This is a genomic window from Winogradskya consettensis, assembly GCF_018332715.1.
Classification (GTDB): Bacteria; Actinomycetota; Actinomycetes; order Mycobacteriales; family Micromonosporaceae; genus Actinoplanes; species Actinoplanes consettensis.
Genome location: NZ_BOQP01000006.1, coordinates 336808 through 392884, shown reverse-complemented (window position 1 = coordinate 392884; position 56077 = coordinate 336808). Strand labels below are relative to the sequence as shown.

Annotated in this window: 56 protein-coding genes (2 of these 56 running past the window's edge); 26 read left to right on the top strand and 30 right to left on the bottom strand. The window is 70.0% G+C overall.

The annotated features are described in order from the left end of the window. Window positions 1-700: the 5' portion of a spermidine synthase gene (locus Aco04nite_RS07565; protein ID WP_212996423.1), read on the bottom strand. 152 nt of this gene lie to the left of the window's left edge; the window shows 700 of its 852 coding nt (coding positions 1-700); its start codon is at window positions 698-700; its stop codon lies beyond the left edge, outside the window. Between the two features lie 83 nt (window positions 701-783). Here Aco04nite_RS07565 and Aco04nite_RS07560 point away from each other — a divergent pair, with 83 nt between their 5' ends. Then, on the top strand, window positions 784-2229 hold the full coding sequence (locus Aco04nite_RS07560; protein WP_244875803.1) for a DUF1800 domain-containing protein: 1446 nt from the start codon (window positions 784-786) through the stop codon (window positions 2227-2229). An 11-nt stretch (window positions 2230-2240) separates the two neighbouring features. Further along, entirely contained in the window at window positions 2241-3488 is a 1248-nt protein-coding gene (locus Aco04nite_RS07555) for a DUF1501 domain-containing protein (protein ID WP_212996421.1), read from the top strand. Here the strand turns inward: Aco04nite_RS07555 and Aco04nite_RS07550 are convergent. Continuing rightward, window positions 3451-4404: an anti-sigma factor RsbA family regulatory protein gene (locus tag Aco04nite_RS07550; RefSeq protein ID WP_212996420.1), complete on the bottom strand. Its 954-nt coding sequence runs from the start codon at window positions 4402-4404 to the stop codon at window positions 3451-3453. The genes Aco04nite_RS07555 and Aco04nite_RS07550 overlap by 38 nt on opposite strands. Before the next feature lie 181 nt (window positions 4405-4585). On the opposite strand from Aco04nite_RS07550, the gene Aco04nite_RS07545 reads away from it, so the two are divergent. Beyond that, window positions 4586-4972 carry a hypothetical protein gene (locus tag Aco04nite_RS07545; RefSeq protein WP_244875802.1) on the top strand — a complete coding sequence of 129 codons (387 nt, stop codon included), beginning with the start codon at window positions 4586-4588 and terminating at the stop codon, window positions 4970-4972. 30 nt (window positions 4973-5002) lie between these two features. Here the strand turns inward: Aco04nite_RS07545 and Aco04nite_RS07540 are convergent, their stop codons facing one another. Continuing rightward, entirely contained in the window at window positions 5003-5182 is a 180-nt protein-coding gene (locus tag Aco04nite_RS07540) for an antitoxin (RefSeq protein WP_203839782.1), read from the bottom strand. Further along, window positions 5179-7128: a 4-alpha-glucanotransferase gene (malQ, locus tag Aco04nite_RS07535; protein WP_212996419.1), complete on the bottom strand. Its 1950-nt coding sequence runs from the start codon at window positions 7126-7128 to the stop codon at window positions 5179-5181. Before malQ ends, Aco04nite_RS07540 begins: the two co-directional genes overlap by 4 nt. 100 nt (window positions 7129-7228) lie before the next feature. Between malQ and Aco04nite_RS07530 the strand changes: the two genes are divergently transcribed. Together Aco04nite_RS07530 and Aco04nite_RS49530 are read left to right on the top strand one after the other, a co-directional pair. After that, on the top strand, window positions 7229-7468 hold the full coding sequence (locus Aco04nite_RS07530) for a hypothetical protein (protein WP_212996418.1): 240 nt from the start codon (window positions 7229-7231) through the stop codon (window positions 7466-7468). A gap of 24 nt (window positions 7469-7492) precedes the next feature. Then, the gene (locus Aco04nite_RS49530; protein WP_308161625.1) at window positions 7493-8725 is read left to right on the top strand and encodes a chitosanase; all 1233 of its coding nucleotides are present in this window, start codon (window positions 7493-7495) and stop codon (window positions 8723-8725) included. Between the two features lie 10 nt (window positions 8726-8735). Here the strand turns inward: Aco04nite_RS49530 and Aco04nite_RS07520 are convergent, their stop codons facing one another. The 3 genes from Aco04nite_RS07520 to Aco04nite_RS07510 all read right to left on the bottom strand — a co-directional run bounded on the left by Aco04nite_RS07520 (window position 8736) and on the right by Aco04nite_RS07510 (window position 11631). Further along, the gene (locus Aco04nite_RS07520) at window positions 8736-9977 is read right to left on the bottom strand and encodes a glycoside hydrolase family 16 protein (protein ID WP_212996417.1); all 1242 of its coding nucleotides are present in this window, start codon (window positions 9975-9977) and stop codon (window positions 8736-8738) included. 110 nt (window positions 9978-10087) lie between these two features. Continuing rightward, window positions 10088-11089: a carbohydrate-binding protein gene (locus Aco04nite_RS07515; protein ID WP_212996416.1), complete on the bottom strand. Its 1002-nt coding sequence runs from the start codon at window positions 11087-11089 to the stop codon at window positions 10088-10090. 167 nt (window positions 11090-11256) lie between these two features. Beyond that, window positions 11257-11631, bottom strand: coding sequence for an ATP-binding protein (locus Aco04nite_RS07510; protein ID WP_244875801.1), 375 nt, complete (start codon window positions 11629-11631; stop codon window positions 11257-11259). Between the two features lie 65 nt (window positions 11632-11696). Between Aco04nite_RS07510 and macS the strand changes: the two genes are divergently transcribed. Both macS and Aco04nite_RS07500 read left to right on the top strand, forming a co-directional pair. Beyond that, a complete protein-coding gene (gene macS / locus Aco04nite_RS07505; RefSeq protein WP_212996415.1) occupies window positions 11697-12797 on the top strand; it encodes a MacS family sensor histidine kinase in 1101 nt (366 codons plus the stop codon). A gap of 27 nt (window positions 12798-12824) precedes the next feature. After that, window positions 12825-13454, top strand: coding sequence for a response regulator (locus Aco04nite_RS07500; RefSeq protein WP_203839815.1), 630 nt, complete (start codon window positions 12825-12827; stop codon window positions 13452-13454). Here Aco04nite_RS07500 and Aco04nite_RS07495 read toward each other — a convergent pair. The 6 genes from Aco04nite_RS07495 to aroA all read right to left on the bottom strand — a co-directional run bounded on the left by Aco04nite_RS07495 (window position 13451) and on the right by aroA (window position 19271). Further along, entirely contained in the window at window positions 13451-13999 is a 549-nt protein-coding gene (locus Aco04nite_RS07495) for a DUF5709 domain-containing protein (protein WP_212996414.1), read from the bottom strand. The two genes, Aco04nite_RS07500 and Aco04nite_RS07495, sit on opposite strands and share 4 nt — an antisense overlap. A gap of 50 nt (window positions 14000-14049) precedes the next feature. Beyond that, on the bottom strand, window positions 14050-14862 hold the full coding sequence (locus Aco04nite_RS07490) for an ATP-binding protein (protein ID WP_244875800.1): 813 nt from the start codon (window positions 14860-14862) through the stop codon (window positions 14050-14052). A gap of 146 nt (window positions 14863-15008) precedes the next feature. Next, a complete protein-coding gene (locus Aco04nite_RS07485) occupies window positions 15009-15860 on the bottom strand; it encodes a hypothetical protein (RefSeq protein ID WP_212996479.1) in 852 nt (283 codons plus the stop codon). A 29-nt stretch (window positions 15861-15889) separates the two neighbouring features. After that, window positions 15890-16705 carry a histidinol-phosphatase gene (gene hisN / locus Aco04nite_RS07480; protein ID WP_212996478.1) on the bottom strand — a complete coding sequence of 272 codons (816 nt, stop codon included), beginning with the start codon at window positions 16703-16705 and terminating at the stop codon, window positions 15890-15892. Window positions 16706-16713: 8 nt separating this feature from the next. Then, window positions 16714-17766 carry a ribosome small subunit-dependent GTPase A gene (gene rsgA / locus Aco04nite_RS07475; RefSeq protein ID WP_212996476.1) on the bottom strand — a complete coding sequence of 351 codons (1053 nt, stop codon included), beginning with the start codon at window positions 17764-17766 and terminating at the stop codon, window positions 16714-16716. Window positions 17767-17768: 2 nt separating this feature from the next. Next, on the bottom strand, window positions 17769-19271 hold the full coding sequence (aroA, locus tag Aco04nite_RS07470; protein ID WP_438874900.1) for a 3-phosphoshikimate 1-carboxyvinyltransferase: 1503 nt from the start codon (window positions 19269-19271) through the stop codon (window positions 17769-17771). A gap of 86 nt (window positions 19272-19357) precedes the next feature. On the opposite strand from aroA, the gene Aco04nite_RS07465 reads away from it, so the two are divergent. The 5 genes from Aco04nite_RS07465 to rsrA all read left to right on the top strand — a co-directional run bounded on the left by Aco04nite_RS07465 (window position 19358) and on the right by rsrA (window position 23535). After that, a complete protein-coding gene (locus Aco04nite_RS07465) occupies window positions 19358-20164 on the top strand; it encodes an SOS response-associated peptidase (RefSeq protein WP_212996413.1) in 807 nt (268 codons plus the stop codon). 990 nt (window positions 20165-21154) lie between these two features. After that, window positions 21155-21550 carry a WhiB family transcriptional regulator gene (locus Aco04nite_RS07460; protein WP_212996412.1) on the top strand — a complete coding sequence of 132 codons (396 nt, stop codon included), beginning with the start codon at window positions 21155-21157 and terminating at the stop codon, window positions 21548-21550. A 191-nt stretch (window positions 21551-21741) separates the two neighbouring features. Then, window positions 21742-22350 (top strand): alpha/beta hydrolase family protein, encoded by a 609-nt coding sequence (locus tag Aco04nite_RS07455; protein ID WP_212996411.1) that lies wholly within the window; start codon window positions 21742-21744, stop codon window positions 22348-22350. A 70-nt stretch (window positions 22351-22420) separates the two neighbouring features. Next, the gene (locus Aco04nite_RS07450) at window positions 22421-23254 is read left to right on the top strand and encodes a sigma-70 family RNA polymerase sigma factor (protein WP_212996410.1); all 834 of its coding nucleotides are present in this window, start codon (window positions 22421-22423) and stop codon (window positions 23252-23254) included. Next, the gene (gene rsrA / locus Aco04nite_RS07445; protein ID WP_212996409.1) at window positions 23251-23535 is read left to right on the top strand and encodes a mycothiol system anti-sigma-R factor; all 285 of its coding nucleotides are present in this window, start codon (window positions 23251-23253) and stop codon (window positions 23533-23535) included. Before Aco04nite_RS07450 ends, rsrA begins: the two co-directional genes overlap by 4 nt. Window positions 23536-23602: 67 nt before the next feature. On the opposite strand, the gene Aco04nite_RS50205 is transcribed toward rsrA, so the two are convergent. After that, a complete protein-coding gene (locus tag Aco04nite_RS50205; RefSeq protein ID WP_369814844.1) occupies window positions 23603-23677 on the bottom strand; it encodes a 50S ribosomal protein bL37 in 75 nt (24 codons plus the stop codon). Window positions 23678-23794: 117 nt separating this feature from the next. Between Aco04nite_RS50205 and Aco04nite_RS07440 the strand changes: the two genes are divergently transcribed. Further along, on the top strand, window positions 23795-24010 hold the full coding sequence (locus Aco04nite_RS07440; RefSeq protein ID WP_212996408.1) for a biotin/lipoyl-binding carrier protein: 216 nt from the start codon (window positions 23795-23797) through the stop codon (window positions 24008-24010). A gap of 7 nt (window positions 24011-24017) precedes the next feature. Here the strand turns inward: Aco04nite_RS07440 and Aco04nite_RS07435 are convergent, their stop codons facing one another. Beyond that, on the bottom strand, window positions 24018-25658 hold the full coding sequence (locus tag Aco04nite_RS07435) for a tetratricopeptide repeat protein (protein WP_212996407.1): 1641 nt from the start codon (window positions 25656-25658) through the stop codon (window positions 24018-24020). A 263-nt stretch (window positions 25659-25921) separates the two neighbouring features. On the opposite strand from Aco04nite_RS07435, the gene Aco04nite_RS07430 reads away from it, so the two are divergent. After that, a complete protein-coding gene (locus Aco04nite_RS07430) occupies window positions 25922-26956 on the top strand; it encodes an SIS domain-containing protein (RefSeq protein WP_212996406.1) in 1035 nt (344 codons plus the stop codon). A 27-nt stretch (window positions 26957-26983) separates the two neighbouring features. After that, window positions 26984-28531 (top strand): sensor histidine kinase, encoded by a 1548-nt coding sequence (locus Aco04nite_RS07425; RefSeq protein ID WP_212996405.1) that lies wholly within the window; start codon window positions 26984-26986, stop codon window positions 28529-28531. On the opposite strand, the gene Aco04nite_RS07420 is transcribed toward Aco04nite_RS07425, so the two are convergent. Together Aco04nite_RS07420 and Aco04nite_RS07415 are read right to left on the bottom strand one after the other, a co-directional pair. Next, a complete protein-coding gene (locus Aco04nite_RS07420; RefSeq protein ID WP_212996404.1) occupies window positions 28528-29916 on the bottom strand; it encodes a glycosyltransferase family 39 protein in 1389 nt (462 codons plus the stop codon). The two genes, Aco04nite_RS07425 and Aco04nite_RS07420, sit on opposite strands and share 4 nt — an antisense overlap. A gap of 17 nt (window positions 29917-29933) precedes the next feature. Then, on the bottom strand, window positions 29934-31394 hold the full coding sequence (locus tag Aco04nite_RS07415) for a glycosyltransferase family 39 protein (protein WP_212996403.1): 1461 nt from the start codon (window positions 31392-31394) through the stop codon (window positions 29934-29936). A 348-nt stretch (window positions 31395-31742) separates the two neighbouring features. On the opposite strand from Aco04nite_RS07415, the gene Aco04nite_RS07410 reads away from it, so the two are divergent. The 3 genes from Aco04nite_RS07410 to Aco04nite_RS07395 all read left to right on the top strand — a co-directional run bounded on the left by Aco04nite_RS07410 (window position 31743) and on the right by Aco04nite_RS07395 (window position 35102). Next, window positions 31743-33434 carry a nitrite/sulfite reductase gene (locus tag Aco04nite_RS07410; protein WP_212996402.1) on the top strand — a complete coding sequence of 564 codons (1692 nt, stop codon included), beginning with the start codon at window positions 31743-31745 and terminating at the stop codon, window positions 33432-33434. A gap of 151 nt (window positions 33435-33585) precedes the next feature. Continuing rightward, window positions 33586-34350 (top strand): phosphoadenylyl-sulfate reductase, encoded by a 765-nt coding sequence (locus Aco04nite_RS07400; RefSeq protein ID WP_212996401.1) that lies wholly within the window; start codon window positions 33586-33588, stop codon window positions 34348-34350. After that, the gene (locus tag Aco04nite_RS07395) at window positions 34332-35102 is read left to right on the top strand and encodes a sirohydrochlorin chelatase (RefSeq protein WP_212996400.1); all 771 of its coding nucleotides are present in this window, start codon (window positions 34332-34334) and stop codon (window positions 35100-35102) included. Before Aco04nite_RS07400 ends, Aco04nite_RS07395 begins: the two co-directional genes overlap by 19 nt. On the opposite strand, the gene Aco04nite_RS07390 is transcribed toward Aco04nite_RS07395, so the two are convergent. After that, window positions 35044-36297, bottom strand: a complete 1254-nt coding sequence (locus Aco04nite_RS07390; RefSeq protein WP_212996399.1) for an FAD-dependent monooxygenase — start codon at window positions 36295-36297, stop codon at window positions 35044-35046. The genes Aco04nite_RS07395 and Aco04nite_RS07390 overlap by 59 nt on opposite strands. A gap of 51 nt (window positions 36298-36348) precedes the next feature. Here Aco04nite_RS07390 and Aco04nite_RS07385 point away from each other — a divergent pair, with 51 nt between their 5' ends. Then, window positions 36349-36921: a TetR/AcrR family transcriptional regulator C-terminal domain-containing protein gene (locus tag Aco04nite_RS07385; protein WP_212996398.1), complete on the top strand. Its 573-nt coding sequence runs from the start codon at window positions 36349-36351 to the stop codon at window positions 36919-36921. A 244-nt stretch (window positions 36922-37165) separates the two neighbouring features. Here the strand turns inward: Aco04nite_RS07385 and Aco04nite_RS07380 are convergent, their stop codons facing one another. Both Aco04nite_RS07380 and Aco04nite_RS07375 read right to left on the bottom strand, forming a co-directional pair. After that, window positions 37166-37420, bottom strand: coding sequence for a WhiB family transcriptional regulator (locus Aco04nite_RS07380; protein ID WP_203839805.1), 255 nt, complete (start codon window positions 37418-37420; stop codon window positions 37166-37168). A gap of 430 nt (window positions 37421-37850) precedes the next feature. Further along, entirely contained in the window at window positions 37851-38801 is a 951-nt protein-coding gene (locus Aco04nite_RS07375; protein ID WP_212996397.1) for a diacylglycerol/lipid kinase family protein, read from the bottom strand. Window positions 38802-38881: 80 nt separating this feature from the next. Here Aco04nite_RS07375 and Aco04nite_RS07370 point away from each other — a divergent pair, with 80 nt between their 5' ends. Further along, window positions 38882-39244, top strand: a complete 363-nt coding sequence (locus Aco04nite_RS07370; protein WP_212996396.1) for a hypothetical protein — start codon at window positions 38882-38884, stop codon at window positions 39242-39244. Window positions 39245-39307: 63 nt separating this feature from the next. Next, a complete protein-coding gene (locus Aco04nite_RS07365; RefSeq protein ID WP_212996395.1) occupies window positions 39308-40003 on the top strand; it encodes a FadR/GntR family transcriptional regulator in 696 nt (231 codons plus the stop codon). A gap of 177 nt (window positions 40004-40180) precedes the next feature. Here Aco04nite_RS07365 and Aco04nite_RS07360 read toward each other — a convergent pair whose 3' ends face one another. Genes Aco04nite_RS07360 through sodN form a run of 3 tightly spaced genes read right to left on the bottom strand, consistent with a single transcriptional unit; the run spans window position 40181 to window position 41524 of the window. Next, window positions 40181-40594: an ATP-binding protein gene (locus Aco04nite_RS07360; RefSeq protein WP_239159223.1), complete on the bottom strand. Its 414-nt coding sequence runs from the start codon at window positions 40592-40594 to the stop codon at window positions 40181-40183. Window positions 40595-40622: 28 nt separating this feature from the next. After that, window positions 40623-41123: a GNAT family N-acetyltransferase gene (locus Aco04nite_RS07355; protein ID WP_244875798.1), complete on the bottom strand. Its 501-nt coding sequence runs from the start codon at window positions 41121-41123 to the stop codon at window positions 40623-40625. Beyond that, a complete protein-coding gene (gene sodN, locus Aco04nite_RS07350) occupies window positions 41120-41524 on the bottom strand; it encodes a superoxide dismutase, Ni (RefSeq protein ID WP_203839809.1) in 405 nt (134 codons plus the stop codon). The genes Aco04nite_RS07355 and sodN overlap by 4 nt, the downstream gene beginning before the upstream one ends. Window positions 41525-41608: 84 nt before the next feature. Here sodN and Aco04nite_RS07345 point away from each other — a divergent pair, with 84 nt between their 5' ends. The 4 genes from Aco04nite_RS07345 to Aco04nite_RS07330 all read left to right on the top strand — a co-directional run bounded on the left by Aco04nite_RS07345 (window position 41609) and on the right by Aco04nite_RS07330 (window position 45499). Further along, on the top strand, window positions 41609-41917 hold the full coding sequence (locus tag Aco04nite_RS07345; protein WP_212996394.1) for a S26 family signal peptidase: 309 nt from the start codon (window positions 41609-41611) through the stop codon (window positions 41915-41917). Window positions 41918-42126: 209 nt separating this feature from the next. Next, the gene (locus Aco04nite_RS07340) at window positions 42127-43317 is read left to right on the top strand and encodes an NAD(P)-dependent malic enzyme (protein ID WP_438874904.1); all 1191 of its coding nucleotides are present in this window, start codon (window positions 42127-42129) and stop codon (window positions 43315-43317) included. A 65-nt stretch (window positions 43318-43382) separates the two neighbouring features. Further along, on the top strand, window positions 43383-44333 hold the full coding sequence (locus Aco04nite_RS07335) for a zinc-binding dehydrogenase (RefSeq protein ID WP_212996393.1): 951 nt from the start codon (window positions 43383-43385) through the stop codon (window positions 44331-44333). Window positions 44334-45331: 998 nt separating this feature from the next. Beyond that, window positions 45332-45499, top strand: coding sequence for a hypothetical protein (locus tag Aco04nite_RS07330; RefSeq protein WP_203839825.1), 168 nt, complete (start codon window positions 45332-45334; stop codon window positions 45497-45499). A 361-nt stretch (window positions 45500-45860) separates the two neighbouring features. On the opposite strand, the gene Aco04nite_RS07325 is transcribed toward Aco04nite_RS07330, so the two are convergent. From Aco04nite_RS07325 to Aco04nite_RS07295, 7 genes are all read right to left on the bottom strand, one after another. Then, entirely contained in the window at window positions 45861-46967 is a 1107-nt protein-coding gene (locus Aco04nite_RS07325; protein WP_212996392.1) for an acetate/propionate family kinase, read from the bottom strand. 2 nt (window positions 46968-46969) lie between these two features. Next, complete coding sequence (gene pta / locus Aco04nite_RS07320; RefSeq protein ID WP_212996391.1) at window positions 46970-49057, bottom strand: phosphate acetyltransferase; 2088 nt, start codon at window positions 49055-49057, stop codon at window positions 46970-46972. 68 nt (window positions 49058-49125) lie between these two features. After that, on the bottom strand, window positions 49126-49845 hold the full coding sequence (locus Aco04nite_RS07315) for an AAA family ATPase (protein WP_212996390.1): 720 nt from the start codon (window positions 49843-49845) through the stop codon (window positions 49126-49128). After that, window positions 49835-50014, bottom strand: coding sequence for a DUF6104 family protein (locus Aco04nite_RS07310; protein ID WP_203839829.1), 180 nt, complete (start codon window positions 50012-50014; stop codon window positions 49835-49837). Before Aco04nite_RS07310 ends, Aco04nite_RS07315 begins: the two co-directional genes overlap by 11 nt. A 70-nt stretch (window positions 50015-50084) precedes the next feature. Further along, window positions 50085-53855: a multifunctional oxoglutarate decarboxylase/oxoglutarate dehydrogenase thiamine pyrophosphate-binding subunit/dihydrolipoyllysine-residue succinyltransferase subunit gene (locus tag Aco04nite_RS07305; RefSeq protein WP_438874899.1), complete on the bottom strand. Its 3771-nt coding sequence runs from the start codon at window positions 53853-53855 to the stop codon at window positions 50085-50087. A 142-nt stretch (window positions 53856-53997) separates the two neighbouring features. Further along, window positions 53998-54822 carry a DUF2705 family protein gene (locus Aco04nite_RS07300; protein ID WP_212996389.1) on the bottom strand — a complete coding sequence of 275 codons (825 nt, stop codon included), beginning with the start codon at window positions 54820-54822 and terminating at the stop codon, window positions 53998-54000. Beyond that, entirely contained in the window at window positions 54819-55736 is a 918-nt protein-coding gene (locus Aco04nite_RS07295; RefSeq protein WP_212996388.1) for an ABC transporter ATP-binding protein, read from the bottom strand. Before Aco04nite_RS07295 ends, Aco04nite_RS07300 begins: the two co-directional genes overlap by 4 nt. A 145-nt stretch (window positions 55737-55881) precedes the next feature. Between Aco04nite_RS07295 and Aco04nite_RS07290 the strand changes: the two genes are divergently transcribed. After that, a protein-coding gene (locus Aco04nite_RS07290; RefSeq protein WP_212996387.1) for a GNAT family N-acetyltransferase crosses the window boundary here: on the top strand, window positions 55882-56077 show its 5' portion. 566 nt of this gene lie beyond the right edge of the window; 196 of the gene's 762 nt are visible here — the first part of the coding sequence; the start codon lies at window positions 55882-55884; the stop codon falls past the right edge of the window.

Here is a 56077-nt window from a genome sequence, read left to right as displayed (position 1 = left end):
CGACCGGCGGCGGGGTGCGCCCGGCGAGCACCACGAGGTTGCCGAAACGCCGCCCGCGCAACACCGCAGCGTCGGCGACCAGGAGCGCCTGGGGCAGCACCGACCGGATCGTCGCCACCTGGGTCCGGGCGAAGTTCAGCGGCGGCCCGTCGGCGACGTTGGCGATCAGCCAGCCGCCCGGGGCCAGCACCCGGGCGACCTCGGCCATGAACTCGGCGGAGGCCAGGTGCGCCGGGGTCTGTGAGCCCGCGAACACGTCCACGACCACGACGTCGTAACCGGCGTCACGCATCCCGGTGACGGCCTCGCGTGCGTCGCCGACGCGTACCCGGAGCTTGGCCTTGGGGTCCCAGGGCAGCGCGGAGCGGACCAGGTCGACCAGCTTGTCGTCGATCTCCACGACCCGCTGCGGGGAGCCCGGCCGGGTTGCGGCGACATAGCGGGGCAAAGTCAGCGCCCCACCGCCGAGATGCAGCACCCGTATGGGTGTTCCCGGTGTCGCAATAATGTCTATTGCGGCAGCTATGCGACGAATGTACTCAAACTCCAGATACCTTGGGTCGGCCAGGTCCACGTGCGACTGCGGGGCTCCGTCCAGCAGCAACGTCCAGCCACTCGTGCGGTCCGGGTCGGGGACCAACTCAGCGACGCCGGAGGCGACCTCTTCGACCCGTCGTTCGCCACGCCTGCGCTGTGCCACGGCTGAAGAGTATGTCGGTTGCCGTACGGGAGCGGCAGCCGGGGAAACCGAAAGACATCCGACCGCCTGCCGACATCGGGAACGTGACAGCGACTGTGGACTTCCTGCCCGCCGACCCGCTGCTGCACCTGCTGCGCCGCGCGACCTACGGCCCGACCCCGGCTGCCATCGCCGAGATCCGCCGCCTGGGAGCGACCGCGTGGCTGGATCGCCAGCTCAAACCGTCCGCGATCGCGGACCCGACGGCCGACAACCTGGTCTCGCGGCTACCCCTCAGCGGGCTCAGCATCGACGGCGTCCACGCCAAGGTGACCTCCCGCGCGATGAAGCCCTACGCCTGGGACGCGATGTTCGAGCTGTCCTGCGCCACGGTCGCCCGCGCGGTCTGGAGCGAGCGCCAGCTCCTCGAGGTGATGGTCGACTTCTGGTCCAACCACCTCAACATCACCAACATGTCCGGCGACGTCTGGGACAACCGCCCGGACTACGACCGTACGGTGATCCGCGCCTACGCCTTCGGCCGGTTCGCGGACATGCTCAAGGCGAGCGCGCGGCACCCGGCGATGCTGACGTACCTGGACAACCGGTTCTCCACGAAGACGGCACCGAACGAGAACTACGGCCGTGAGCTGATGGAACTCCACACCGTCGGCCTCGGTTACAGCGAGTCGGACGTGAAGAACGCGGCCCGGATGCTGACCGGGATGACCGTCGACTGGGGCAACGGGCGCTACCGCTACGAGCCCAGCGACCACGCGACCGGCCCGATCAAGGTGCTCGGTTTCAGCAACGCGAACGCCACGGCCGCGGGCGGGCAGACGGCCGCGCTGGCCATGCTCGACTACCTGGCCGCGCACCCGTCGACCGCGCAACGGATCGTCACCAAGCTCTGCGTCCGGTTCGTCGCCGACGAGCCGCCGGCCGCGCTGGTGACCTGGCTGGTCAAGGTCTACCTCGATAACAAAACGGCGATTGCCCCGGTGCTGAAGGCACTGTTCACCTCGGCCGAGTTCGCCGCCTCCGTCGGGGCGAAGACCCGGACCCCGTTCGAGGACATCGTCGCCACCGTACGCACCCTCGGGTTCGGGCCGGAGAAGTCCGGGACCGACGCGCTCAAGGCGCTCTACTGGAGCAGCGAGTCGGCTGGTCACGCGCCGATGGCCTGGGCGCCGCCGAACGGATACCCGGACGTGGCCACCGCGTGGGCATCGCCGTCCGGCCAGGTCGTGCGCTGGAACACCCACCTCAACATCGCGGCCGGCTGGTGGCCCAACTCGCTGCAGCGCCCGGCGTCGCTGATCGCGGCGTACGCCGGACCGACCCTCCCGGCCACCTACGGGGCACTGATCAACGCGGTCGCTACCCGGCTGGTCGGCCGCACGGTGGCGCCGGAGCACGCGACGGCCCTCGCCGCGTTCTACGGCAAGACCCCGGCGAGCCCGCTCAAGCCGACCGACGACGCCGCCGGGTGGGCTTTCCCGTACCTGCTCGGCCTCCTGCTCAACTCCCCCTACTTCGCCCTGAGGTGACCGTGACCGTGATGACCGAGAACTGCGATTGCGGCGGGGTCAGCCGGCGCAAGGTGCTCGCGGCCGCGGGCGCCGGCGTCTTCGCGGGCCTGGCCGGCGATCAGCTTGCCACCCAGCTGGCGTTCGCCGCCCCGGGCTACACGGGCGACGTGTTCGTCCTGCTCTCGCTTCGAGGCGGCTTCGACGGACTCTCCGCGGTGGTGCCCGCCGGCGACGCCGCGTACTACGCCGCCCGGCCCGGCATCGCGATCGCGAAGTCGAAGCTCATCGGCGGTGACTCGTTCTTCGGGCTGAACCCGGCGCTCGCCCCGCTGCTCCCGTTCTGGAAAGCCGGCACGTTCGGGGCGATCCAGGCCGCCGGGCAGCCCGTGCCGAACCGCTCGCACTTCTCCGCGATGGAGGAGCTGGAACGCGCCGCACCGGGTACGAGCGTCCGCACCGGCTGGCTGGACCGGATGATGGGCGGCCTCGGCGCGAAAACCGCGTTCGACGCCGTCGCGGTCGGCACGGCGATGCCCTCCCGGGTGCTCGCCGGCCCGGCGCCGGACCTGTCCCTGACCTCGGTCGACGAGTTCCAGCTCTCCGGCGAGGACAAGAGCCGCCCGATCGCCGCGACCATGTCGGCGCTCTACGCGGGGGCTCCGGCGGCGCTGGCGCAGACCACGGCGATGACGACGTCCGCGCTCGCCACCACGAGGACGCTCAAGGCCGCCGGGTACACACCGGCGAACGGGGCCGTCTACCCGGACACCACGCTCGGCAAGGCGCTGCGTGACGTGGCCCGCCTGGTCAAGGCGAACGTCGGCCTGATGAGTGCCTGCGTCGACACCGGCGACTGGGACATGCACGAGAACATCGGCGCGCCGGTGGCGGGCATGAAGATGTACGACCGCCTGAAGGATCTCGCCGCCGCGCTGGCGGCCTTCGCCACCGACCTCGGACCCGCCGGGCTCGGCCGGGTCACCCTCGTCACGACCAGCGAGTTCGGCCGCCGGGTTGCGCAGAACGGCTCCGGCGGGCTCGACCACGGCTACGGCAACGCGATGCTGTTGCTCGGCGGCGGGGTCAACGGCGGCAAGGTGTACGGCCGCTGGCCCGGCCTCGCCGACAGCGCGCTGATCGACGGGGACCTCGCGGTGACGACCGACTATCGCGGGGTGATCGGCGAGATCGTGCGTGCCCGCTGCGGCGTCGGCGACCTCGCCGGGATCTTCCCGGGGGTCACACCGACGTCGCTGGGACTGGTGAAGCCGCGCTGACCCCGCTGCGGCGCAACGCGAACCGGGCCCGGGTGATCCCGTCGCTGCGGTGGATCGCCATCGAGTCGCACAGCTGGTGCACGAGCCACAGGCCCATGCCGCCCGCCACTCCCGGGGCCGGAGGCAGATAGCCGGCGAGTGGCGCGAGCGGTGCCGCACCGTCATCGGTCACCTCGCCGATCACCGCCTCGCTCGTCACCCAGATGCGCAGCTCGCGGTGGATCCCGCCGTGCCGGATGCCGTTGGTGGCCAGCTCGCTGAGCGCCAGCATCAGGCTCTCCACCCGGTCGGGCGGGAGCCAGCTCTCCGCGCCTGCCCGGCCACGGATCTCCGCGCGCAGCTCGGCGACGCTGTCCACGATCGGCATCGTCAGGGCCGGCTCGCCCGCCACGGGCCACGGCGGCTCCGGCAGCTCGGCGAGCAGATTTTCAGGCGGCTGATATCCGGCGCTGTCGAGCCAGATGCCGTCGTGGACCCGGGGATGCGTGCGCCCGGCTGCGGCGACCAGCTCGGCCGGCAGGGTGCGCCGGTCGTAGGGGCAGAGCAGGTGGGCGTCGGAACCGGCCAGGGAACGGTTCAGGGCCGCTTCGAAGCGGACCCAGGTCGAGGGCTCCCCACCGTACGGAATCTGGCCGATCATGCGGGTGTAGGAACGGCCGCTCGCCGCGGCAGCCTTCAGAATGTGCGCCCAGCCCGCGATGGTCCGCACCGGACGGACGTACCACTCGTCTGCGGGCAGGAAGCGCACCGCCTCGGCATCGTCGTCGAGGGCCTCGCGGAGCAACCCGATGCGGTCGGGCGCCGCTGCCACCGCCACGGCCTCGTCATCGGCGAGGGCTTCTCGCACAAACCGGGTCAGAGTCGACGCGTACGCGGAATCGCTGTCATAGAGGAACGCCGAGTGGGAAAACGCCACCGAGCCACCTCCGAGCACCGCCGATCGACCACGGTAACACCGCTCCGGCCGCAGCGTGGAAACGATGCGTATGGGGTGCATCACTGCGGGTGAACAGTGCGCCCGGATCCGCGAAAGTGCCGGTCAGGGGCCTGCTCGTCGGTCCACACTGGTCCGGATCAAGGAACGCGGGGGTGGAGCGGTGTCAGGTACGGGAATCAGTGCGCTGGCCGAGATCATCGGTACGGCGCCGAGGCGACCGGTGGATCCGCCGTCGGCCGGGGAGATGCCGGCGATCCTGGCGGCCGCGCAGCATCGGTCCGGTCCGCCGTTGAAGATCCGCCGCTTCGAGTCCGAGGACGGCCCCGGCTACTGGCGCTGGGACTGCTCCGGCTGCGGCGAATACGGTGGCGGGCGTCATCACCCGGATGCGATCAACCGCGCGATGCGGCACTGCGCCGAGCACCCGGGGCACAGCTCGTCGCTGCTGCCGCCGGCGCGCTGCCGGGAACGCGACACCCGGCTCGCCGTCCATCCGATGCTCTTCGCGATGGACGACGAACCGGGGCCGGAACCGCTGGCTGTCTGACCAGGGGCGGCAGACCTGCAAGAGGGTTGACTACACGCGGGTGTCGCCGTCGCCCGTACGTTTCTGGGCCTCGTCCACCCCGCGGTCGACCTGGCTCGAGTACTTGTGGCCGGTGCGCTTGTCGACCTCGTCGCCGACCTTCTCGAGGGCCTGGTCGACCTGCTTGTCATGCTTGTCGACGAAGTCCTTCGCCTTGTCCAGGAAGCTCATCGTGTCGCACCTTTCCTCGCGCTGAGTACCTCGGCGGCCCGCACGAACCGCGGGTCCACCACAATTTCCTCCAGGCCCTGCTCGAGCGGCATCCGCCAGTTGGGGTACTGGTCGGTGGTGCCGGGCAGGTTGGGCTGGTCGAGCTCGCCGAGCACGTCGTAGAGCGACGCCGTGATCAGGCGGGACGGCGTACGCGCCAGGAACGCGTGCATCGCCAGGACGATCTCGTCGGGGGTGCTCGCCGCGGTGATGAGACCCTCGTCGGTCAGCCGGGCGAGCAGCTGGGCCCGGTCCTTGTCGGCGTACGCCCGTTCGTTCTCCACCGGCCCGGCGAGCTGACCCAGCTCGGCGCGGATCCGGACCTGCTCGCCGACCAGGAATCCGGCGGCCGTCGGCAGGTCGTGCGTGGAGATCGTGGCGAGGGCGTTGCGGGGGTATCGCGACGCCGGCAGGTAGCCCTCGTCGGGGTCGTCCTGGTAATCGCGGGTGAACCAGAGCACCGCCGAGCCGAGCATGTTCATCCGCTCGAGGGTCTCGGTCACCACGGGCTGCACGGTCCCGAGGTCCTCGCCGATCACCACCGCGCCGGCCCGGTGCGCTTCCAGAGCGAGGATGCCGAGCATCGCGTCCGGGTCGTAGTAGACGTACGTCCCCTCGGCCGCGCCCATGCCCGGCGGAACCCACCACAGCCGCCAGAGCCCGGCGATGTGGTCGACCCGCAGCCCTCCCGCGTGCCGGAAGATGCGGCGCAGCATGTCGCGGTAGGCGGCGTACCCGGTCTCGATCAGCTGGTCGGGGCGCCAAGCGGCGAGCCCCCAGTCCTGGCCGAGCTGGTTGAACGCGTCCGGCGGCGCACCCACGTGCACGCCCGAGGCGAGCACGTCCTGCAGCAGCCAGCCGTCGGCGCCGCTCGGATCGATGCCGACGGCCAGGTCGTGCACCACGCCGACGGGCATGCCGTGCTCCCGGGCGACCTCGTTGGCGGCGTCGAGCTGCTGGTTGAGCAGCTGCTGCAGCCAGACGTGGAAGGCGACCCGGTCACTCTTACGGGCTTCCGCGACCGCGGCGGTGTCGGGCCGGCGCACCTCGGACGGCCACTCGAGCCAGTTGGCGCCGTGCTTCTCGGCCAGCACGCAGAACGTCGCGAAATCCGTGAGCCCCGGATCGGCGTCCAGGTCGATCTCGCCGGCTAGCGGCCAGAGCAGCTCCAGGGCGGCCCGTTTGGCCTGCCAGACCGCGCTGTAGTCGATCAGGCCGTCCGGTGCGGGCCCCGGCTTGAGCGCGTCCACCTGCTCTTTCAGCGGCGGATCCGCCCGGCGGTACGCGTCGGTGTCGGCAACCCGCAGATAGAGCGGGTTCGAGAAGCGCCGGCTCGACGGGGAGTACGGCGACGACGGCACCGGCAGCGTGGGCGTGATCGCGTGCAGCGGGTTGAGCAGGACCAGCCCGGCACCCTGGCTGTGCTCGACGAAGGTGCGCAGGTCACCGAGATCGCCCATGCCCCACGACGCCGCGGAGTGCAGCGCGTAGAGCTGCAGCATCCAGCCCCATGTCTCGGGCGGCTCCGGAAGCTCGGTGGGCACGACGATCAGCGTCACGACCTGCTCGCCGGAGCGCAGCTCGTGCCAGCCCAGCGGCAGGTCGGCCGGGATGCCGGTGACCTCGCGTTCGGTGCCGTCCTCCAGCACCACGACACCGGGCGCGGCCAGCGGCTGGGCCTCACCGAGCCGCGCGACGATCGTGCCGGGAAGTCTGCGCTGCTCACGGGCGGTGCGAATGGTGGCCAGCTCCCGCTCGACCGAGGCCGGCGTGCCCGCGTCGACGCCGAGCAGCCCCAGCACGCCGATCACCGACTCCGCCGAGACGTCCTTGCGCTCGCGGTGCCAGTCCTCGTACCAGGTGGCCACCCCGTGCGCCTCGGCCAGCGCTGTCAGCTCAGCGTCCACTCCGCCCCCTTCTCAGAAAGTCCCTGCCAGTCACTACCCTGCCGTGCCGTGTCGTAGTCCAGTGCCACCGGTCTTGCGGGGACGGGTCACACTGGGTCACATGTCTGCTGTTGTGAAGTGGTGGGGCCGGATGGCTGCGGCGATGACGGGTGCGGCGCTGACACTGGTCGTCCCGGTGCACGCCTGGGCCGCCAGCAAGGGCGTCGACGGAGTCGCCATCGAGGCCGTGAAGTACCGCCGCCGCAGCCGGGGCGGCTTCCTCCCGATCTTCGGTGGCCTGTGCTGCCTGCTCGTGGTCGGCGGCATCGTCCTGATTTCGCGGAACCGCAAACGTCGATGACCTCGCCCACCTACCTTTTCAAGGGTGGGGATCAGGGCGAACGTCGTCGCGTTGGGGGTGGGCATCACCCTCGTCTGCACGGTGCCCCTGGTCATCTCGATGACCGCGGACGCGGCTCCGGACCTGCTGCTCTCCCGGGGCCGTCCCGTGCTGGCGTCGAGCGTGCAGAGCCCCGGCACGGCGGCCACGCTGGCGGTGGACGGCATCGCGGAGACCAGGTGGACCACCGGGACGGCCGCGGGCAGCCAGTGGCTGCGGGTCGACCTGGGGCGCACGCAGAACGTCACCCGGGTGCGGATCAACTGGACCGCCGCGTACGCCCGGGGCTACCGCATCCAGACGTCAGCCGACGGCGCGGCCTGGAGCGACGCCTATGCGACCACCTCCGGTGACGGCGGCGTCGACGACGTGAAACGGCTCAGGAGCGCCGGGCGCTACCTGCGGCTGCTCGCCACCCAGCGGGCCCGGGCCTCAGGTTTCTCCCTCACCGAACTCCAGGTGTACGGCCCCGGCCCGGTCGTCCCGGCGGCTGCCTCGACCGGGTCGCCGGCTGCCTCGACCGGGCTCACCGATCCGCGCAAGAAGGAGCTGGCGTTCCAGCTCGTGTCCAGCGCGGAGAACTCGTCGCTCGACTGGCGGGGCCAGTTCGGCTACATCGAGGACATCGGGGACGGTCGCGGCTACACGGCGGGGATCATCGGATTCTGCTCCGGGACCTCGGACATGCTGGCGGTGGTGGGCGAATACACCCGCCGCAAGCCGGGGAACAAGCTCGCGAAGTACCTGCCCGCCCTGCGTACGGTGGACGGCTCGGATTCTCATGCCGGCCTCGACCCGGGCTATGTCGCCGCCTGGAGATCGGCCGCGACCGACCCGGTCTTCCAGAAGGTCCAGGAGGACGAGCGGGACCGGATGTACTTCAATCCCGCGGTGACCATGGCGACCACGGACGGTCTCCGGGCGCTGGGGCAGTTCGCCTACTACGACGCCGCGGTGATGCACGGCATGTCGGGGCTGCGGGGCATCCGGGCCGCGGCGATGCGGGTCGCGAAGACCCCCAAACAGGGCGGCGACGAGACGGTCTGGCTGAGTGCCTTCCTGAACGCGCGGGTCGCCGAGATGCGTACGGAAGAGGCGCACAGCGACGTCAGCCGGGTCGAGACCGCGCAGCGGACCTTCCTGCGGGCCAGCAACCTGGACCTCGACGCCCCGCTGAGCTGGCGCGTCTACGGCGACCAGTTCTCAACGGGGCGATGATCCGAGGGTCCTAGGCCTTGGCCCACTTCTGGTTGGCCGTGCCTGCGCAGTCCCACAGCTGCAGGGCCGCGTTGTTGGCGGAGTTGTTGTCCTTGATGTCGACGCACTTGTTCGCCGACAGGTTCACCAGGTCACCGGCGCCCGAGAGGGTCCAGCGCTGCACCGGGTTGCCGTTGCAGTTGACGATCTGGAGCGGGGTGCCGTTGGTCAGCGCACCACCGGCCGGGTCGAGGCACTTGCCGAGACCGCGCAGCGTGCCGTCGCTCTCGAACGACCACTTCTGCGCGGTGGCGTTGTTGCAGTCCCACATCTGGACGCGTACGCCGTCCGAGGCGTTGCCGTTCGGGATGTCGAGGCAGCGCCCGTTCAGGTTCGACTTCAGCGCCGTGGCACCGGTCGCGGGCGGCGGGGTGGTGCCGCCCTCGGTGTAGCCCGAGACGCGGACCCAGTCGACGAGCATGGTCTGCGGGAACACCGTGCTGGCGTCCGGGTTGCCCGGCCAGTTACCGCCGACCGCGACGTTCAGGATCATGAAGAAGTTGTGGTTGTAGACCCACTGGTTGCCGTTGATGTTGGCCGGCGTGACGCGGAAGTACTCCTGGCCGTCGACGGTCCAAACGATCAGGTTCGGGGACCAGTCCACGGCGTACGTGTGGAAGGCGTCGCTGAGCGGGGCGCTGAGGCTCTTGTTCCCGCCGATGCCGCCGGCGCCGGAGTAACCCGGGCCGTGCACGGTGCCGTAGACGGTGTTCGGGGCGTAACCGACGTTCTCCATGATGTCGATCTCGCCGGTCGTCGGCCAGTTGCTGCCGCCGAGCATCCAGAACGCCGGCCAGATGCCCTGACCCTTGGGGATCTTGAGGCTGGCCTCGAACCGGCCGTACGTCTGCGAGAACTTGTCGGCCGTGAGGATGCGGCCCGACGTGTACTGGCAGGTGCCGTAGTGGCACTGGTAGTTGGCCGGGTTCTCCTTGCGGGCGGTGATCGCGAGGTGGCCCTGGCCGTCCTGCTGCACGTTGCTCGTCGACGTCGTGTAGTACTGCAGCTCGTTGTTGCCGAAGCCGCCGCCGCCGGTGTCGAACTTCCACTTGGAGCCGTCGACCGGGGACCCGGCGGCGCCGTTGAACTCGTCCTGCCACGTGATGCCACCGATGGCAGCGTCCGCGGAGTCGTTACGGGAGGCGGCCCAGAGACCGCTGGAGAGAGTGAGGGCGACGACGGCCGCCGCTAGCAGGACACGTGTTCTACGCATGGGGATGGAGCCTCCGGGGGGAAGAGGACCGTTGATATGTTCGCAGTCTTTACAGTTCGACTACGTTCAGTCAAGGGAGACTGCCTCTTCGCCCCGGGATAACGTTTTTTCTAGAGTTTTTTGAACAGCGAGGGCAGCGCGGTGGGCTCCCAGCCGGGCAGCGAGGTGTGTGCCTCGAGGACCTCGTAGTTCGCGCCCTCGAACGAGAGGACCTGGCCGGCGGTGTAGGGCTTGAACGGCTCCCAGTAGGGCGGGGTGCTCGCACTCGGGGTCGCGCTGGGGCTCTCGCTGGGCGTCGCGCTCGGCTCCGCGCTGGGGCTTTCGCTCGGCTGTGCGCTCGCGCTCTCTGATGGCGCGGGCGTGGCGTCGCCGTCGCTGCCGTCGGCTCCGGCGATCTTGACGAAATCGACGACCATGTTCGCCGGGAGGGTCGCGCTGTTGCGGGCCCGCAGGCTCAGTGCCAGACCGAACTGCTGATCCGTCCGTACGCCCGCCGCGTCGATCTTGCGTACGTCGGCCCCGTCGACCGTCAGCGTGATGGTGCTGGGGGTCCAGCTCACGGCGTACGTGTGGAAGTCACCCGGCACCGCCGTGGCCAGCAGGTTGATCGCGGCATCGCCGCGGCCCGTGCCGACCAGCTCGAGAGCCGGCTCGATCCCGTCGCCACCGGGCACCTTGATGCGGGCCTCGAGCACGCCGGACTCGCGCTGGAACGAATCCTTGGTCAGGAGCCGGGCCGAGGTGCGATTGCCGTCGTCGGAGCGCGCGGTGAGCACGAGCTTGCCGTCGCCGTCCAGGCTCGCGTTGCGGGTGCTCTCGCTGAATTCGAGTCCGTTGTCGGCGCGGTTCGTGGCGAACGCCCATTTACCCGGGTCGACCGTGCTGCCGGACTTGCCGTCGAAGCTGTCGGCGAAGGCGTCCACCGGCGGGCGCTCACGGTTGCGCTCGCGCAGGAATCCAGCCGCGCCACGCGAACGCTCGGAAGCGTCGGCGGTGTCGTTGCGGCTGGGCAGGTAGATGGCGAAACCGAGGCCTGTAGCGGCGACGACCAGCGTCACGAGGAGTCGGGGACGCAGCCGGGAAGGCTGCTGCGGTGCGCTGTGTCGCGGCACGGGAAAACCTCCGGGGGCGGTGAGGCTCAGGTGTCGCCATGTCTCCCGGAATGCCCGAAAAGAAGCACGCAGAGAAACGTGGTGATGCTTATGTGTCAGGTGAGACCTAAGAAGATCTGCGTCGAAACGTCAAGTCCAGAGGCCGGACTTAAAAAAAGATTCAGGTTTCACGCGACGATGTGCGTGGAGATGCGGACCGCTGTGCCTTCCGGGCCGGTTGTGATGGCAAATGTGTCGGTGAGCTCCCGGACCAGGTAGAGGCCCCACCCGCCGGGCTCGTCGAGCGCGGGTTTGTCCGCGTGCAGCGGCCCCACCCCGGTGCCGTGGTCGCGGACCTCACAGACCACCGCGTCATCGATGCACCACATCGTGATCTGCCCGGTGCCACCGCCGTGGCGCACGGCGTTGGTCAGGAGCTCGTTCACCGCCACGACGAAGTCGTCCAGGCGGTCACCGCCCAGACCCGCGTCGCCGGCCCGGCCCGCGACGGCATGCCGCAGCGGGGTAACCCGCTCGGCGCCGAACACCTCGGAGATCAACAATTCCGTGCCTATCCCTCGACGGTAAGCGACGTCTGATCAATCCGCTGCCTGAGTAGGGTCAGCTCATGGCGGAATCGCTGTGGCGCGCCATCGCGGTCTACCGCATCGCCGCCCTCATCTACGTGGCGATCCTGGTCGTGCGCAACGTCGGGTTCTACGCGCATCCCATGCTCGCCTGGCCGGTGCTCGCCCTCACGGCGGCCTGGACGCTCTTCACCACCTATGCGTACGCCGACCAGGCCCGCCGCCGTCCGCCGCTGCTCGTCGCCGACCTGCTGGTCGTCATGGGCGTGATGGCGTCCAGCGCCTACATCGTGGGCGAGCACGCGCTCCGCACCGGCAGGCCCACCCTCGCCGTGGCGTGGCACGTGGCGCCGGTCATCGCCTGGGCGGTCGCGGGTGGCCGCCGGGGTGGCATCGCGGCCGCGCTGGCCATGGGCACCACCGACATCCTGGTCCGGGGCCACTACGACCAGGCCGGTTTCACGGGCACGGTGCTGATGCTGATGGCCGCGCTGGCGGTCGGTTACCTGGTGAACGTCGCCGAGGTGGCTCAGCAGCGCCTCGAACGCGCCATTGAGCTCGAGGCGGCGACCCGCGAGCGGGAACGGCTGGCCCGCGACATCCACGACTCGGTGCTGCAGGTGCTCGCGCTGGTCAAGCGGCGTGGAAGCGGGCTCGACGGCGAGGCGGGGGAGCTGGCGCGGCTCGCGGGGGAGCAGGAGGCCGCGCTGCGCACCCTGGTGACCGGGCGTGCGGCGGAGCCCGTCGACGAGCATGCCGAGACGGATCTGATGGCGCTGCTCGACCCGTACGCGTCGGAGACGGTCTCAGTGGCGGCACCGGCCGGAGCGGTCCGGCTGCCCGCCGGGGTAGCCGCGGAGATCGCGGCCGCGGTCGCCGCCGCCCTGGACAACGTGAACCGTCACTGCGACCCCGGCACGAAGGTATGGGTGCTGGTGGAGGATGAGCCCGCGGCGGTGACGGTGAGTGTGCGCGACGAAGGCTGCGGCATCGCGCCGGACCGCCTCGACGAGGCGCAGACGCAGGGACGTCTCGGTGTGGCGCAGTCGATCCGCGGCCGCATCGCCGACCTGCGGGGCACCGTCAGCATCACCTCGTCGCCCGGCGAGGGCACCGAGGTGGAGATGTCCGTGCCTCGATAGGCTGTCCGCGTGGCAGCACTGAGAGTAATGGTGGTCGACGACCACCCGATGTGGCGTGACGGGGTCGCCCGGGACCTGACCGCGGCCGGCTACGAGGTCGTCGCGACGATCGGCGAGGGCCGGCAGGCAGTCCGGATCGCGGCGGCGGCGAAGCCCGAGGTCGTCGTGCTCGACCTGCAACTGCCCGACATCTCAGGGGTCGAGGTCATCACCGGGCTGCTGGCGGCGGTGCCGGGCGTGCGAGTCCTGATGCTCTCGGCCAGCGGGGAGCAGCAGAGCGTGCTCGACGCCGTCAAGGCCGGGGCCTCGGGCTATCTGCTGAAGTCCGCCGGGCAGGCGGAGTTTCTGGACGCCGTGGAGCGCACGGCCGCGGGCGACACGGTGTTCACGCCCGGGTTGGCGGGCCTGGTGCTGGGCGAATTCCGCCGCCTCGCCGTCGAACCAGCCGGCGCCGACGACGCGGCACCCAAGCTGACCGAGCGGGAGACCGAGGTGCTGCGGCTGGTGGCCAAGGGCCTGTCGTACCGCCAGATCGCGGAACGGCTGGTCCTCAGCCACCGGACCGTGCAGAACCACGTGCAGAACACGCTCGGCAAGCTCCAGCTCCACAACCGCGTGGAGCTCACCCGTTACGCCATCGAGCAGGGGCTCGACTAGTTGTAGCGGGGCGCGTTGGTCTCGTGCATGGCGGCTTCCTCGGCGCTCGCGCCGCCGCCCGCCGCACCCGCGTCGTAGGCGATGCTGTCGGCCTCGTCGTCGTTGCCGTAGCCCTCGTCCGTCTCCACCAGGCGGCCCACCGGGCGGGGGGAGTCGGCGTCGAGCTGGCCGTCGTCGTAGAGCGAGATCGCGGACTTCGGGTCCGAGGTCGGGCTCTCGCCCCAGACATCCGCGTCGAGCCGGCGCTGGGCGGAGTCGCCGACGGTCTCGTCGTACGGACCGCTCTGCTGGTCCTCCGCGCCGAAGTCCGGCTCCTCCTGGCGCAACCGGGCGTCGAAGGACTCGCCCTCGCGAGCCTCTTCCGCGGTGTCGCCGAAGCGGTTGGAGCCGCCCGGTCCCACGCCGGCGAGTGCTGCCGGGTCTGCGCCGTCGGCCCAGCGCACGCTGTCGACCTCGTCATACGCGCTCGAGTCGTCGTCGGCGGTGTCAGGCAGGCCGGACGCCTCGGGGTCGGAGACCTCGGTCGGGTAGTCGTTGTCTCGCATGATCCGGAGGTTACCCACGGTTGCGGGGTGCCATGCCTGCGCTCGGCGTATTACTCGACTCGGTTTGCGCCGTTTTGCGGACCGCCCGCGTTTTGGGGGCCGCCCGTGTTTTGGGGGCCGCCCGTGTTTTGAGGTCCGCCCGTGTTTTGGGGGCCGCCCGTTTTGAGGGCTGCCCATACGACCTTGCCGCCGGGCAGCGCCAGGCTGCCCCAGGCGCCGGCCTCAGAATTGATCAGGAGCAGGCCACGACCACCGTACGAGGTGACGGGCACCGGACTCCCCGTGAACCGGGGAATCGTGGCCGACCTGTCCCGCACCGCCACGGTCATCCGCCCGCTGTGCCGGCCCAGCAGCACCGTCATGTCGGTGCGCGCATGCGCCACGACGTTGTTGACCATCTCGGTGACCACGATGCTGGCCGGTGAGGCGAGGTCGGGCAGGTCCCAGCGCTCGCACGCCTCGGCGACCAGCTCCCGGGAGCGCCGGGCGGCACCCATGACCGGCTCCAGGGCGAGGCTCAGGAAGTTGCCGGGATGCGGCTCGCCCAGTCCGGCGAAGGCGGCCTCCGGCGTCGGCCAGGACGGCAGGTTCCACCGTTTGGCATCGGCCCGCGCGCAGAGCACGACGCGGGCACACGGCCAGTCGGTTGCCTCCCGCGCGAGATCCTCGAGCACGTCGGCGGCGTCGGGGTGGCCCAGGGTCAGCTCGCGGACGTCGATCACGACCGCCTCGGGCTGACCGGCGAGCACGCTGACGACCGAGGAACGCACGAGGGGCGCCGACCTGGAATCGAGCACCCCGGCGAGCCGGACGACCGGGTAGGTCTGCCCGCCGTCCACCAGGTGTCGGACCTCGCTCGGCATGATCGCTCCATTGTGCATAACGTGGAAGATTCTCGCATTTCCCGGTCGGAGGAATTTTCAGCCGTAAAGTCTTATTAGCCGGATAAGTGAAGCGCGTCCATGAAGGTGCTTTACCCAGTCACCCATAGCTCATGCACAGCAACGGCTCAGTGCGCGGTGGTGGGCAGGGGCGCACACTCACCGTGGGTGCGGGACGCGTGATGGTGCTGCGGCTCGGCGTAGCGGGTGAGGGCGATCACTGCGGCGAGCGTAACCGCGAAGCCGAGCCCGGCCAGCCACTCGCGCCCGGGATGGATCCGGTCACCCAGCAGCAACAACCCGACGATCGCGGCGGGTACGGCACCGGCGGCATCCATCGCGGCGACCGCGGCGGTGGTCGAACCCCGCTGCATGGCCATGCCGAGCAGCAACTGCCCGACGATCGAGTGCACGACCAGCAGGTAGAGCAGCGGATTGGCCCCGACCTCGGCGGCGGAGTGCTCGTTCGCCAGCGGCCGGGCAGCGATGGCCGCCGCCGAGAACGCGATGCCTGCCAGGGACCCGAGCACTACCGAGCCGAGGGCGCCGTGGAGGCGTACCGAGAGGAAACCGAGCACTGCGATCACCGCGACCGCCACGCCCAGCCCGACCACCGCGCTCGTCGGCAACTGGCGCGAGTGAGCCGGCTGCGCCGACAGAACCAGGGCGGTGATCCCCGCCAGCAGCAGGGTGAGCAGCGCGATCTCCGCGACGGGCAGGCTCCACTTCAGGATGAGTACGCCCAGCAGCGCCGTCACGCCGAGTCCCGCCGCAACGCTCGCCTGCACCAGGAACAGCGGCAGGTCTCGGCGGGCCAGGAAGGCGAGCACGAACCCGAGCACCTGGCAGCCCACGCCCAGCAGATACGTTCGGTGACCGGCCAGCCGGACCAGTAACTGCGGGTCGAACGTGTGATGCACCGTCGTGCGCGCTGCCGCCATCGACTGCAACAGGTTCGCCACCCCGTAAGCGGCGATCATCCCTGCCAGGAAGAACCAGCCCGCGGAGATCACCCGGCGAGGATAGACCAGTTCTGCCCGCCACCCAGCCGTTCCAAGATCTCCTCGTGCAGGTGACCGTTTGTGCCCACCGTGCTGCCATCGCCCGGCGCCCGCTGACCGGTCAGATCGGTGATCTTCCCACCGGCCTCCGACACGATCGGGACCAGCGCCGCCACATCCCAGAGCGACAACTCCGGCTCGACCATGATCTCCACCGACCCCTCGGCGAGCAGCATGTAACCGTAGAAGTCACCGAACGCCCGGCTGCGCCACGTATCGCGCATGATGCCCAGCATCGGCTCCAGCTTGTCCGCGTCCTCCCAGCCCGCCAGGCTCGAATAGCAGAAACTGGCGTCGCTCAGATCCTTGACGCCCGACACGGAGATCCGCGTGGCCGACCGCTGGTGCTTGCCCGCGAACGCGCCGTGCCCGTCGGCACCCCACCACCGGCGTCCCAGCGCGGGAGCGGAGACCAGACCGGCAACCGGGCGGTCACCCTCCACCAGCGCGATCAGGGTGGCCCAGATCGGCACCCCCCGGATGAAGTTCTTCGTCCCGTCGATCGGGTCGATCACCCAGTGCCGGTTGCCCGTCCCGGCCGGCGCCGTCGAGCTCCCGAATTCCTCACCGATCACGCCGTCCCGCGGGCGTGCCCGGGCCAACGTCGCACGGATTGCCTGTTCAACCGCGGTGTCGGCGTCCGAGACCGGGGTCAGGTCCGGCTTCGACTCCACCCGCAGATCCAGGGCGCGGAACCGGGCCATCGAGATCGAATCCGCGGTGTCTGCCAGCAGGTGGGCCAGGGCGAGGTCGTCGGCGTACATGTTCTCTCTCACTCGATGTGGTCCCGGGGATCCAGATCCCCGGCGCGACTGCTGAGAAGTCTCCGGTACGACGCGAGCCGGCGCGGGTCGGCCTTGCCCGCCGCGACCCAGGCATCCAGGGCGCAGTTCGCATCCGCGGTCGTGTGACCACAGTTGGGCGGGCAGTCCACGGTCCCCTCGACCAGGTCCGGGAAACCGTGCAGCAGGCTGTCGGCGCTCACATGGGCCAGCCCGAAACTGCGGATGCCCGGGGTGTCGACGATCCAGCCCGGGTCGCCCTTCTTCTGCACCCGCGGCAGCCGCAACGCCACGGCGCTGGTCGACGTGTGCCGGCCCTTGCCGATCGCGCTCACCACACCGGTGGCCCGCAGCGCATCCGGCACCAGCCGGTTGACCAGGGTGGACTTGCCGACCCCGGAGTGGCCGACCATGACCGAGATGCGGTCGGCCAGATGCTCGCGCAGCTCGGCCAGATCGCTCTCCGGCTGCACCAGCACATAGGGAAGGTCGAGCTCGGCGTAGTAGTCGAGGACCTGAGCGGGCCCGGCCAGGTCGGCCTTGGTCAGGCAGAGCAGGGGCTCGATCCCGGCGTCGTACGCCGCCACGAGGCAACGGTCGATGAAACCGGTCCGCGGCGGCGGGTCGGCCAGCGCGCTCACGATCACCAACTGATCCGCGTTGGCCACCACCACCCGCTCGAGGCGCCCCTCGGGAGTCGTGTCGTCGTCATCCGCCGTGCGCCGCAGCACCGACGTGCGCTCCGAGATGCGCACGATCCGGGCCAGCGCCCCCGGCGCCCCCGTCGTGTCGCCCACCAGCGCCACCCGGTCCCCGACGACAACGGACTTGCGGCCCAGCTCCCTGGCCCGCATCGCGGTGATCAACTCGTCCTGGCTGTCGGCGTCCTCACGCACACAGCCGTACCGGCCGCGGTCGACGGTGATGACCAGACCGTCGATCGCGTCCTCATGCTTGGGCCGGGTTCGCGTACGTGGACGTGACGATCGACCCGGTCGGACCCGGACGTCGTCCTCGTCGTACTCCCGTTGGCGCGCCGGCAGATTCAGCTCCCTGTCACGAGGCCGGCCCAGAGTTCAGGGAACTCGGGCAGGGTCTTGGAGGTACACGCTACGTCGCTCAGCTCCACGCCCTCGGCGACGAGGCCGATGACAGCCGCGGCATGTGCCATCCGATGATCGGCGTAAGTCTCAAAGACCGCACTCCGCAGCGGCCCCGGCGCGATGTCCAGCCCGTCGTGGAACTCGGTCACCCCAGCACCCACCTTGCCCAACTCCCGGGCCAGCGCGGCGATGCGGTCGGTCTCATGCCCCCGGATGTGCGCCACCCCCCGGAGGGAGGAGGAGGAGTCGGCCAGCGCCGCCAGCGCCGCGATCACCGGCGTCAGCTCGCTGACCTCCGACAGATCGGCCCTGATGCCGTGCAGCACCCCGGTGCCCCGGACGGTCAGACCATCATCGTCCTGGCTCACCTCCGCCCCCATCCGGGTAAGGAGGTCGACCAGGATCCCGACGGGCTGCCAGCTCTCCCGCGGCCACCCGGCCAGCGTCACAGCGCCCCCGGTCACCATCGCCGCTGCGAAGAACGGCGCCGCCCCGGACAGATCCGGCTCGATCACCCAATCCCGCCCGGCCAGCTGACCGTGCTCAACAACCCAGACATCGGGCACGTTCTCATCCACCACGGCCCCGGCCGCCCGCAACATGTGCGTCGTCATCCGCAGATGGGGCGCCGACGGAACCGGCGGCCCCTCATGCCGCAGCACCAGCCCCTTGCTGAAGCGAGGAGCCGAAAGCAGCAACCCGGACACGAACTGGCTGGACCCGGAAGCGTCGATCACCGCCTCCCCGCCCGCCACGGCCCCGGTGCCCCGCACCACGAGCGGAAGCCCCCCACCATCGGAGTCGATCACCACCCCGAGCGACCGCAACGCCTCCACGATCGGCCGCAACGGCCTGTTCCGCGCATGCGGATCCCCGTCGAACGTCACCGTGCCATCAGCCAGCGCAGCCACCGGCGGCGCGAACCGCATCACCGTCCCCGCCAGCCCGACGTCCACCGTGGCCGGCCCCCGCAGCGGCCCCGGCTCAATCGTCCAGACCGCACTCTCGGCGTTTGCGCCACTGGCTGCGCCACTGGCCGCGCCACTGGCTGTGCCGGTCCTGGCTGACCTGTTGGCCGCGTCGGTCCTTATGGGGTCGTTCGTTGCGGCGCTGGTTGTTGCGGCGCTGGTTGTTGCGGGGCCGTTGGCTGATATGCCGGTTGATGCGTCTGGCGCTGCCGGCGCTTTCGGCAGGTCCGTCGCCGACCCGGCGGTGGTGCCGGCGGTGTTGATGGAGGCGCCGAGGGAGCGCAGGGCTGCGGCCATCAGGGTGGTGTCACGGGCGTGCAGCGGGCGGACGATCCGGGACGGACCCGTGGCCAGGGCACTGAGGACCAGCGCACGGGCGGTCATCGACTTGGAGCCGGGCAGGCTCAGAGCCGACACAACGGGCCCGGTCGCGACCGGTGCTGTCCAGGGGCGTGCTGCTGCTGTCACGGCCCCCATTGTGCCGGTCGGGTGCGACAAGAAATCGGCGCGGTGCGGCCTGGACGGGTCAGCGGGGGTGCGGCGTGCGGCGTACTGTCGGGCTCATGTGCGGGCGATACGCGACGACGAAGAAGGAGGCCGATCTCGGCCAGCTCTTCGACGCCGTCCCCATCACCGAAGCTATGGCTCAAAAGGGGCAAGCCCCGCTCGAGCCCGCAACTGCTGAGGGCGCCCCGCAATGGCCCGCGCCGAACTGGAACGTCGCTCCCACCGATCCGGTCCCCGTGATCCGCGTCTCGGAGCGCCAGGCAGCCCGCGTCGTCGACACCGCCCGCTGGGGCTTCCTCCCACCCTGGGCCAAAGACCCCCGAGCCGGCGCCCGCATGATCAACGCCCGAGCCGAAACAGTCGCCACATCCAAAGCCTTCGCCCCGTCCTTCCATCGCCGCCGCTGCCTCATCCCGGCCGACGGCTGGTACGAATGGGTTCGATCCGGCAAGCAGCGCCAGGCCTACTACATGACTCCCCAGGACTCATCGGTCCTGGCCTTCGCCGGCATCTGGACGATGTGGCACGGCGAAACCCTCACCTGCAGCATCCTCACCACGGCCGCCCAGGGCACCCTGAAAACGGTCCACGACCGCATGCCCCTGATCCTGCCCCACAACCGCTGGGACACCTGGCTCGCCGGCGGCGGAGACCCCGACGAGCTGCTCCAGCCCCTGCCGGACGAGGCCCTGGCAACAATCGAGGTCCGGCCGGTCAGCCCCCGCGTCGGCAACGTCCGCAACAACGACCCCGACCTGGTCACCCCGATCACACCCGCCGAGGCCACCCCACCGGAGCCCGCCCAACTCTCGCTCCTGCCCGACCTGAATCAGCCCGCGCCCGCCCAGAACGCGGCAAGCTAGACGATGCCACCGACCTCGCCTCCTCAAACCGCAACGAGTCAGTCGGCGCTCACCCAGATCGCGCTCACCCAGATCGCGTCGAGCCAGATCGCGTCGGGCCAGACAGTGCCCACCCAGATCGAGCCCATTCAGGTCGCGCCGGGCCACGTCGCCCCCGCTCAGGTCGCGCTCGCTCAAGCCACGCCTACCCGGGCCGCGCCCTCTCAGGTCGAGCCCACTCAGATCGCGCCCACTCAGAACGCGCCCACTCAGATCGCGTGCACCCATGCCGCGCCCACTCAGAACGCGCCCGCCCAGATCGCGTGCACCCAGGCCGCGCCTGCTCACGCCGCGCTGACTCAGATCGTGCACGCCCGGGCCGCGCCGACTCAGATCGCGCCTGCCCAGATCGCGTGCACCCGCGCCGCCCCTACTCACGCCGCGCCGACTCAGATTGCGCACGCCCAGATCGCGCCTACCCGCGCCGCCCCTACTCACGCCGCGCCTACCCACGCCGCGCCTACCCACGCCGCGCCGACTCAGATCGCGCACGCCCAGGCCGCAGAGCGTCAGCGCGCGTCGACTTCGCGTGGGGCGGGGGTTCGAGTGGTTGGGGTTGCCGGGCCATGTGGGACACACGGGGCGGGCCGGGGATCGGTTCAGCGGGTGGGGTGGAACTCAGGGGGCGGTCCGGTTCGGTAGGTTTGCCGGGCTGGGGTAGGGCTTCGCTGGGGTGCGCGGGGTTCGGATTGCTGGATACCGCAAGGGGCGCGTCGGGGGTTGTGACGTGATCGACTTGGGGTGTGTCTAATTTCCCGGAAAGTCGGGCGGCGGGGGCCGTTTGGTGGGGATATGCAGGCATTTTAATTAGCAAGGTTTGTTACGAGATAGACAAGCCCCTTGTTCTGATCTTGGTTCGTGCGATAGAAACCAGCGCCGGTGTGGTGACGGTTGGCACGGTGCGGACCTTGTCGCCACGGCTCTACCGGCACCCACGGGGGAGGTGGGCTGATGACACGCGCACGTATGCCGCGTCCACATGAAGTTGCTATTGCTCGGCGGGATCCGAGGCTCTTGGGAGCTATCGCGGAACGCCAGTCCGACGAAGCCTGGCGCACTCGGGGCGCCTGCCGCACCGTCGATCCGGAAACGTTCTTCCCGGCGCCGAATGAGCCTACCGAGGGCGCGACGTCGCTCTGCGGGGCCTGCGACGTCCAGGGTGCCTGCCTCGCGTGGGCCCTGCAGGTCGGCGATTGCCACGGCGTCTGGGGTGGCACCACGCCCCGGGAGCGCCGGGCGATGCTCGTCGCCTGGCGGGAGCGGGTCGATGCCAATGGTGATGCTGTTGATGACGGTCCCGATGAGGAGGATCGCCGCCTGCTCACGCTGGAGCCGGCAGCCGGCTGAGGCAACCTTGCAGCGGGCTGACCGAGAAGCCGGCTGACCGAAAATGCACATGAGCGTCCGTAGCCGGTGGAGGTAGCGCCCCGAGACCGGCGGGCGGGCGTCGCGACGATCACGACGGCGGTTCATCATTCGATGGACCGCCGTTGTGACGTTTCGGCGGGCAGGAACGGGAGCGGGTAGACATAGGAACTGTGCGCAGTCTTGAGATAACTACTCCGCGTGGCCCCGCCCGGGTGCGGATCGCCGAACCCGGGAATGCGACTTCACTGCTGGTTCTGGGTCACGGTGCCGGCGGGGATGTCGACGCCCCGGATCTGACCGCGGTCCACGAGGCGGCGGTCGCCCGCAGGATGAGAGTCGCGCTGGTCACGCAGCCGTACCGGGTTGCCGGGCGGAAGGCGCCCGCGCCGGCTGGGCACCTCGACGAGGCCTGGACGGCGGTTGTCGGGGAAATCAAGAAGACCGGCGAGCCGCTCATTCTGGGTGGGCGGTCGAGCGGGGCGAGGGTCGCTTGTCGTACGGCCACCGCGCTCGGCGCCGCGGGCGTGCTGGCGCTCGCCTTCCCCCTGCACCCGCCGGGAAAGCCCGAGAAGAGCCGCGCCGCTGAACTCCCGGCCGACCTCCCGACCCTGGTGGTCAACGGAGATCGGGACGCTTTCGGCGTACCCGTGGCAGTGGGGCTCGTAGAGGTAGCCGTGCGGCCTGGAGCGACGCACGACCTGCGGCGCGACCTGCCCGGGACGGTTGTTGTGGTGATGGATTGGTTTGCTCGCCACGGTTGGTGCGGATCGGCCGGCTGAGCGTGGAATGTTGACGGGGTCCGCGCCGTTACACCACCCGGAAGGCTGAACGTCGGAAGGGGCACGTGAAGTGCAAGCCGCAACCGGATTCGCAGAGCGCAATGGTCTGCAGGCCCGCAGGGTGCAGGAGTTGCTGCACTCGCCGGAGTGGCCCGCAGCGACCCTCGCGCCCGCCACATCATCGGTGAGTGTCAGCACACCCGCGGTTTTTGAGCCGTCTGGTGGGGCACTACCCGTATCCTCGGCGAGGTCGAGGGGAGAGGTGCGGGTGGCGCCAGCAGAGCGGACGAGTAAGACCGAGCGCAACAGCGTGCGGACCGAGGAGGCCCGGGCGCGGTTCGAGCGTGACGCGCTGCCCTTCGTGGATCAGCTGTACGCGGCTGCCCTGAGGATGACGCGGAACCCGGCCGACGCCGAGGATCTGGTGCAGGAGACGTTCCTGAAGGCGTTCTCCGCGTTCCACCAGTTCGAGGAGGGCACCAACCTCAAAGCGTGGCTGTATCGCATTCTGACAAACACATACATCAACTCCTACCGTAAGAAGCAGCGCCAGCCGGTGCAGGCTCCCACGGAGGAGATCTCGGACTGGCAGCTCGCGTCGAGCGAGTCGCACACGTCCAGCGGTCTGCGCTCGGCCGAGACCGAGGCGCTGGACCGGCTGCCCGACAGCGACATCAAGGATGCTCTGCAGTCGCTGCCGGAGGAGTTCCGGCTGGCCGTCTACCTCGCCGATGTCGAGGGTTTCTCGTACAAGGAGATCGCCGACATCATGGGTACGCCCATCGGCACGGTCATGTCCCGCCTGCACCGCGGCCGCCGCAACCTGCGCGGCATGCTGGAGCAGTACGCCGCCGACCGCGGCGTGACCCGCAACTCCGGCGCTACCGCCGCACAGGAGGCGTGAGCGACGTGAGCGACGACCAGAAGACCGATTGCAGCGTCGTGATCAGCGAGGTGTACCTCTACCTCGATCTGGAGTGCAGCAACGATCGACGGAACCTGATCCAGAACCACCTGGACGACTGCTCCGACTGCCTGCGGGAGTACGGCATCGAGCACGAGGTGAAGGCGCTGGTCGCCCGCTGCTGCGGTGACGAGACGGCGCCGGCGGAGCTGCGTGAGCGGTTGAAGATCAAGCTCAGTGAGTACGTGGTCGAGTCGGAGACCCGGGAGTACCTGCCGTAACGGCAGCGTCAGGACGTGAGAAGGGCCCGCAGCGGTTGACGCTGCGGGCCCTCTTCCTTGCCACGGTCTAGCTGTTGGGACGCTTGCCGTGGTTCGCTGCGCTCTTCTTACGAGCCTTCTTCTTGCGCGACTTCTTAGCCATATCGGCCTCCCTCTGCTGGCACACCAACCCGCCGATCCTAGACGGCCCGTGATGCCCGCCCCCCGCCGCCATGATTGGATGCAGTCACCGATAGCGCTCCGGAGGGGGACCAACACCATGGCCGACGAGATCCGTGCCGAGATGGTGGCCAATGTCTGGAAGGTCGTGGTCGCACCCGGTGCCGCGGTGGCGGAGGGCGACACGCTGGTGATCCTCGAGTCCATGAAGATGGAGATCCCGGTACTCGCCGAGTCCGACGGCACGCTCAAGGAGCTGGCCGTCAACGAGGGTGACGTGGTGCAGGAGGGCGACCTGATCGCCGTCATCGACTGACGAGGGATCAATGCCCGGACAGCCAGCGACGGAGCCGCCCGGTGCGGCCCGTTCGCTGCTGCGGGATGAGCGAGACCGCGTGCTCCTCCTCGGCCCGCACCAGCTCGGTGGCCCGTGACCGGGCCGCGGCGGGGATGTCGGGTGTCGCGAGCAGCAGGTGCGCGACCGACCAGGCGAGGCCGGGGGTGTCCGCGGCGTCCTCGAGGCGGGCTGCGACCAGGGTGGCCACGTCGTCCCGCGCCGAGGGGTCGACCCAGGCGTAGGTGATCAGCGCGAAGAGCGCCGCCTCGGTGATCGTGTCGAGGCCGCCGGTGGCGAGGGCGACCAGGTGGTGGCGGCGGCTGGAATCGGCCCATGGCTCGTCCGTGCCGTGGTGCAACAGCCCCAGGCACGCCCAGACCTGCGCGCAGCGGTCCCAGAGGGCCGGGTCGTGGGCGGCGAGCGCCCGGCCCAGCTCGGTGCTGGGTGTCACCGGTGGGAGCGCTATGAGCGCCAGCAGATCCTCCGGGTCGACGAGCATCAGACCCAGGGCGGCATCGTACGCAGCGGGCGGGCTCGGCCACAGCGGATGCGCGACCCGGTGCAGGCGCTCGACGGCATCGATCGAGGGGTAGCCGGGCGGCGCGCCGGGGCCCGGTGCCGGATAGGGCGCCCGGGCGGGGTCGGCGGGCATCCCGGGCGCGGACGGCACCCGGCTCAGCCACGGTTGGTCGGCGCAGCACTCGGCCAGGTCGGTGTGCTCGTGGCTGTCGTCGGGGTGGTCGCGCTGGAAGTCGGCGAGCCGGATCAGGTGGGCGAGGTCGCCGTCGGCGCGGTACCGCAGGCGGTGCCCGGTGTGCACGGCGCAGTCGAACGTCGGGTCGATCGACAGGGCGCGGTTGATCCAGCTCAGGGCGTCGTCGAGGCGGTCGGCGTCGGCGAGGGTGCCCGCGATGTCGGCGTAGAGGGACAGGTCGCTCGGGTCGTACATCACCGCGCGGCGCAGGGCGGCCAGGGACTCCGGGATGCGGCCGGCGCTGCGGTACGCGTACCCCAGCCAGATCTCGGAAAGTTTCGCGGGCCGTAGCCGTGCCCCTCGCAGTGCCCACTCCACCGCCTGGGTGGCCTCGCCGAGCCGGCGGGCCAGCGCTGAGCCGGCGCCGAGCAGCATGGCGTGTTCGGGGTTCGCCTCGATCGCGCGGCCGGCGAGGGTGAGGTAGGGCTGCAGGGCGGGGCGGCTGGACTCGGGCGCGGGGTCGCCGATCGCGGTGCAGAGCTGCATGACCGTGCGTGCGAGCAGGCCCGGCTCGAGGCGCTCGGCGAGGTCGGGGTCGCTGACCCAGGGCACGCCCGCCCAGTCGGCGCCGGGGGTGTGGCCGCTGGCCGCCACGAGCAGCGACAGGCCGTCCTCGGGGTGGCCCGCGGCGGCGAGCAGGTGGGCCCGCGCCACGACGGTGCCGACGAAGGCGTGCTGCTCTATCGGGAAGAGCTCGAGGGCGTCGTCGGCGCGGTCGGCGAGATGGCGGAGCAGCTCATGGGTTTCGGGCAGGGTTGGGGCGTGCGCGATCGCACCGGCCAGGTAACCGGCGGCGTGGTGCATCTCGCCACGCTCGAGCGCCGCGCGGGCCTGCTCGAGGTCGCTGTCGGCGGAGCGCCGGGCATCGTCCATCGCCGTGCCTTCCCTTGCCGCGCGAGCTGCGGTCGCACCTAACTGGTCGCGCCTACTGGCCGCGCCGCGCTGCGCGCGTTCGGTGACACACGTCGTACCACCGCAGGCGAGCCTAGGCGACGGATCTCGATCTGTCAGGCCCCGATTCCGTGCGCAGTCCTGCTCGAAACGTTGCTTCTGTAAACTCAAAAGTGCAAGAATGCGCAGCGAATGAGCGTCAATGCGCAGTATGGGGAGGAACAGTGACGCAGCGAGGCCAGGGAATGGCTGCTGACATCGCAGAGCAGCCGGGAGGTTACGCACGGTTGCTGGAGGGGGAGCCCGCCAAAGCGATCGCGGAGGTGGCCGCCAAGGTCGCCGAGCACCGCCCCAAGCACGTCGTCTTCGTCGGCCGGGGCACCTCCGACCACGCCGCGCTCTACGGCGCGTACCTGACGGAGATCCGGCTCGGGATCCCGGTCGGTCTCGCCTCGCCGAGCGCGATCACCCTCTACGGCGCGCGGCCCGACCTCGCCGGCGCGCTCGTGGTCGGCGTCAGCCAGAGCGGCGGTTCGCCGGACCTCACCGAGGTGCTCAAGGTGGCCCGCGAGAGCGGCGCGCTGACCCTCGCGGTGACGAACAACCCGGCCTCCACGCTCGCCACGACCGCGGAGCTGTCCGTCGACGTCGCCGCGGGTCACGAGCGCGCGGTCGCCGCCACCAAGACGTACACCGCCGAGCTGCTGGCCCTGCTGCTGCTCGTCGAGGGCATCCGCAACGGCGACGGCACCCCCGCCGCCGAGGAGCGGGAGGCGCTGGCCAAGCTGCCGGAGCTCGCCGAACGCACGCTCGGTGAGCACGGCGCGGACGAGCTGGCTCAGCGTTACCGGTTCGCGTCACGGCTGGTGACGACCGGGCGCGGGTACGCGTACCCGACGGCTCGGGAGACCGCCCTCAAGCTGATGGAGACGTCCTACCTGCCGGCCCTGGCCTTCTCGGGCGCCGACCTGCTGCACGGACCGCTCGCGATGACCGACCCGGACGTGCCCGTGGTCGCCGTCGTGGGCAGCGGCCCGGGCGGAAGCTCCATGGCCGACGTGGTGACCCGCCTCGGCGAGCGCCGCGCGGACGTCGTGACCATCGGCGCACACGACATCGCGGGAGCCTCCGGCCGGCTCGCCGTACCCGAGGTGGACGAGCGCTACGCGCCGCTGCTGGACATCCTGCCGCTGCAGAAGCTCGCGCTCTCGCTCGCGCTGGCCCGCGGCGAGGACCCCGACGCACCCCGCGGTCTGAAGAAGGTGACCGCGACCCTCTGAGAAATGTCGGCGTGGCAGTCTTGGTCCGTGTCCACGCTGCGCGATCTCGCCGAAGAGCACACCGGCCTCGGCCCGGCCGACATCGATCACCTCACCCGGCTCGCCGGCGACTGGCAACTGCTCTCCGACCTGTCCTTCGCCGACCTGCTGCTCTGGGTGCCGGTCCGGGGCGAGCCGGGCCGACCCCGCTCGTTCCTGTGCGTCGCCCAGGTGCGCCCCACCACGGCGCCGACGGCGTACCAGGACGATCAGGTCGGCAAGATCGTCGGCGGCCCGGAGGTGGCGCACCTGGACATCGCGTTCGCGCAGGGCCGCATCTGGCGCGAGGGCGACCCGGTCTGGTACGGCGACACCCCCGCACGGCACGAGGCCATCCCGGTCCGGCTGCGCGGCGACGAGGAGAACGTCGAGATCATCGGCGTGATCGGGCGGGACACCAACCTCTCCACCGCGCGTACGCCCAGCCAGCTGGAACTCAACTACCTCACCACCGCCGACGACCTCGCGCAGATGGTCTCCGACGGGACGTTCCCGCCGCCCCGGCACACCGGCGAGACCACGTCGGCGCCCCGCGTCGGCGACGGGCTGATCCGCCTCGACGCGGTCGGAAAGGTCACCTACGCGAGCCCGAATGCGCAGTCGGCGTACCGTCGGCTCGGTTTCAATGCCCACCTCGTGGGTGAGGAATTGTCGGTGCTCTCGAGCCGCCTGGCCGCCGACCCGCTGGAAGGCACCGACGCCGCCGAGCGCATCCTGACCTCGCTGCGGGGCGAAGCACCGCCACGCAAAGAGGTCGAGGCCCGCGGCGCGACCGTGCTGATGCGGGCGCTGCCGTTGATGCCCGCGGGCGTGCCCATCGGAGCGCTGGTGCTGGTCCGCGACGTCACCGAGGTCCGCCGCCGGGACCGCGCCCTAATGACCAAGGACGCGACGATCCGGGAGATCCACCACCGGGTCAAGAACAACCTGCAGACGGTGGCGGCGCTGCTGCGCCTGCAGGCCCGCCGGGTGAACGCGCCCGAAGCGAGAATGGCCCTGCAGGAATCGGTACGGAGGGTCGCGTCGATCGCCCTGGTCCACGAGACCCTGTCGATGTCGAGCGACGAGGCGGTCGAGTTCGACGGCATCGTCGACCGGGTCGCCTCCGCCGCGGCCGAGGTCGCCGCCACCGAGATCACCGTCAAGATGCGCCGCGAGGGCACGTTCGGCGTCCTGCCCGCGGAGATCGCCACGTCGCTGGTGATGGTCCTCAACGAGCTGCTGATCAACGCGGTCGAGCACGGCTTCCCCGCACCGGACGAGTCGGAGGAGCTGCCGCCGCCCTCGCTGACCCCGCCGGAGCCGGTCGGCGAAGTCGTCGTGTCGGCGCACCGCTTCCGCAAGCAGCTGCACGTCACGGTCGCCGACAACGGCAAGGGCCTTCCCCCGGAGTTCCACGCCGAGTCGAGCCAGCGGCTGGGATTGCAGATCGTGCGCGCCCTGGCCACGGGCGAGCTGCGGGGAACCATCGAGTTGCGCAACAGGGCCGGCGGCGGCACCGAAGCCGTGCTCGTCGTCCCGCTCGGCAAACGCTAACGGCGGGTGAAGAGGGCCAGCGTGATTCCCGGTACGCGGTAGCGCGTCGTCTCCTCGAAGGCGCTGGTGAGCAGGGCCTGCTCGCCGCTCGTGAGCTGGTCCGTCGGGCTCGCCCTGCGGCCGGTGGTGAGGCTGTCGGGGCTCAGGGTCCAGAGGCGGGTGGCGGGGGCGAGGCAGGGTGCAGGGTCGGCGCACTCGGTCGGCCACAGCGAGTCGTTCTGTTCCGCCGTGGCGGTCAGCATCAGGTCGCGGGGCAGGTCATCGCCGTTGTAGTAGTGCATGGCGGTGTCGGGGAGCTGCCAGCCGGCGCGGTCGGCGTACACGATGGCGTCTCCGGGTTGGGCATGGGTGCGGAGCAGGGTGGCGGCGGCCCGGTAGCCGACGCCGCTGTGCTCGCGGCGGATCTGTGCTTGTTTCGGGAGGCCGATCAGGGCGAGCACGAGCACGGCCACGAGGGCGAGCGGGAGGCTGACGCGGGACAGTCCGTGGGCTGCGAGCGCGCAGAGCAGCGGCACCACGAAGAGCAGGTAGCGGGGTACGAACATGGGCGTGACCAGCTGGTCGATCGCGTACAGGCCCAGGATTGGAAGCACCGCGCTGAGCAGCAGCGGATTGCCGCTGACCGCTGCCAGGGCCAGGATCGCACCGCCGACGATGCCCGAGAGGAACAGGTAGTCCGGGATGTTGGCCAGCGTCGTGGGCGTGGCGCGATGCAGCCAGTCGAGCTGCTTGCCGCGCTGATCGAGGCCGAGCAGCATGAGCGGCGTGAGCGCTGCCACCGCGACTCCCGCGCTCGGAATCCAGGCGATGAGACGCTGCCGCGCGATCACCAGATGCCCGGCGAGGATCAGCAGGGCGATCACATGCGCAAGACCTAGAAGGACAACGCATGTTCCGTACGCGTACCAGCGCCACCAACGCCCCTGCTCCACCGCCTTGACGAGCAGCAGCGTGGCCAGGGTCGCGAACAGCGCGGCGAACGCGTATCCGCGGGCCTCCTGCGCGTACCGGGAGACGACGGGCATCGCCGCGACCAGCAGCCCGGCGAGCAGCGCGGACCCCGGACCCCGCAGCCGCCCGGCCAGCAGCGCGGTGACCAGGGCCGTGGCGGTCATGGCGACCAGGGACGGTAGCCGCAAAGCCGGTGCGGAATCGCCGAGGAGGCCCATCGAGAAGTGGACCACCACGTAGTACGGCACCGAGGCGGCATCGATGTGCTGACCCAGCGCGACGATCTCGGACACCGGCCGGCGGGCCGCACTCCACGTGGCGAGCTCGTCGCGCCACAGCTCGGGCTTCGACGCTTGCCAGGAGACCGTGATTCCCGTCAGGACCGTCGGCAGCAGCCAGCACAGCAATCGGCGCAGACCGGCACGGGTGACCACACCACCACCGTTACAGGTCAGTCTGTGCGGCGCTCGAATAGTGCGATAGTGCCGAGCGGGATCACCCAATAGCCGGTGCGCTCGTACTCGGTAGTGAACTTCGCTTTCAGCTGTGGGCCGAGGTTGGAGAGGGCGTCGCCGCCCTGACGTGCGCCGACGTACCAGACACGCTGGTTGTCGAAGCAGGTCACGTCGGGGCATTCGACGGCGTCGAGCTGGCCGACCTCGGCTGCCGTGCGGCGCAGCATGACGTCCTTGGGTTTGATCTTCTCGTCGCGCATCTCGTAGTCGAAGCCGGAGCGTACGGACCAGGTACTGATCCGGCCGTAGACGATCGCGTCGCCGGGCTGCTGGTGCTTCTCGACGATGCCCGCCGCGACCCGGAAGTCCATGCCGCCGTGCGAGCGGTCGTCGCGGACGCTCTGCTGGAACTCGAAGCCGACCGCGGCGATCAGTAGCACGGCGGTGAGCGAGCGCCAGGGCAGGCCGCGCAGTGCCACCGCGGCGAGCAGGGCGAGCGGCGCGATCACGTAGAGGACGTAGCGGGGGACCCACAGCGACGACGTGAAGAACGAGACGGTGATCAGCACGACCGGCGGGAGGACGGCCAGCGCGGTCAGCTCCCCGAGCAGTTTCGGGCGCTCCCACCGGGCGGCGAGGGCGAGACCGATGACCAGCAGGCCGACGACCCGTTCGCCGAAGATGACGCCCGGCGCGATCAGGACCTGGTGCAGGTCCATCTCGGGGACCCATTCGAGCTGGGTGCCGCGCTGGGTCAGGCCGAGCCGGATCAGCGGGGAGACCAGCGCGATCGCGGCCGCCACGACGATCGGCCAGCGGATCAGCAGCCTGCGGTCGTGGTCGGCGGACCAGCGTACGGCGACCGCCACCACGTGCCCGCTGAGCACCAGCAGCCCCAGCATGTGGGTGTAGCCGAGCAAGGTCAGCGCCGCACCGTACGCGATCCAGCGCCACCAGTTCGGCCTGCTCAACGCGACGTAGAGCAGCAGCGTGCTGAGGATCGCGAACAGGAACGAGAAGCCGTACGCGCGAGCGTCCTGCGCGTAACGCGACATCTGCGGGACGAGCGCCACGATGAGCCCGCCGACGAGCCCCACACCGGGGGTGAAGAGCCGCCGTCCGAGCTCGCCGACCAGCCCGACGCCGATCGCGACAGCCAGCAGGGACGGCAGCCGGAACCAGCCCAGCGAGTCGCCGAACACGCTCGTCCAGTAGTGCATGAACAGGTAGTACGGCGAGATGACGCCGTCCATGTGACCCGCGAAGTCCATGAGCTGGCCCGGCGTACGCATCGCCGCTGACCAGGTCGCGTGCTCGTCCCAGCCCAGCGCCGGCTCGACCCACCCGATCCGGCCGATGATCAACATGGCCAGGGCGGGAATCAGCCACGGGACGACCCGCGACCACCAGGCGAATCGGGACGAAGAGCCGATCTTGGGCTCGATGGGGGCGATCACCGAGCGGTTGTAGCCCGGCCGGGTGAATCGACGGCCCCGCGGAGGGTTCCTGCGAGTGAACACTTGTGACAGGTGTTACCGGACACACTCCCGAAATCTGGACCCCTCTGGCCCAGAATGCCTTCGCGTGAGAGGCTTGCGGACATGACCGCTGCAGTTGACCGCCGCTTCGTGGCCCGCCGCCACGTGGATTACGGCCGTGTCCGCAGCGCGATGTGTCCGGGTTCCTGACGCCGCCCGACTTCTATGTCCGGGTGCGCAAGACGCCCGGCTTTCTCCTGACACCGAAGTCCTGAGACCCGCCGTGAGCGTCGAGCCGCGCCCACGAGTCTCCGGAGGATCGCCGACATGGCGCCCAGCAACGCCCCCGCAACCCCGGCCGCCCGCCCCCGCAAGGCGCGTGGCGAGGGGCAGTGGGCGCTCGGACACCGCGAGCCGCTGAACCCCAACGAGCGGATCAAGAAGGACGACAACCCGCTCAACGTGCGCGCCCGCATCGAGAACATCTACGCCCACACCGGGTTCGCCGGCATCGACCCGCAGGACCTGCGCGGCCGTTTCCGCTGGTGGGGGCTCTACACCCAGCGCAAGGCGGGCATCGACGGCGGCCGCACGGCCGTGCTCGAGCCGCACGAGCTGGAAGACGAATACTTCATGCTCCGCATCCGCATCGACGGCGGCTCGCTGACCGTCGCGCAGCTGCGGGTCATCGCGGACATCTCCAAGGAGTTCGGCCGCGACACCGCCGACCTCACCGACCGGCAGAACATCCAGCTGCACTGGATCCGCGTCGAGGACATGCCGGAGATCTGGCGGCGGCTCGAAGCGGTCGGCCTGGAGACCACCGAGGCCTGCGGCGACTGCCCGCGCATCGTGCTCGGCAGCCCGGTCGCCGGGGTGTCGACCGACGAGGTCATCGACCCGACATCGGCGATCGACACGATCCTCGAGCGCTACATCGGCGACCCGCGCTACTCCAACCTGCCCCGCAAGTTCAAGACGTCGATCTCCTGGCTGGCGGACACGCCCTACCAGGTCCAGGACATCGCGTTCCTCGGTGTCGACCACCCCGAGTACGGCCCCGGCTTCGACCTCTGGGTCGGCGGCGGGCTGTCCACCAACCCGCGGCTGGCCGAGCGGGTCGGCGTGTGGGTGCCGCTGAACGAGATCCCGGACGTCTGGGAGGCCGTCGTCGGCGTCTACCGCGACTACGGATACCGCCGCCTGCGCACCCGTGCCCGGCTCAAGTTCCTGATCGCCGACTGGGGCATCGCGAAGTTCCGCGAGGTGCTCGAGAAGGAATACCTCGGCCGCACGCTGCTCGACGGGCCCTCCGCCGAGCTGCCCGAGAAGCCGATCGACCACATCGGCGTGCACAAGCAGCTCGACGGCGCCAACTACATCGGTGCCGCCCCGGTCGTCGGGCGCTCCTCCGGGACGCAGCTCGGCAAGGTGGCCGACCTCGCTCAGGCGCACGGGTCGGATCGGGTGCGGCTCACGCCGTACCAGAAGCTCCTCGTCCTCGACGTCGCCGACGACCAGGTGGAACCGGTCGTGGCCGGCCTGCGCGAGATCGGGCTGGAGGCCCGCCCGTCGGCCTGGCGCCGAGGCACGATGGCCTGCACCGGCATCGAGTACTGCAAGCTCGCGATCGTCGAGACCAAGGCCCGCGGCGAGGAGCTGGTGGCCCGGCTCGAGGAGCGCCTGCGGGACTTCGACACCGACATCTCCATCCACATCAACGGCTGCCCCAACGCCTGCGCCCGCACCCAGGTCGCCGACATCGGGCTCAAGGGCATGCTGGTCATGAACGAGCACGGCGAGCAGGTGGAGGGCTTCCAGGTCCACCTCGGCGGCGGGCTCGGCATGGCGCAGGGTCAGACCGCCGGTTTCGGCCGCAAGCTGCGGGGCCTCAAGGCGACTGCGGAGGAACTCCCGGCGTACGTCGAGCGCCTCGCCCTTCGCTACCTGGACGGCCGCACCACGAGCGAGTCCTTCGCCGACTGGGTCGTCCGCGCCGATGAGGAGTTGCTGAAATGAGCGACGCCCGGAGCACCCCGCTCTACTGCCCCTACTGCGGCGAAGAAGATCTTTACCCGAACGAGGCCTCGCACGGAGCGTGGGAGTGCCATGCCTGCACCCGCGTGTTCACCGTCAAGTTCAACGGGCTGCTTTCCAAGGGAGTGAACCGATGACTGTGGTGACCGCAGCCAATCTCGGCCTGATAAACCTGGGGGCTCCTGCCACCCCCGCCGACCCGGCCCGCCGCTCTCGCGCTGAGCTGGAAGCACTGGCTCTCGAGGGCGCCGCGCTGCTGAAGGACGCCCCCGCCGAGGACATCGCCCGCTGGGCCGCGTCGACGTTCGGCGAGCGCTTCTGCGTAACCAGCTCGATGGCCGACGCCGTCGTCGCCCACCTGTTCTCCCGGGCCGCCCCCGGCGTCGACGTGGTCTTCCTCGACACCGGCCTGCACTTCCCCGAGACGCTCAAGGTCCGCGACATCGTGGCCCGGACCATGGACGTCAACGTCCGCTCGATCCGCCCCCGGATGACCGTCGGCCAGCAGGACGGCGAGTTCGGCCCCCGGCTGTTCGCCCGCAGCCCCGACGAGTGCTGCTTCATCCGCAAGGTCGAGCCGCTCGAGCGCGCCCTGTCCGACTACGACTCCTGGGCGACCGGCCTGCGCCGCGACGAGTCCCCGACCCGGGCGAACACCCCGGTCGTGGCGTTCGACCAGAAGAAGGGCAAGGTCAAGGTCAACCCCATCGCGGCCTGGACCCAGAGCGACGTCGACACCTACATCGCCCGCTGGAACGTCCCGGTCAACGAGCTCTTCAAGAAGGGGTACGGCTCCATCGGCTGCTGGCCGTGCACCCGCCGCACCAAGGCCGGCGAGGACCCGCGCGCCGGCCGCTGGGCGATGTTCGAGAAGACCGAATGCGGCCTGCACGTCTAGCGGTCGTCCTGGTCGCGCACGGGAGTCGTGACCCCCGTGCCGCCCAGGCGACCGAGGCGCTGGCCCGCGCCGTCGGTGACCGCAACCACGCCTGGGACGTCCGGGCGTCCTACCTCGACCACAACGGCGTCCGCCCCCGGCAGGTCCTCGCCGCTTTCGACGCGGCGGGTCACCACCACGCGATCATGGTGCCGCTGCTGCTGACCGCGGCCTACCACGGCCGGGTGGACGTCCCGGGCGAGATCACCGCGGCCCGGGCCGACGGCGTCCGGATGGACGTCACCCTGGCCCCGGTGCTGGGCCCGGTCGACGGTCACGTCCCCCCGCAGCTGCTCGACGGCCTGGTCACCCGTCTCGGCCGCTCCTCCGACTGCGACGCCCTTGTCCTGGCCGCGGCAGGCACCCGTAGTGCTGAGGCGAGGGAGACGGTGGAGCAGGCGGCAACGGCGCTCAGCGTCCGTCTGGGGCTGCCGTGCCGGGTGGCCTACGCCTCTGCCGCCCCGCCCCTTTCGGGTGACGCCGTGGGCGCTCTCCGGGCCGCGGGCTACGAACGGATCGGGCTCGCCTCCTACTTCCTCGCCCCCGGCCTGCTCTGGGACGCAACCGTGGCCTCAGCGCGCGACGCCGGCGTCCAGGTGGTCGCCGAGCCGCTCACGGACACGCCCGCGCTCGTCTCGCTGGTCGCCTCCCGGGTCACGGCTGCTCTGCTGCGAGGTGCCCGTCCGGCCGCACGAGTCCTCGTCCGCTCCTGACATGCCTGCCGCCCCGAAGCCGGCGGAACAACGTGCTGCCGTCGGGAAGCCGGTGATCGGGGACCCGGCGACCGGTCGCATAGGCGACGCTCAGCCCTGACAGCCGCTCGGCCAGCTCCCGGGACATGTCGGGCGCGGTCGCGATGAGGCCACTGAGCACCTGCCGCAAGGCCACACCCTCCGCCGAGTACGCCGTGAGCAGCGCGGTCTGCGCCCTCGTATGCCGGAGCAGCTCAGCGCCGACCGGATGCCGCTCCCCGTGATAAGTGTCGAGCAGCGTGTCGTCCGCCCGCCCGGTGCAGACGGCGGCGAGCTTCCACCCGAGGTTGTGCGCGTCCTGGATACCGACGTTCATCCCGACCCCGCCGGCCGGGAAGTGCATGTGCGCGGCGTCCCCGGCGAGCAGAACCCTCCCTTTCCTGTACGCCGTGGCCTGCCGTGTCGCGTTGCCGAAGCGCGACAGCCACACCGGGTCCCGCATCCCGAAGTCGGTGCCGGCGATCCGGGCGACGGCGTCGCGGAACTCCTCGAAAGTCAGCGCCCCGGGCCGGTCCGAGCCGGGGTCCGAGCCGACGAGCCGATGGATGCCGCCGGGCAGTGGCACGATCATGAGCCCGCCGGCCGGCCCGGAGATGTTCGCCTGCCCGGGTGCGGGCGGCGAGCCGAGCACGACATCGCCGAGCCAGCCCCACGCATTCGCGTCGGTGCCGGGGAAGTCGATACCGGCCGCGGTCCGCACGGTGCTCCGGGTGCCGTCGCACCCGACGACGTAACGCGCCTCGACGACCTCGCCGCCCTCCAGCTCCACTCCGGTGGCGGTGAGCCCCGTGACCGTGCAACCCCGGCGGACGGTCGCGCCCTGAGCGATCGCGTGGGCTTCCAGCAACTCTTCGGTGCGCGCCTGGAGCACCGCGAGGGTGAACGGGAACGGCGTGTCGAGCACCGAGAAGTCCATCCGGTCCGGCAGCCCGCCGAAGTGGCCGCTCGGGATCCGTAGTCCCGCGGCCAGGAATGGCTCCGCGAGCCCCCGGCAGTCGAGCAGCTCGATCGTGCGCGGGTGGATCGTGAGCGCCTTCGAGTGTGGGTTTCTCTCCTGGCGGGCTTCCAGGACGGTGACGCTTGCCCCGCCCAGTCTCAGCTCGGCGGCGAGCCACAACCCGGTCGGCCCGGCTCCGACGATGAGGATGTCGTCCATGAAGCCTCCTTGGTCACTGACCAATAGATGTAGAACTAGTAGACTAGGTCGGTGACCAAGAGTCAAGTGGATGTGGTGTGGGCCGCGCTCGAAATCCTGGACGAGCGAGGTGCCGCGGGGGTGTCGATGCGCACGATCGCCGAGCGGCTGAGCGTGCGGATGAACACGGTCCAGTGGCACGCGAAGTCGCGGGCCCGGCTGGAGGAGTTGATGGCCGACGCCATCATCGGCGGGGCGTCGCTCGACGGGCTACCGGCGCCGGGGCGGGAGCGTGCGGCGGAGATCGTGCGGCGTTACCGGGCCGCCCTGCTCGCGCATCGCGACGGCGCGGCGGTGGTGGCCGGGACCTATGCGGCCGAGCCCGCGACGCTGGATCTGGCCGAGGCTCTGGTGGGCGCGTTGCTCGACGCGGGCCTGCCCGAGCGGGAGGCGGCGTGGACCTGCTGGAGCCTCATCTATCTCGCGCTCGGACTCACGCAGGAGGAGCAGTCGTTGCCGGAACGCTTCGAAGGTGACTTCGATCTGGGGGAGCGGCCGGCACTGCGGCGGGTCGCGTCCACGCTCCTCGCCAATTCCTTCGATGAGCGCTTCGAGTTCGGTGTGTCACGCCTTCTCGGGCTATGACCGTCCACAACGGAGCGTGGGCACTCAGCGACCAATGGTGTCAACGTTGACGTTGATTTCGAGATCATTTCGTGGCACCGATGGGTGCTCAGTGATCTCATTCAAGCTGTGTGTGATCAATGGGTGCGAGTGCTGCCGCGATCATCGCGCGCCGTAATCGGGCGTTAACGGGAGATCGATAGCGGACAGCACAACGCCCCGGCACCGATCTAGGGCCCGGGGCGCGAATGCTGTGAGGGATTGTTCAGGCGATGGGAGCTGTGATTCGCAGACCGCCACGGCGCTTGACCGCGCGGCGCTCGTCCTCGCTCATACCGCCCCATACGCCGGCGTCCTGACCGGACTCGAGTGCCCACTGCAGGCAGGACTCGGTCACGGGGCACCGGCGGCACACGGCCTTGGCCTGCTCAACCTGCAGGAGCGCGGGGCCGGACGTCCCGATCGGGAAGAACAGCTCAGGGTCCTCGTCGCGGCAGATCGCATCGTGGCGCCAGTCCATGGCGGCAACACTCCTTGTTTCGGATGGGATAACGAAATGGTGCGGACTAACTACTAACTACTAATACTTTTTATCTGCATCAGCGTGATGACAGACGGACAGCGAACGTCCGGTCACCAGTGCGTGAGCAAGCTTTTTGTTCGGGAAGCCGTTCAGCGCCTTCTTGATAAGGAACGCGGGCGAGCGGCATCCGGTTACTTCATATCGCTTGTGAATGCTTTCACGAACTCCCGTGATGTCAAGGGTAGCGCCGGGACTTTCTCCCGTCGGGTGAGCTAGCTCACGACCCCTTTGTCCGGTTTCGGGGGACTTCCCGACACCGGCGGAAGAACGCTCCCATCAATGTAGTACGGTGCCGACCGCTTTGCCGAGCTTTTGGCCGGGATTTTGTGACGGATCGTAAGGGTGCATCGAACGGCGTACCCAGACTTCAGCAGATCACACGCAGCGCCTCGGGAACGGACAGAAAGTGCACCTTCTGGCGTTCACCCAGGTAGTCCCCGTCGAGCTGGAACGATTGGGGCCTGCTGGCCACTACGGTGAACTCCGCCTGGTCGTGCAGGCGGAGCACATTTTTCCCATGCGGGTCGGCGTTGCGGGATGCCATCTGCGTCACTGTACGTGTTGTGCTAGCCACAGCTAGGCTGCGAAGCGCCAGGAGGTCAAGCCCTCGGTCGAAGGACGCCTGGGGATTGGGGTTGATCGGACGATCGCCCACATAGGTCCAAGGCGCCGTGTTCTGGATGATGACGGTGCCGAGTCCGACCTCCGGTTCTTCACCCGGACGCTCGATCGAGAGCGGTGGCGCCTTACGGTCCTCGCCCGAAAACACCTGACCGACGACTGAACGAAGATAAAGGGCCGGAGTGGACGTACGCCCGCGCAACCGCGCCTGTTCCACCCGGCGCGTCACGGCGGCGTCGAGCCCCATCCCGGCGGTGAAAGTGAAGTAGCGATCGTCGGCGCGGCCGAGACCGATCACCCGGTGCCGCCCCGAGCGGAGCCCGTCCAGGATCACGCCGGCGCTCTCGACCCAGTCCCGCGGCAACCCCAGCGCCCGCGCGAAGACATTGGTGGAACCACCCGGCACCACAGCGAGCGCCGGCAATCGGAACGCGGGCGACGTGCCCTGAGACGCCAGACCCGGCTCGGCGGTCATCAGGCCGTTGACAACCTCGTTGACCGTCCCGTCACCGCCCAGCGAGACCACGAGATCCACCCCGGTCTCCGCGGCCTCGCGGGCCAGCGCCGCGGCGTGCCCGCGCTTCAGGGTGTACTCCACCGACAGGTCGATCTGGCTGCCAAGCGCCCGGACCAGCACGTCCCGGCTGCGCTCGGTGGTCGTGGTGGCCTTGGGATTCACCACCAGTAACGCTCGCATGGGCGGCACTGTACCTCGCAGAAGCGCCGCGAGCTGGCCGGTATCGTACAGCGGTGACCCCTGCTGACGTAGCTTCCCCCGTGACTTTGCTATGGGCGGTTCGCCTGCTGTTTGCGCAGGCCACGGCGTTGGCGGCGCTGACCGCGTACCTCATATATCTGGACCTGACCGCGGCGCCGGATGCCCTCGGGGTTGCGATCTCTCTCACGGTCTTCGCCGCTCTCGGCGCGGGTGCGGTCTATCTCGTCGCCCGTGCCCTGGCCCGGCGAGCCGGCCGTGCGCGCGGGCCCGCGGTCGTCATCCAGCTCTTCATCCTTGCCACGGGCGGCTTCCTGCTCAACGTCGGACCGGTCTGGCTCGGTGTCCTGTTGATGGCCGTCAGTGCCCTTGTGGGGCTGCTGTGCGTGCTCCCGCCGACCAACAAGGCACTGGGTCTCGACTGACAACGCTGCTCACCCTTGCCGGAAGGCCTACCCTGAGGGGCGGATCACAAGGGGGTGAGGGCAGTGCCAGGATCGACGGTACGCCCACCGGCATACCAGCTCCTCGCGGACGAACTACGCCTGGAGATCACGTCCGGACGGCTGCAACCCGGCGAGCGACTGCCACCCGAACCGGAGCTGTGCGTCCGCTCCGGGGTCAGCCGCAGCACCGTCCGCGAAGCGCTCCGCCTGCTCGCCAGCCAGCACCTGATCGTCACCACCCGCGGCGTCACGGGCGGCAGCTTCGTCGCGCATCCCGACGCCGAGCAGCTCTCCGAGGCGCTCTCCACCGGGCTGACCCTGCTCACCAACTCCGCCGAGATCGGCTTCGCCGACCTGCTCGAGCTGCGGCGCACCCTGGAGGTTCCCGCTGCCGGGCTGGCCGCCGAGCGGAGGTCTGACGCCCAGCTCACCGAGCTGCGTGGCACGATCTTCGATCCGCACCTGGACGAGCTGGCGACGATGCTCAGCGCGCATGCGGCTTTCCACTCGGTGATGGCGTCGGCTACCAACAATCCGCTGTTCGAGCTGGTGACGCGGCCGCTGTATCACGTCACCTATGGCGAGGAGGTGGTCGAGGCGCTGCCGGAGGGCTACTGGGAGCGGATCGACACCGACCATCGCGAGCTGCTCGCCTGCGTGCGGAACCGGGATTCCGCCGCTGCTGTCGCGGCCAGTCGCCGGCATCTCGACTACATCGCCGCGGCCAACGGCCTCTGATCTGCCGGCTTTTGCGGCTTGCGGCTTGCCGCTTGCGGCCTGCGGCTTGCCGCTTCGTTTCGCTGAGCGCGGGTTTCGCTGAGCGCGGGCTGCGCTCTGGGTGCGGGCTGCGCTGAGCGCGGGCTGCGCTCTGGGTGCGGGCTGCGCTGAGCTCGGGCTTCGCTTGGGTGCGGGCTGCTAGAGCTCGGTGCGGCGGGTGAGGAGGCGGATCGTCGCGTGACGGCCGGTTGCTTCGGCCTCGGCCGACGTGGTCAGTGCGGTGAGCACCTTCCAGGCGAACGACGACTCCGAGGGCAGCTTGGCGCCCTTCACCGTGGAGACCGTCACCTCGACGGAGAGCGCGTCCTCCGTGACCGTGAAGCGGCACTCCAGCTCGGCGTCGCGGGTCGCGATGGCGAGGAGCATGGCGCAGGCCTCGTCGACCGCGATCCGGAGATCCTCGATCTCGTCCAGCGCGAAGTGCAGGCGGGCCGCGAGGCCGGCCGTCGCGGTGCGCAGCACGCCGAGATAGCCACCGTCGGCGGGCACCGTGAGCAGGACGACGTCGTCGCCGAACGCCGGCCCCGGATGCGTTGTATCCAGCTGAGTCACGAGCCCCATCCTCCCGATGGTCGAGACTCTAGCGCCTTACGGCCGAGGCCCGCTCGGCGAGTCGGCCGAGGGCGGAACCGGTCAGCCGATAGGGCACCCAATTCCGGCTGGGCTCCGCGCCGAGCTGCGCGTAGAACGAGGCTGCCGGGTTCCAGTCGAGCATGACCCAGTCCATCCGCTGATAGCCGCGCTCGACACAGATGCGGGCCAGCTCCGCCACGAGGGCGGCGCCTGCACCGGTGCTGCGGTGCTGCGGTCGTACATAAAGATCCTCGAGGTAGATGCCGTGCTCGCCTTCCCAGGTGGAGAAGTTGAGGAACCACAGCGCCATGCCGTAAGGAGTGTCGTCCTCGCCCACCGCGACGTGCGCGAAGAGCGCGGGCTGCGGGCCGAAGAGGGCGGTCTCGAGCTGTTTCTCGGTGAGGTGGCAGGCCTGCGGCTCGCGCTCGAACGCGGCGAGCTCGTGGACCATGGCCACGACGGCCGGCACATCGTCACGATGCGCCGGCCGGATGGTCACGAGACTCACGCCTGCTTGGTCTCCCAGAAGATCTTGGAGATCTCTTCGATCTTGCCCAGCAGCTGGTCGCCGACGGCCGGGTCGAGCGAGCCCTTGACGCCACTGGCGCCGGCGAGCTTGGTGGCCTCGTTGAACAGCTGGTTGAGCTGCGGGTACTTCTCGAAGTGCGGAGCCTTGAAGTAGTCCGTCCACAGCACCCACAGGTGGTGCTTGACGAGCTCGGCGCGCTGCTCCTTGATCAGGATGGCGCGGGTGCGGAACTCGGGGTCGGTGTTCGCCTGGTACTTCTCGGCGATGGCCTTCACCGACTCCGCCTCGATGCGGGCCTGCGCGGGGTCGTAGACCCCACAGGGCAGGTCGCAGTGCGCGCTGGCCACAGTGCGCGGTGTGAAGAATTGCGGAAGTCGCATCAGGACCCCTCCATGAGTTAGCGATGATCCGACCCTGACACTACCCCTTACACCTGTTCCCACACTCCGGCCGGGATTGATGCCATGAGGTTGCAACTACCGCTTTTCGCCGTACTGGTGCACGGTCCGTCGATGGCGCCTACCCTCCGCACCGGAGATGCCCTGGTCGTGTGGCGCACGCAGCGCGTACGGCAGGGGGACGTCGTCGTGGCCCGCTTCCGCGGCCGGCCCGGGCTGCTGGTCGTGAAACGCGTGGTCCGGGCGCAGGACGGCGGCTGGTGGGTGCAGGGGGACAACGAGTTCGTGACCGACGACTCCCGGGCGTACGGGGTGGCAGATGTCATCGGACGTGTGGTGTTTCGTTACTGGCCCAAGCCCGGCAAACTGGGTTAGTGTCCGGATACCGCAGCACACCGAAGTCTTGCGGTTGAAATACCGGGTGACCCCCGCATCGCACGCCGTCCGGCGCAGACTCGCGCATCTTGGCGGCTGGCTACCGACGTGACCGATGCGTGTCTGGAGTCCCCGTGTCCCTGTTCAGTTTCGAGCTCGACCCTGCCCTGGCCGCAGACCCCGTCTTCGACCTGCACAAGCAGGGCAAGATGGCGATCGCCGCGACCGTGCCGCTGGCCAGCCGCGACGATCTGTCGCTCGCCTACACCCCCGGAGTCGCGCGGGTCTGCTCGGCGATCGCAGCCTCCCCGTCGCTCGCCCACGACTACACCTGGATCGGCAACACCGTCGCGGTGGTCACCGACGGCTCCGCGGTGCTCGGGCTCGGCAACATCGGCCCCAAAGCCGCGATGCCGGTCATGGAGGGCAAGGCCGTGCTGTTCAAGCAGTTCGGCGGCGTCGACGCTGTCCCGATCTGCCTCGACACCCAGGACGTCGAAGGCATCATCGCCGTGGTCAAGGCGCTCGGCCCGTCCTTCGGTGGGATCAACCTCGAGGACATCAGCGCGCCCCGCTGCTTCGAGATCGAACGCCGCCTCGACGAGGCCCTCGACATCCCCGTCTTCCACGACGACCAGCACGGGACCGCCATCGTGGTGCTCGCCGCGCTGCGTAACGCGGTCGCCCTGCTCGGGCGGCGCTTCGCCGACCTGCGTGTCGTGATCAGCGGGGCCGGCGCGGCGGGCGTCGCCATCACCGACACCCTGATCGCGGCGGGCGTGCACGGCGCCAACATCATCGTGTGCGACTCGCAGGGGATCATCCACGGTGAGCGGGCGGGGCTCAGCCCGGTGAAGGCCGCGCTTGCGGCACAGACCAACTACTCCGGGCGTACGGGCGGAATTGGCGAAGCGTTGATCGGTGCTGATGTGCTCATCGGGGTGTCCGGCGGGACCATCCCCGAGAGTGCGCTGAGCGGCATGGCCCCGGAGGCGGTGATCTTCGCCCTGGCCAACCCGACGCCCGAGGTCGCACCGGCGATCGCCCACAAGTACGCGGCGATCGTCGCCACCGGGCGCAGTGACTTCGCCAACCAGATCAACAACGTGCTGGCGTTCCCGGGGATCTTCCGGGGCGCGCTGGACTCGCGGGCGACCACGATCACCAGCCGGATGAAGGTCGCGGCCGCCGAGGCGATCGCGCAGATCGTGTCGGACGAGCTGCGCGCCGATCTGATCGTGCCGTCCGCGCTCGATCCCCGGGTCGCTCCGGCGGTGGCTGCGGCGGTGGCCCGGGCTGCTGAGCGGGACGGGGTGGCTCGGTTCCTGCCCGCTCCTGTCGCTCCGGTCTCTCCCGCGCCTACTGGGGCTGCACTATCCGGGGCTTCCGTTTCTGGCTGACGGGTTATCCACAGGCGGTGCGTGGTGGGTGGCGCATGTCAGGGGCGGTCACTAGCGTTCCTGGCATGCGCGCCGCCTATGCCAGTGCCACGAAGCCGGACGAACCGCTCGCCGCCCTCACCGTGGGCGACCAGCCCGAGCCGGCACCGCCCGCGGGTTGGGTGACCGTCGACGTGCGGGCCAGCACGCTCAACCACCACGAGCTCTGGTCCCTGCGCGGCGTCGGCCTCCCCGCTGACCGCCTCCCGATGATCCTCGGCTGCGATGCGTCCGGAGTGGACCCCGACGGCAACGAGGTCGTCCTGCACTCGGTCGTCGAGGACCCTTCCGACCCCCGCGGCTTCTCGCTGCTCTCCGAGCGCCACCCCGGCACCCTCGCCGAACGTGTCGCCGTCCCGGCCGCCAACCTGGTGCCCAAACCGGCCGGCATCTCCTTCCTCGACGCCGCCTGCCTGCCCACGGCCTGGCTCACGGCCTGGCACATGCTCACCACCCGGGGCCGCGTCGCCGACGCCGACGCGGTCCTCGTCCAGGGCGCCGGCGGTGGCGTCGCATCGGCAGCGGTGATCCTGGCCGCAGCCCTCGGCAAACGCGTCTACGCCACCAGCCGCGACGCCACCAAACGCGACCGCATCGCCACCCTGGGCGCCACCGCCCTCGAACCCGGCGCCCGCCTCCCCGAACGAGTCGGCGTGGTCATCGAATCCGTCGGCGCACCCACCTTCGAGCACTCCCTGAAATGCTCGGCACCGGGCGCTCGCATCGTGGTGTGCGGCGCCACGGGCGGCCCATTCCCCAAGATCGACCTCCGGCGCGTCTTCATGATGCAGCTCGAGATCCTGGGCAGCACCATGGGCACGGCGGCCGAGCTCGCCTCCCTGATGGACTTCCTCGTCGAGCAGAACGTCCGGCCGGTGATCGACTCGACCTACGGGTTCACGGCCGTGGGGGAGGCCTTCGCGCGGCTCAACTCTGGCGAGGTCTTCGGGAAGGTGGCCATCGACCACCTGCACTGAGCGGGTGGAGCAATGCCTGGCCGGGCCGCTGGTCGGGCGCGGGGCTCGTCAGGCAGTGGCGGGCGCGTGGGTTGGCCGGGCCGTTGGTTGGCCGCGGGGGCTTGTCGGGCAGTGGCGGACGCGTGGGCTGGCCGGCCGTTGGTTGGCTGCGGGGGCCTGCCGGGCGTTGGCCGGGCATGGCGGCGTTGGCCGGGCATGGCGGCGTTGGCCGGGCATGGTGGCGTCGGCCGGGCATGTGGGTCTGCCCGGCGTGCGGGCTTGCTGGGCGTTGGCCGGGTGTATGGGCTGACCGGGCATGTGGGTCTGCCCAGCGTGCGGGCTGGCCGGGCGTTGGCCGGTGTATGGGCTTGTCGCTCCGTGGGCCTGCCAGGCAGCAGCAGGGTCAGGGTTTTGGCCTGCTCGGAGGCGGGCTATGTCCGTGGTGTCCTTGGGGCGGCGGGGCATGCCGGGGACCCAGATCGGCATCATCTCTTTGATCTCGATCTGGGCGCGCGGGCTGATGACCGGACAGCTGACGTCGCCCACCCGGCCGACCGGACCGTCCAGCAGGTCGGCGGGCCAGCGGGCACCGGCATGGGGGCCGCCCGCAACCGTGGGAAAGCCGTCCGGGGATTCGCCGAGCAGCGCGAAGCTGATCTCGGTTCCGTCCGGCGTGACCAGGTCCCGCTGCTGGGCGGGTGACGGGCCGGGGTCGTCGCGGTAGCCGAGCTCGTGCAGTTCGGCGATGAGGCGGTCGGCGTCGGGGGCGCGGCAGAAGAAGTCGACGTCGAGGTGCGGGCGGGTGATCTAGCCGAGGAAGAAGTCCATGGCCCAGCCGCCTCGTAACCAGGTGGGGATTCCGGCGGTTGTGCTGGCGCGCACGACCTCGGAGATCACCGAAAGCTGGGCGCGAGCGTTCACCGGGTCAGGTTAGGCGGTGCCGAACTGTGGGCGAAGTCCCTGGTAGGCACGCTGGCAGGGGTGTCGCGGGGGCGCCGGGCTTCGCTATGGTCTTCGGCATGTCTGACAACAGCGTCGATCCGAGTGGCAACACCGAGGCGTTCCGCGCCTTCACGCACAATGCCCCCGAGGAGCCTGTCGCGGCCTCGAAGACTCCGCTGATCATCGGTGTCGTCGCCGTGGCCGTTGTGCTCATCGCGGTCATCGCCTGGCTCGCCCTGGGCTGATGGGCTGCCGGGCGGACCGCTGCCCGGCGCCTTGACGGCCCTGATCCGCCCACCGGGTCAGGGCCACCCCGAGCTTCACACGCGGCCGGGACCACCCGCTCGAAGCGCGGGCGTGCTGGCCGAGCGTGGCGTGCTAGCCGAACCGGGCGTGCTGGCCGAACCGGACGTGCGAGCCAAACGTGCTGGCCGAGCCAAACGTGCTGGGCGTGCGAGCCGGGCGTGCGAACCGGGCGTGCGAACCGGATGTGCGAGCCGGGCGTGCGAGCCGGGCGTGCGAACCGGGCGTGCTGGCCGCGCGAGCAGGGTCGGGTCGGCCAGCAGGGTCGGGTCGGGTCGGGCCGGCTTCAGCTCCCCGTGCGGGTCAGGTGGTTAGTTTTTCGGCGACCTGGCGGGCGATTTCTGCTTCTTCGTCGGTGGGGATGACGCAGACGGTGACCGGTGCGCCGTCGGGGGAGATGATGCGGTCGCCGCGGTTGTTGCGTTCGGGGTCGATCTCGATGCCCAGCGGGGACAGGCCTTGGAGGGCGGCGGCTCGGACGGCGGGGGCGTTTTCGCCGACGCCGGCGGTGAAGGTGATGGCGTCGGCGCCGCCGAGGATGGCGAGGTAGGTGCCGATGTATTCCCTGATGCGGCGGGTGTAGACGTCGAAGGCCAGGGTGGCGGCCGGGTCGCCCTTGTCGCGGCGTTGCTGGATGGTGCGCATGTCGTTGTCGCCGGTGAGGCCCTGGAGGCCGGCGAAGCGGGTCAGGGAGCGTTCGATCTCGTCCAGGGGCAGGCCTGCGACGCGGTGGAGGTGGAAGATCACGGTGGGGTCGATGTCGCCGCTGCGGGTGCCCATGACGAGGCCGGATTGCGGGGACATGCCCATGCTCGTGGCTGCGCTGCGGCCGCCGGAGACCGCGCAGGCGCTGGCGCCGTTGCCGAGGTGGAGGGTGATGACCTTGGCGGAGGTGGCGGGGAGGCCGAGGAGGGCGGCTGTTTCGCGGGCTACGTAGGCGTGGGATGTGCCGTGGAAGCCGTAGCGGCGGATCTGCCAGCGGTCGGCGAGGTCGGCGTCGATGGCGTAGGTGACGCCGGCGGGGTCGATGCTCTGGTGGAACGCCGTGTCGAAGACCGCGACCTGGGGGACGTCGGGCAGGAGTTTGCGGGCGACCTCGATGCCGCTCAGGGCTGCGGGGTTGTGCAGCGGGGCGAGCGGGATGAGGTTCTCGATGGTGGTGGCCACGGTGTCGTCGACCACCGTGGCGTCGCTGAACTCGGTGCCGCCGTGGACCACTCGGTGGCCGACCGCGCCCAGGCCGTCGAGGTTGACGGACTCCATGACGTGCTGGAGTGCTTCGGTGTGGTCGCTCGCGTCGCCGCCGGACTCGCCGATGCGCTCGATGAGGCCCTTGGCGATCGTGGTGCCGTCGTCGAAGAGGCGGTATTTGACCGAGGAGGAGCCTGAGTTCAGGACGAGGATCTTCATGACTACCCCTGGGATGAAGGCGATGCGGCCGGGCGCGCCTGGATCGCGGTGATGGCCACGGTGTTGACGATGTCCTTCACCGTCGCGCCGCGGGAGAGGTCGTTGACCGGGCGGCGCAGGCCCTGCATGACCGGGCCGACCGCCACCGCGTTGGCCGAGCGCTGCACGGCCTTGTAGGTGTTGTTGCCCGTGTTGAGGTCGGGAAACACGAAGACCGTGGCCTTGCCCGCCACCGCGCTGTCGGGGAGCTTGGTCGCCGCGACCGCCGGGTCGATGGCCGCGTCGTACTGGATCGGGCCCTCGACGGGGAGGTCCGGGCGGCGCTCGCGGACCAGGGCGGTGGCCGCCGCGACCTTTTCGACGTCGGCGCCCGCGCCCGAGCTGCCCGTGGAGTAGGACAGCATCGCGACCCGGGGCTCGATGCCGAAGGCGGCGGCGGTCTGGGCGGACGAGAGCGCGATGTCAGCCAGCTGCTCGGCGTTGGGGTCGGGGTTGACCGCGCAGTCGCCGTAGACCAGGACGCGGTCGGCCAGGAGCATGAAGAAGACGCTGGACGCGACCGACACGTCGGGGACCGTCTTGATGATCTCGAAGGCCGGGCGGATCGTGGCGGCGGTGGTGTGGGTCGCCCCGGAGACCATGCCGTCGGCGTGACCGGCGGCGACCATCATCGTGCCGAAGTAGTTGACGTCGCGGACCACGTCGTAGGCCAGGTCGAGGGTCACGGCCTTGTGTTTGCGCAGCTCGGCGTACTGCTCGGCGAAGTCGTCGCGCCAGCTGCTGGTGGCCGGGTCGACCAGGTGGGCGCCGCCGATCTCGACGCCGATCTCGCGCGCCCGGCGGGTGATCTCGGCCGGGTCGCCGAGCAGGGTCAGCTCGGCGACACCGCGGCGCAGCAGCGTCTCGGTCGCGCGCAGGATGCGCTCCTCGGTGCCCTCCGGGAGCACGAGGTGACGGCGGTCGGCGCGGGCGCGGTCGATCAGGTCGTTCTCGAACATCAGCGGGGTCACGCGGGCGGACCGGGTGACGTCGAGCAACCGGGCCAGCTCGGCGGTGTCCACGTGCTTCTCGAACGCGCCGAGGGCGGCCTCGACCTTGCGCGGTGTGGCGGGGCTGAGCTTGGCCTCGATCCGGCCGGCCGCCTTGATGGTGTCGAAGCTGTCGGACTTGACCACCAGCATCGCCAGGCCGGTGTTGAGCCGCTCGATAACGCGGACGGCGCGGGGGTCGGGGAACTCGCCGAGGGTCAGCACCAGCCCGGCCAGGGTGACGTTGCCCGCGGCGTGCGCGGCGCTGGCCGCCACCAGCAGATCGGCGCGGTCGCCCGGCGTGATGAGCAGCGCCCCGTCGGTGAGGTGGTCGAGCACGGCCGGCACGTGCGCCGCCCCGACCACATAGTCGAGGACGTCCCGGTCGAGCGCCGCGTCGCCGCCCGTCACCACGGTCGCATCGAGCGCGGCGGCCACCTCGGCCACGGTGGGCGCCGCAACGCTGGGCACCTCGGGGATGGTCCAGACCGGCACGGGGAGACCCTGCGGGGTCGGGGTGCCGGCAGGCACGCGGTTGGCGATGACGGCCAGGACCGTCGCGTCGAGATCGGTGAGGGAGTGGTACGCCGAGCGCACCGCCCCGCTGATGTCCCCGCGCCCCTGCCCACCGACGACGGGCAGGATCACGCTGCCGAACTCCGTGGCGAGGCGCGCGTTGAAGCCCAGCTCGCGGGGCATCTCGTCGGAGCCGGTCTGCTGACCGTCGGCGAAGTCGCTGCCGATCACGACCACCGACGCGCACTGCCGCTCGACTTCGCGGTAGCGCTCGACGATGCGGGAGATGAGCTCCTCCCACTTGCCGTCGGCGACGAGCGCGGAGGCCTCGGTCGTGGTCAGGCCGTAGGAGTCGTCGTAACCGGCGATCAGCGGATAGCGCTCGGTCAGGAGGGTGAGCAGCGGATCCTTGCCGGTGCCGGGCACGAGGGGGCGGAACACCCCGATGCGGGCGACCTGCCGCGAGAGGAGCTCCACGAGCCCGACGGCCACGGTCGACTTGCCGACGCCGGAGCCGAGCCCGGCGACATAGACGCTGCTTGCCACGTGCTCAACCTACCGGCCGGGCCCGCATCGTGCCCGGGGTCGCAAGACCCTGTGGATAAGTACGGAACTCAGCGCAACGCCCGCAGATAGGCGTCCGGGCGGTCGAGGAAACGCCGCCAGTGCGCGACGATCTCCAGGTCATCCCAGGTGGCACGGCGGATGCCATGCGCGCCCAGCTCCAGGATGGTCGCGCCGGGCAGGGCCGTGAGCAGCGGGGAGTGGGTGGCGACGATCACCTGGGCGCCGTCGTCACGCAGCGCTTCCAGCCGGGCGAGCAGGCCCAGGGTCGACGTGAACGACAGGGGCGCCTCGGGCTCGTCCATGAGATAGAAGCCGTACCCGTCGAACTTGCGGTCGAGCAGCTCCAGGAAACCCTCGCCGTGGCTGCGGTCGTGCAGGTCGGTGTCGATCGCCCCGGGCAGATGCTCCAGGTACGTGTAGAGCCCGTGCATCGTCTCGGCACGCAGGAAGTACGCGTTGACCCGCCGCCCCGGTGTCCGCACCACCTTCAGCAGCTCGCCGAGCGGCGACTCGGTGACCCGGCTGCTGTACCGAGCGCCCTTGGACCCGCCCTCGGGGTTGAGCCCGTGCGCGACCGCGAGCGCCTCGATCAGCGTGGACTTGCCGGAGCCGTTCTCCCCGACGAGGAACGTGACCCCGGCGGGGAGGTTGAGCCCGTGCTCGAGCAGCGCCGCGATCGCCGGGATCCTCGCCCACCAGGCGGCCCGATCGACCTCGACGCCCGCGTCCAGCTCGACCCGGCGTACGGGCCCGAAATCAGTCCTCATCGTCCTCGTCGGGACGCGCCAGCCAGGTCGCGAACCGCTCGATGGGGGTCTCGAACTCCGGGTTGATGTCCACGAACGTGCGGAGCTGCTCCGCAACCCACTCCAGCGTCACGGACTCCGGCCCGCGCCGTTCGACCAGCTCTTCGATACCACGATCGGTGAAGTACATGCCCCGGATACTACGAAGCAGCGCCCCACCGTACGAACGGAGGGGCGCTGCTCACGGCGTACCTGGAGGATCAGGGCCTGGGGAGTGCGGCCTCGACCAGTGCTGCCTGCTCGGCCTCGTGCATCTTGGCCGAACCGACGGCCGGGGCGGCCGCCGCGGGGCGGGAGATGCGACGCAGCCGGACGCCCTCGAGGTGCTCGAGGAGGTTGAGCGCCACGAACGACCAGGCACCCTGGTTGGCCGGCTCCTCCTGGACCCAGGCGAAGTCCTCGGCGTTCGGGTACTGGCTGAGCACCGCCTTGAGCTCCTCGACGGGCAGCGGGTAGATCTGCTCCATCCGGATGATCGCGGTGTCGGTGCTGCCACGCTCGGCCCGGGCCTGGAACAGGTCGTAGTAGACCTTGCCGGAGCAGAGCAGGACCCGCTTGACCGCCGTGGCGTCCAGCGGGGTGCCGTTGATGCCCGCGTCGGCGAGCACCGGCTGGAACGTGCCCGTGGTGAAGTCGGCGACCGGCGACACCGCGAGCTTGTGCCGCAGCAGCGACTTCGGCGAGAAGACGATCAGCGGCTTCTTCTTGCTCGACAGTGCCTGACGGCGCAGCAGGTGGAAGTAGTTGGCCGGGGTGGTCGGGTTGGCCACCCGCATGTTGTCCTGCGCGCAGAGCTGCAGGAACCGCTCCGGACGCCCGGACGAGTGGTCCGGGCCCTGGCCCTCCATGCCGTGCGGGAGCAGCAGCACCAGCGAGTTGCGCTGGCCCCACTTGGCCTCGCCGGAGGAGAGGAACTCGTCCACGATCGACTGGGCGCCGTTGACGAAGTCGCCGAACTGGGCCTCCCACAGCACCAGCGCGTCGGGGTTCTCGACCGAGTAGCCGTACTCGAAGCCCATCGCCGCATACTCACTGAGCAGCGAGTCATGGGCGAAGAAGCGGGCGTTGCCGGTGGCCAGCGTGGAGAGCGGCAGGAAGTCGTCACCGGTCTTGGCGTCGACGAGGGCCGCGTGGCGGGACACGAACGTTCCGCGCTTGGAATCCTGACCGGCGAGCCGGACCGTCACGCCCTGGCTGAGCAGCGAACCGAACGCGATGAGCTCGCCGAAGCCCCAGTCGATGCCACCCTCGGTGGACATCTTGGCGCGCCGCTCGATCAGCTGCTGCACGCGCTTGTGCGGGGTGAAGCCCTCGGGCAGGTCCAGGTGGGCCTCGCCGACCGCCTTCACCGTCGCGGCCTCGATCGCGGTGTCGACCTGCGGCTCCGGCTCCTCCGCCAGCGGCGGACGCACCCGCGGCGGCGACCCGGCGGTGTCGCGGGTCGCCTTGAAGACGCCCTCGAGCTTCGTCTGGTAGTCGCGCAGCTGCTCCTGGGCGCCGTCCACGGTGATGTCGCCGCGGCCGATGAGCTCCTCGGTGTAGAGCTTGCGGACCGAGCGCTTGGTGTCGATGATCTCGTACATCCGCGGGTTGGTCATCGAAGGGTCGTCGCCCTCGTTGTGACCGCGGCGGCGGTAGCAGACCAGGTCGATCACGACGTCCTTGTTGAACGCCTGGCGGTACTCGAAGGCGAGCTTCGCGACCCGCACGACGGCCTCGGGGTCGTCGCCGTTCACGTGGAAGATCGGCGCCTGGATCATCCGGGCCACGTCGGTGGAGTAGAGCGACGAGCGGCTGTACTCCGGGGCGGTGGTGAAGCCGACCTGGTTGTTGACCACGACGTGGATCGTGCCGCCGGTGCGGTAACCGCGCAGCTGCGACAGGTTGAGCGTCTCGGCCACCACGCCCTGACCGGCGAACGCGGCGTCGCCGTGCACCAGCACCGGCAGCACCGTGTAGCCGTGCAGGCCCAGGTCGAGCCGGTCCTGCTTGGCGCGGACGATGCCCTCGAGCACCGGGTCGACCGTCTCCAGGTGCGACGGGTTGGCGACCACGCTGACGGTGGTGGAGTGCTGCTCGTCCGGCGTCGTGTACTTGCCGGTCTGCCCGAGGTGGTACTTCACGTCGCCGGAGCCGTGGGCCGACTTCGGGTCCATCTGACCCTCGAACTCGTTGAAGATCTTCTCGTACGGCTTGCCGACGATGTTCGCGAGCACGTTCAGCCGGCCGCGGTGGGCCATGCCGATGACCGTCTCGTCGAGCCCCGCCTCGGCGGAGTCCTCCAGAACGGCGTCGAGCAGCGGGATCAGCGACTCGCCGCCCTCCAGCGAGAAGCGCTTCTGGCCGACGTACTTCGTCTGCAGGAACGTCTCGAACGCCTCGGCGGCGTTGAGCCGGCTCAGGATGTGCTTCTGCTCCTCCTGGTCCGGCTTCTCGTACTTGATCTCGATGCGGTCCTGGATCCAGCGCCGCTCCTCGGGACCCTGGATGTGCATGTACTCGATGCCGACCCGGCGGCAGTAGGTGTCGCGCAGGACGCCGAGCACGTCGCGCAGCTTCATCCGCTGCTTGCCGGCGAAACCGCCGACCGGGAACGTGCGGTCGAGGTCCCAGAGCGTCAGGCCGTGCTGGAGCACGTCCAGGTCGGGGTGGCGCCGGATCTCGAACTCCAGCGGGTCGGTGTCGGCCATGAGGTGGCCGCGCACGCGGTACGCGTGGATGAGCTCGACGACCCGCGCCGCCTTGTCGATCTGCCCCTCGGAGGTCCGGGCGACGTCGCGCACCCACCGCACCGGCTCGTATGGGATACGCAGGGCGGTGAAGATGTCGTCGTAGAACGAGTGCTCGCCGAGCAGGAACTCGTGCATCGCCTTGAGGAACTCGCCGGACTGCGCACCCTGGATGACCCGGTGGTCGTAGGTGCTGGTCAGCGTCGTGACCTTGCTGACGCCGTGGTCGGTGAGCATCTCGTCGGACATGCCGGCGTAGGGCGCGGGGTACTCCATCGCACCGACGCCGATGATCGCGCTCTGCCCGGTGAGGAGGCGGGGGATCGAGTGCACCGTGCCGATGCCGCCGGGGTTGGTCAGCGAGATCGTGGTGCCGGAGTAGTCCTCCATGGTCAGCTCGTTGCGGCGGGCGCGCCGGACCACGTCCTCGTACGCCTGCCAGAACTGCCGGAAGTCCATCTGCTCGCAGTTCTTGATCGACGGGACGACCAGCGAGCGCGAGCCGTCCTTCTTCTTCATGTCGATCGCGATGCCGAGGTTGATGTGCTCGGGCTGCACCAGGGCCGGCTTGCCGTCGACCTTGGCGAACGAGTTGTTCATCTCCGGGTGGGCCACCACCGCGCGGATCAGCGCCCAGCCGATGAGGTGGGTGAAGCTGACTTTGCCACCCCGCCCGCGGGAGAGGTGGTTGTTGATCACGATGCGGTTGTCGACCATGAGCTTGGCCGGGATGGCGCGCACCGACGTGGCGGTCGGCACCTCCAGCGAGGCGTCCATGTTGCGGACGATGCTGGCGGCGACACCGCGCAGGGTGGTGACCTTGGCGCCCTCCGGAGCCGGAGCGGCCGCCTTCTCGGCAGCCGCCGGCTTGGGTGCCGGTGCGGCTGCCTTCTCCGGAGCTGGGGCCGTTGCGGGAGCCGGAGCCGGCTTGGGGGCCGGCGGCGGCACGGTCGGCTTGACCGGAGCGACGGTTGCGGCGGCCGGGGCATCGGTGCCGGCCTTTTCAGCTGTGGCCTTCGCGTTCGCGGCGGTGGCCTCATCGGGTGTCACGATGGAGCCCGAGGCCATGGCCGGCTTGTAATCGGCGAAGAAGTCATGCCACGCGGGGTCGACGCTGGTGGGGTCGGCCAGGTAGCGCTGGTACATCTCGTCGACGATCCACTCGTTCGGACCGAAGTCTGCGAGCGGATTCTCATGCGAAGTCTGCTGGGTCGACACTTCCGTGTTCGCCTCTTTCACCATCTTGTCAGCACGCGACGTTCGTCACACACGGGACGAAGGATTCGGCGTCAAGGCTACGCCGTGATGGAGGCGTAGCCATGCGCACGTCCGGTCTGTGACTAACGCCCGCCACCGAAGTGAGATGTGTGAGGCGTCGGATACGTCAGGTGATGTCGCGTTTCTTGGTGATGATGGTGCCCACGATGCCCGCGACCAGTGCGTAGACGATGAGGACCGCCGCACCGACCCATCGGGGCGGGTTTCCGGGCAACTCCGTGCCGCTCACCATGAGCTGGGAGGCCAGCCCGGGGATGAGCACCTGGAGGTTCTGGAACCAGTCGCCGAACCGGTCGCCGATCAGCTGGAAGATGATCGCGGCGCCGAGGAAGCCGACCACGTAGATCAGGCTGAGCGTGATGGTGGCGGCGAGCTGGCTGCGGATCAGGATGCCCGCGCCGACGCCGAGGATGGCCCAGATGCCGTACGCGAGCCCGTTGAGCAGGATCGCCCGCCACACCGCACCCTCACCCAGCTGGGCGCCGACGTCGAGCGAGGAGAGGATCAGCGGCGTCACGATCAGGTTGAGAATGGTCGTGATCACCCAGAAGAGCAGCCCGAAGACGACGCCGGCACCGAGCTTGGCCAGCACGACCGTCTCCCGGCGCGGGGTCAGCAGGAAGGTCGTCGTCGCGGTCTGGTGGAAATACTCGCTGGTCGACAGGATCGCGGTCAGCAGCATGACCATCAGCACGCCGAAGAACTGGCCGCTGGTGTAGAGGTTGGTCGCGACGTTGACGGCCTCGCCGGCGACCCGCACCTGCTCGGCTGTATCGGGGTCCAGGCCGGTGGTGTCGGCACCGAGGGTGGAGCTGGCGGTGAGCCAGTTGATGCCCGTGGTCAGGGCCCAGAGCACCAGGGTGACGATGCCGAAGACCCACCAGGTGCTGGTGGTCCAGATCTTGAGCAGCTCGGCGCGGAGCAGTTTCATCGGATATCCGCCTTTCCGGCCGTGAGCTGCAGGAAGACCTGTTCGAGGTCGGCCTTCTCGCCGGTGAGCTCGTGCAGCTCGATCCCGGAGGTGAAGGCGATGTGCCCGATCCGGGCCGGGTCGAGCCCGGTCACCGAGAGGGCCTCGTCGGGCAGCGTGGTGACGTGGCCGGCGGCCGCCGTCAGGGCCGCGGCCAGGTCGGCGGGCCTCGGGGTGCGCACGCGGACGACGGCGCCGCCGCCCATGGAACCCAGCACCTCGCCGACCGGGCCCTGCCGGATCAGCTTCCCGGCCGCGATGATCACCACGTCATCGGCGAGCTGCTGCATCTCGGCGAGCAGGTGGCTGGAGACCAGGACCGTGCGGCCCTGCACGGCGAGCGCCTTGAGCAGGTCGCGCATCCAGCGGATGCCCTCGGGGTCGAGCCCGTTGGCGGGCTCGTCGAGGATCAGCACCTGCGGGTTGCCGAGCAGTGCGGCGGCGATGCCCAGGCGCTGCTTCATGCCGAGCGAGTAGCCCTTGAACTTGCGCTTGGCGGCGGGGGTGAGCCCCACACGGGCCAGCGCCTCGTCGGCTGCGGAAGCGGGCAGCCCGGCGGCGGTGGCGATCACCCGCAGGTGGTTGCGGCCGGTGCGGCCCTTGTGTGCGCCGGACGCCTCGAGCAGTGCGCCGACGTGCTTGATCGGCTCGTCGAGGTCCTGGTAGGGGACCCCGCCGAACAGCGCACTACCCGAGCTGGGGGTTACCAGGCCGAGCATCATGCGCAGCGTGGTGGTCTTGCCGGCACCGTTGGGGCCGAGGAAGCCGGTGACCCGGCCCGGCTGCACGGTGAAAGATAGATCGTCAACAGCGCGGAGCTGTTTGTACTGCTTCGTGAGATGGGAGACGACAATCTCCCCTGACCTGGCCGTCAACGTGGGTTCCTCCCAGTGGGCTGAGGACTGAACCTACCGGGTGGGGTCCACTGCGGCTGCCCCGCGACATGCCGTTCACTCATCTGTCATCCGAGTCCACCTGGACCGACACGCCGACGGCAATCACGGCCGTTACACAGGTCACATGACGGTACTCATGACCGCCGCCGCACCCATCGGGACCAGCGGCTACTCACTCCTGATCGCGGACGACGCGGATCAGGTCGCCGCCGCACAGCGGCTGCGCCACAACGTCTTCGCCGGTGAACTCGGCGCCACCCTCCGGACCGAGGCCGACGGACGCGACGTCGACGAGTTCGACGAATTCTGTGACCACCTCA

Coding starts and splice junctions, on each gene's coding strand:
- Aco04nite_RS07380 (WP_203839805.1), bottom strand. CDS start 37,420: ATGGACTGGCGCCACGATGCGATCTGCCGCGACGAGGACCCTGAGCTG.
- macS (WP_212996415.1), top strand. CDS start 11,697: ATGGCGGAATCGCTGTGGCGCGCCATCGCGGTCTACCGCATCGCCGCC.
- aroA (WP_438874900.1), bottom strand. CDS start 19,271: ATGGGGGCCGTGACAGCAGCAGCACGCCCCTGGACAGCACCGGTCGCG.
- Aco04nite_RS07555 (WP_212996421.1), top strand. CDS start 2,241: ATGACCGAGAACTGCGATTGCGGCGGGGTCAGCCGGCGCAAGGTGCTC.
- Aco04nite_RS07495 (WP_212996414.1), bottom strand. CDS start 13,999: ATGCGAGACAACGACTACCCGACCGAGGTCTCCGACCCCGAGGCGTCC.
- Aco04nite_RS07315 (WP_212996390.1), bottom strand. CDS start 49,845: ATGAGGACTGATTTCGGGCCCGTACGCCGGGTCGAGCTGGACGCGGGC.
- Aco04nite_RS07310 (WP_203839829.1), bottom strand. CDS start 50,014: ATGTACTTCACCGATCGTGGTATCGAAGAGCTGGTCGAACGGCGCGGG.
- Aco04nite_RS07340 (WP_438874904.1), top strand. CDS start 42,127: ATGGCGATCGCCGCGACCGTGCCGCTGGCCAGCCGCGACGATCTGTCG.
- sodN (WP_203839809.1), bottom strand. CDS start 41,524: ATGCGACTTCCGCAATTCTTCACACCGCGCACTGTGGCCAGCGCGCAC.
- Aco04nite_RS07430 (WP_212996406.1), top strand. CDS start 25,922: ATGGCTGCTGACATCGCAGAGCAGCCGGGAGGTTACGCACGGTTGCTG.
- Aco04nite_RS07440 (WP_212996408.1), top strand. CDS start 23,795: ATGGCCGACGAGATCCGTGCCGAGATGGTGGCCAATGTCTGGAAGGTC.
- Aco04nite_RS07530 (WP_212996418.1), top strand. CDS start 7,229: ATGTCTGCTGTTGTGAAGTGGTGGGGCCGGATGGCTGCGGCGATGACG.
- Aco04nite_RS07345 (WP_212996394.1), top strand. CDS start 41,609: ATGAGGTTGCAACTACCGCTTTTCGCCGTACTGGTGCACGGTCCGTCG.
- Aco04nite_RS07460 (WP_212996412.1), top strand. CDS start 21,155: ATGACACGCGCACGTATGCCGCGTCCACATGAAGTTGCTATTGCTCGG.
- Aco04nite_RS07485 (WP_212996479.1), bottom strand. CDS start 15,860: ATGATCGCCGCTTACGGGGTGGCGAACCTGTTGCAGTCGATGGCGGCA.
- Aco04nite_RS07465 (WP_212996413.1), top strand. CDS start 19,358: ATGTGCGGGCGATACGCGACGACGAAGAAGGAGGCCGATCTCGGCCAG.
- Aco04nite_RS07435 (WP_212996407.1), bottom strand. CDS start 25,658: ATGGACGATGCCCGGCGCTCCGCCGACAGCGACCTCGAGCAGGCCCGC.
- Aco04nite_RS07490 (WP_244875800.1), bottom strand. CDS start 14,862: ATGCCGAGCGAGGTCCGACACCTGGTGGACGGCGGGCAGACCTACCCG.
- Aco04nite_RS07375 (WP_212996397.1), bottom strand. CDS start 38,801: ATGCGAGCGTTACTGGTGGTGAATCCCAAGGCCACCACGACCACCGAG.
- Aco04nite_RS07400 (WP_212996401.1), top strand. CDS start 33,586: ATGACTGTGGTGACCGCAGCCAATCTCGGCCTGATAAACCTGGGGGCT.
- Aco04nite_RS07305 (WP_438874899.1), bottom strand. CDS start 53,855: ATGGTGAAAGAGGCGAACACGGAAGTGTCGACCCAGCAGACTTCGCAT.
- hisN (WP_212996478.1), bottom strand. CDS start 16,705: ATGTACGCCGACGACCTCGCCCTGGCCCACCTGCTGGCAGACACCGCG.
- Aco04nite_RS07335 (WP_212996393.1), top strand. CDS start 43,383: ATGCGCGCCGCCTATGCCAGTGCCACGAAGCCGGACGAACCGCTCGCC.
- Aco04nite_RS07500 (WP_203839815.1), top strand. CDS start 12,825: ATGGTGGTCGACGACCACCCGATGTGGCGTGACGGGGTCGCCCGGGAC.
- Aco04nite_RS07325 (WP_212996392.1), bottom strand. CDS start 46,967: ATGAAGATCCTCGTCCTGAACTCAGGCTCCTCCTCGGTCAAATACCGC.
- Aco04nite_RS07520 (WP_212996417.1), bottom strand. CDS start 9,977: ATGCGTAGAACACGTGTCCTGCTAGCGGCGGCCGTCGTCGCCCTCACT.
- Aco04nite_RS07540 (WP_203839782.1), bottom strand. CDS start 5,182: ATGAGCTTCCTGGACAAGGCGAAGGACTTCGTCGACAAGCATGACAAG.
- Aco04nite_RS07300 (WP_212996389.1), bottom strand. CDS start 54,822: ATGAAACTGCTCCGCGCCGAGCTGCTCAAGATCTGGACCACCAGCACC.
- Aco04nite_RS07395 (WP_212996400.1), top strand. CDS start 34,332: ATGCGGCCTGCACGTCTAGCGGTCGTCCTGGTCGCGCACGGGAGTCGT.
- Aco04nite_RS07390 (WP_212996399.1), bottom strand. CDS start 36,297: ATGGACGACATCCTCATCGTCGGAGCCGGGCCGACCGGGTTGTGGCTC.
- Aco04nite_RS07410 (WP_212996402.1), top strand. CDS start 31,743: ATGGCGCCCAGCAACGCCCCCGCAACCCCGGCCGCCCGCCCCCGCAAG.
- Aco04nite_RS07330 (WP_203839825.1), top strand. CDS start 45,332: ATGTCTGACAACAGCGTCGATCCGAGTGGCAACACCGAGGCGTTCCGC.